Source organism: Exiguobacterium sp. R-17, assembly GCF_049913315.1.
In the GTDB taxonomy this organism is placed as follows: domain Bacteria; phylum Bacillota; class Bacilli; order Exiguobacteriales; family Exiguobacteriaceae; genus Exiguobacterium_A.
This window is the reverse complement of record NZ_CP184372.1, coordinates 37,501-95,171: the sequence shown is the minus strand read 5'-3', so window position 1 is coordinate 95,171 and position 57,671 is coordinate 37,501. Positions and strand designations below refer to the sequence as shown.

47 protein-coding genes, 8 tRNA genes and 8 rRNA genes (2 of these 63 only partly in view) are annotated in these 57,671 nt (G+C 49.1%); 1 reads left to right on the top strand and 62 read right to left on the bottom strand.

The features are described 5' to 3' along the window. The 51 genes from clpC to metG form a co-directional block, all read right to left on the bottom strand. Positions 1–934, bottom strand: partial view of an ATP-dependent protease ATP-binding subunit ClpC gene (gene clpC / locus ACN9MT_RS00535; RefSeq protein ID WP_035413120.1) — the 5' end (the start) only. The gene continues 1,514 nt to the left of window position 1, outside the view; the window shows 934 of its 2,448 coding nt (coding positions 1–934); the start codon lies at positions 932–934; its stop codon lies beyond the left edge, outside the window. Continuing rightward, complete coding sequence (locus ACN9MT_RS00530) at positions 934–2,007, bottom strand: ATP--guanido phosphotransferase (RefSeq protein ID WP_426272579.1); 1,074 nt, start codon at positions 2,005–2,007, stop codon at positions 934–936. Before ACN9MT_RS00530 ends, clpC begins: the two co-directional genes overlap by 1 nt. Next, entirely contained in the window at positions 2,000–2,428 is a 429-nt protein-coding gene (locus ACN9MT_RS00525; protein WP_023466580.1) for a hypothetical protein, read from the bottom strand. Before ACN9MT_RS00525 ends, ACN9MT_RS00530 begins: the two co-directional genes overlap by 8 nt. A gap of 25 nt (positions 2,429–2,453) precedes the next feature. Further along, a complete protein-coding gene (locus tag ACN9MT_RS00520; RefSeq protein ID WP_023466578.1) occupies positions 2,454–2,909 on the bottom strand; it encodes a CtsR family transcriptional regulator in 456 nt (151 codons plus the stop codon). A 131-nt stretch (positions 2,910–3,040) separates the two neighbouring features. Next, a 5S ribosomal RNA gene (rrf, locus tag ACN9MT_RS00515) occupies positions 3,041–3,156 on the bottom strand. A gap of 47 nt (positions 3,157–3,203) precedes the next feature. Continuing rightward, a 23S ribosomal RNA gene (locus tag ACN9MT_RS00510) occupies positions 3,204–6,117 on the bottom strand. A 165-nt stretch (positions 6,118–6,282) separates the two neighbouring features. Next, positions 6,283–7,844: ribosomal RNA gene (locus ACN9MT_RS00505) — 16S ribosomal RNA — on the bottom strand. Positions 7,845–7,969: 125 nt separating this feature from the next. Beyond that, positions 7,970–8,045: transfer RNA gene (locus ACN9MT_RS00500), tRNA-Ala, on the bottom strand. Between the two features lie 22 nt (positions 8,046–8,067). Further along, positions 8,068–8,144, bottom strand: a tRNA-Pro gene (locus ACN9MT_RS00495). Between the two features lie 4 nt (positions 8,145–8,148). After that, positions 8,149–8,222 (bottom strand) — tRNA-Arg (locus ACN9MT_RS00490). A 38-nt stretch (positions 8,223–8,260) separates the two neighbouring features. Continuing rightward, positions 8,261–8,347: transfer RNA gene (locus ACN9MT_RS00485), tRNA-Leu, on the bottom strand. A 62-nt stretch (positions 8,348–8,409) separates the two neighbouring features. After that, positions 8,410–8,485, bottom strand: a tRNA-Thr gene (locus ACN9MT_RS00480). Positions 8,486–8,499: 14 nt separating this feature from the next. Then, a tRNA-Val gene (locus ACN9MT_RS00475) sits at positions 8,500–8,575 on the bottom strand. A 9-nt stretch (positions 8,576–8,584) separates the two neighbouring features. Continuing rightward, a 5S ribosomal RNA gene (rrf, locus tag ACN9MT_RS00470) occupies positions 8,585–8,700 on the bottom strand. A 102-nt stretch (positions 8,701–8,802) separates the two neighbouring features. After that, positions 8,803–11,716 (bottom strand): 23S ribosomal RNA (locus ACN9MT_RS00465). A gap of 168 nt (positions 11,717–11,884) precedes the next feature. After that, positions 11,885–13,446, bottom strand: a 16S ribosomal RNA gene (locus tag ACN9MT_RS00460). The 16S, 23S and 5S rRNA genes sit together here with 6 tRNA genes alongside, the layout of an rRNA operon. A gap of 382 nt (positions 13,447–13,828) precedes the next feature. Next, complete coding sequence (lysS, locus tag ACN9MT_RS00455) at positions 13,829–15,310, bottom strand: lysine--tRNA ligase (protein WP_426273434.1); 1,482 nt, start codon at positions 15,308–15,310, stop codon at positions 13,829–13,831. Positions 15,311–15,471: 161 nt separating this feature from the next. After that, on the bottom strand, positions 15,472–16,464 hold the full coding sequence (dusB, locus tag ACN9MT_RS00450) for a tRNA dihydrouridine synthase DusB (protein ID WP_035413287.1): 993 nt from the start codon (positions 16,462–16,464) through the stop codon (positions 15,472–15,474). After that, positions 16,464–16,979, bottom strand: coding sequence for a 2-amino-4-hydroxy-6-hydroxymethyldihydropteridine diphosphokinase (folK, locus tag ACN9MT_RS00445; protein ID WP_426272578.1), 516 nt, complete (start codon positions 16,977–16,979; stop codon positions 16,464–16,466). The genes dusB and folK overlap by 1 nt, the downstream gene beginning before the upstream one ends. Continuing rightward, a complete protein-coding gene (gene folB, locus ACN9MT_RS00440) occupies positions 16,976–17,347 on the bottom strand; it encodes a dihydroneopterin aldolase (RefSeq protein ID WP_035413281.1) in 372 nt (123 codons plus the stop codon). The genes folK and folB overlap by 4 nt, the downstream gene beginning before the upstream one ends. Positions 17,348–17,349: 2 nt before the next feature. Continuing rightward, positions 17,350–18,135, bottom strand: coding sequence for a dihydropteroate synthase (gene folP, locus ACN9MT_RS00435; RefSeq protein ID WP_035413278.1), 786 nt, complete (start codon positions 18,133–18,135; stop codon positions 17,350–17,352). Next, positions 18,132–18,971: an aminotransferase class IV gene (locus tag ACN9MT_RS00430; protein WP_426272577.1), complete on the bottom strand. Its 840-nt coding sequence runs from the start codon at positions 18,969–18,971 to the stop codon at positions 18,132–18,134. Before ACN9MT_RS00430 ends, folP begins: the two co-directional genes overlap by 4 nt. Beyond that, entirely contained in the window at positions 18,955–19,536 is a 582-nt protein-coding gene (locus tag ACN9MT_RS00425) for an anthranilate synthase component II (protein WP_426272576.1), read from the bottom strand. Before ACN9MT_RS00425 ends, ACN9MT_RS00430 begins: the two co-directional genes overlap by 17 nt. Continuing rightward, positions 19,533–20,918 carry an anthranilate synthase component I family protein gene (locus ACN9MT_RS00420; protein ID WP_426272575.1) on the bottom strand — a complete coding sequence of 462 codons (1,386 nt, stop codon included), beginning with the start codon at positions 20,916–20,918 and terminating at the stop codon, positions 19,533–19,535. The genes ACN9MT_RS00425 and ACN9MT_RS00420 overlap by 4 nt, the downstream gene beginning before the upstream one ends. An 87-nt stretch (positions 20,919–21,005) precedes the next feature. Then, positions 21,006–21,950, bottom strand: a complete 945-nt coding sequence (gene cysK / locus ACN9MT_RS00415; RefSeq protein ID WP_056062013.1) for a cysteine synthase A — start codon at positions 21,948–21,950, stop codon at positions 21,006–21,008. A gap of 80 nt (positions 21,951–22,030) precedes the next feature. Continuing rightward, on the bottom strand, positions 22,031–22,342 hold the full coding sequence (locus tag ACN9MT_RS00410; protein WP_035413262.1) for a hypothetical protein: 312 nt from the start codon (positions 22,340–22,342) through the stop codon (positions 22,031–22,033). Between the two features lie 12 nt (positions 22,343–22,354). Next, complete coding sequence (hslO, locus tag ACN9MT_RS00405; RefSeq protein WP_023466563.1) at positions 22,355–23,278, bottom strand: Hsp33 family molecular chaperone HslO; 924 nt, start codon at positions 23,276–23,278, stop codon at positions 22,355–22,357. Positions 23,279–23,287: 9 nt separating this feature from the next. Next, positions 23,288–24,049: a type III pantothenate kinase gene (locus ACN9MT_RS00400; protein ID WP_035413293.1), complete on the bottom strand. Its 762-nt coding sequence runs from the start codon at positions 24,047–24,049 to the stop codon at positions 23,288–23,290. A gap of 182 nt (positions 24,050–24,231) precedes the next feature. Further along, the gene (gene ftsH, locus ACN9MT_RS00395; RefSeq protein ID WP_035413259.1) at positions 24,232–26,235 is read right to left on the bottom strand and encodes an ATP-dependent zinc metalloprotease FtsH; all 2,004 of its coding nucleotides are present in this window, start codon (positions 26,233–26,235) and stop codon (positions 24,232–24,234) included. Between the two features lie 120 nt (positions 26,236–26,355). Further along, the gene (gene hpt, locus ACN9MT_RS00390) at positions 26,356–26,901 is read right to left on the bottom strand and encodes a hypoxanthine phosphoribosyltransferase (RefSeq protein ID WP_035413256.1); all 546 of its coding nucleotides are present in this window, start codon (positions 26,899–26,901) and stop codon (positions 26,356–26,358) included. A gap of 33 nt (positions 26,902–26,934) precedes the next feature. Beyond that, on the bottom strand, positions 26,935–28,167 hold the full coding sequence (gene tilS / locus ACN9MT_RS00385; protein WP_426272574.1) for a tRNA lysidine(34) synthetase TilS: 1,233 nt from the start codon (positions 28,165–28,167) through the stop codon (positions 26,935–26,937). 71 nt (positions 28,168–28,238) lie between these two features. Beyond that, a tRNA-Glu gene (locus ACN9MT_RS00380) sits at positions 28,239–28,310 on the bottom strand. A gap of 10 nt (positions 28,311–28,320) precedes the next feature. After that, a tRNA-Met gene (locus ACN9MT_RS00375) sits at positions 28,321–28,397 on the bottom strand. 153 nt (positions 28,398–28,550) lie between these two features. Next, positions 28,551–29,066 (bottom strand): S1 domain-containing RNA-binding protein, encoded by a 516-nt coding sequence (locus tag ACN9MT_RS00370; RefSeq protein WP_035413250.1) that lies wholly within the window; start codon positions 29,064–29,066, stop codon positions 28,551–28,553. 83 nt (positions 29,067–29,149) lie between these two features. Then, positions 29,150–29,527, bottom strand: a complete 378-nt coding sequence (locus ACN9MT_RS00365) for an FtsB family cell division protein (RefSeq protein WP_035413247.1) — start codon at positions 29,525–29,527, stop codon at positions 29,150–29,152. 66 nt (positions 29,528–29,593) lie between these two features. Then, entirely contained in the window at positions 29,594–29,866 is a 273-nt protein-coding gene (locus tag ACN9MT_RS00360) for an RNA-binding S4 domain-containing protein (protein ID WP_023466556.1), read from the bottom strand. Next, positions 29,863–31,293: a nucleoside triphosphate pyrophosphohydrolase gene (mazG, locus tag ACN9MT_RS00355; protein ID WP_290747856.1), complete on the bottom strand. Its 1,431-nt coding sequence runs from the start codon at positions 31,291–31,293 to the stop codon at positions 29,863–29,865. Before mazG ends, ACN9MT_RS00360 begins: the two co-directional genes overlap by 4 nt. Next, on the bottom strand, positions 31,290–32,837 hold the full coding sequence (locus ACN9MT_RS00350; protein ID WP_056062004.1) for a putative polysaccharide biosynthesis protein: 1,548 nt from the start codon (positions 32,835–32,837) through the stop codon (positions 31,290–31,292). The genes mazG and ACN9MT_RS00350 overlap by 4 nt, the downstream gene beginning before the upstream one ends. Next, a complete protein-coding gene (gene mfd, locus ACN9MT_RS00345; protein WP_426272573.1) occupies positions 32,834–36,349 on the bottom strand; it encodes a transcription-repair coupling factor in 3,516 nt (1,171 codons plus the stop codon). The genes ACN9MT_RS00350 and mfd overlap by 4 nt, the downstream gene beginning before the upstream one ends. Before the next feature lie 57 nt (positions 36,350–36,406). Further along, positions 36,407–36,964 carry an aminoacyl-tRNA hydrolase gene (pth, locus tag ACN9MT_RS00340; protein WP_035413235.1) on the bottom strand — a complete coding sequence of 186 codons (558 nt, stop codon included), beginning with the start codon at positions 36,962–36,964 and terminating at the stop codon, positions 36,407–36,409. A gap of 87 nt (positions 36,965–37,051) precedes the next feature. Then, positions 37,052–38,008, bottom strand: coding sequence for a ribose-phosphate diphosphokinase (locus ACN9MT_RS00335; protein WP_012368955.1), 957 nt, complete (start codon positions 38,006–38,008; stop codon positions 37,052–37,054). A 55-nt stretch (positions 38,009–38,063) separates the two neighbouring features. After that, complete coding sequence (glmU, locus tag ACN9MT_RS00330; protein WP_426272572.1) at positions 38,064–39,413, bottom strand: bifunctional UDP-N-acetylglucosamine diphosphorylase/glucosamine-1-phosphate N-acetyltransferase GlmU; 1,350 nt, start codon at positions 39,411–39,413, stop codon at positions 38,064–38,066. 167 nt (positions 39,414–39,580) lie between these two features. Then, positions 39,581–39,892 (bottom strand): septation regulator SpoVG, encoded by a 312-nt coding sequence (gene spoVG / locus ACN9MT_RS00325; protein ID WP_056061995.1) that lies wholly within the window; start codon positions 39,890–39,892, stop codon positions 39,581–39,583. A 158-nt stretch (positions 39,893–40,050) separates the two neighbouring features. Continuing rightward, complete coding sequence (gene purR, locus ACN9MT_RS00320) at positions 40,051–40,890, bottom strand: pur operon repressor (RefSeq protein WP_023466544.1); 840 nt, start codon at positions 40,888–40,890, stop codon at positions 40,051–40,053. A gap of 69 nt (positions 40,891–40,959) precedes the next feature. Further along, entirely contained in the window at positions 40,960–41,820 is an 861-nt protein-coding gene (gene ispE / locus ACN9MT_RS00315; protein WP_035413228.1) for a 4-(cytidine 5'-diphospho)-2-C-methyl-D-erythritol kinase, read from the bottom strand. A 95-nt stretch (positions 41,821–41,915) separates the two neighbouring features. Then, positions 41,916–42,155, bottom strand: coding sequence for a Veg family protein (locus tag ACN9MT_RS00310; protein ID WP_012368950.1), 240 nt, complete (start codon positions 42,153–42,155; stop codon positions 41,916–41,918). Positions 42,156–42,239: 84 nt separating this feature from the next. Then, positions 42,240–43,118 carry a 16S rRNA (adenine(1518)-N(6)/adenine(1519)-N(6))-dimethyltransferase RsmA gene (gene rsmA / locus ACN9MT_RS00305; RefSeq protein WP_035413227.1) on the bottom strand — a complete coding sequence of 293 codons (879 nt, stop codon included), beginning with the start codon at positions 43,116–43,118 and terminating at the stop codon, positions 42,240–42,242. Continuing rightward, positions 43,115–43,672 (bottom strand): ribonuclease M5, encoded by a 558-nt coding sequence (rnmV, locus tag ACN9MT_RS00300; protein ID WP_035413223.1) that lies wholly within the window; start codon positions 43,670–43,672, stop codon positions 43,115–43,117. Before rnmV ends, rsmA begins: the two co-directional genes overlap by 4 nt. A gap of 66 nt (positions 43,673–43,738) precedes the next feature. Beyond that, the gene (locus ACN9MT_RS00295) at positions 43,739–45,010 is read right to left on the bottom strand and encodes a ubiquitin-like domain-containing protein (protein ID WP_426272571.1); all 1,272 of its coding nucleotides are present in this window, start codon (positions 45,008–45,010) and stop codon (positions 43,739–43,741) included. Then, positions 45,007–45,774: a TatD family hydrolase gene (locus ACN9MT_RS00290; RefSeq protein WP_035413217.1), complete on the bottom strand. Its 768-nt coding sequence runs from the start codon at positions 45,772–45,774 to the stop codon at positions 45,007–45,009. The genes ACN9MT_RS00295 and ACN9MT_RS00290 overlap by 4 nt, the downstream gene beginning before the upstream one ends. A 60-nt stretch (positions 45,775–45,834) precedes the next feature. Next, a complete protein-coding gene (metG, locus tag ACN9MT_RS00285) occupies positions 45,835–47,814 on the bottom strand; it encodes a methionine--tRNA ligase (protein WP_426272570.1) in 1,980 nt (659 codons plus the stop codon). 324 nt (positions 47,815–48,138) lie between these two features. On the opposite strand from metG, the gene ACN9MT_RS00280 reads away from it, so the two are divergent. After that, positions 48,139–48,435, top strand: coding sequence for an AbrB/MazE/SpoVT family DNA-binding domain-containing protein (locus ACN9MT_RS00280; protein ID WP_023466531.1), 297 nt, complete (start codon positions 48,139–48,141; stop codon positions 48,433–48,435). A 35-nt stretch (positions 48,436–48,470) separates the two neighbouring features. Here ACN9MT_RS00280 and rsmI read toward each other — a convergent pair whose 3' ends face one another. The 11 genes from rsmI to ACN9MT_RS00225 form a co-directional block, all read right to left on the bottom strand. Then, on the bottom strand, positions 48,471–49,328 hold the full coding sequence (gene rsmI, locus ACN9MT_RS00275; RefSeq protein ID WP_290754316.1) for a 16S rRNA (cytidine(1402)-2'-O)-methyltransferase: 858 nt from the start codon (positions 49,326–49,328) through the stop codon (positions 48,471–48,473). After that, positions 49,325–49,579 (bottom strand): GIY-YIG nuclease family protein, encoded by a 255-nt coding sequence (locus ACN9MT_RS00270; RefSeq protein WP_035413209.1) that lies wholly within the window; start codon positions 49,577–49,579, stop codon positions 49,325–49,327. Before ACN9MT_RS00270 ends, rsmI begins: the two co-directional genes overlap by 4 nt. Further along, a complete protein-coding gene (locus tag ACN9MT_RS00265; protein ID WP_056061982.1) occupies positions 49,572–50,309 on the bottom strand; it encodes a tRNA1(Val) (adenine(37)-N6)-methyltransferase in 738 nt (245 codons plus the stop codon). The genes ACN9MT_RS00270 and ACN9MT_RS00265 overlap by 8 nt, the downstream gene beginning before the upstream one ends. A gap of 51 nt (positions 50,310–50,360) precedes the next feature. After that, positions 50,361–50,711 (bottom strand): DNA replication initiation control protein YabA, encoded by a 351-nt coding sequence (gene yabA / locus ACN9MT_RS00260; RefSeq protein ID WP_119182633.1) that lies wholly within the window; start codon positions 50,709–50,711, stop codon positions 50,361–50,363. Positions 50,712–50,719: 8 nt separating this feature from the next. Continuing rightward, positions 50,720–51,550: a PSP1 domain-containing protein gene (locus tag ACN9MT_RS00255; RefSeq protein WP_029343044.1), complete on the bottom strand. Its 831-nt coding sequence runs from the start codon at positions 51,548–51,550 to the stop codon at positions 50,720–50,722. A gap of 6 nt (positions 51,551–51,556) precedes the next feature. After that, complete coding sequence (locus ACN9MT_RS00250; RefSeq protein WP_035413204.1) at positions 51,557–52,549, bottom strand: DNA polymerase; 993 nt, start codon at positions 52,547–52,549, stop codon at positions 51,557–51,559. Then, positions 52,549–52,878 (bottom strand): cyclic-di-AMP receptor, encoded by a 330-nt coding sequence (locus tag ACN9MT_RS00245; protein ID WP_023466519.1) that lies wholly within the window; start codon positions 52,876–52,878, stop codon positions 52,549–52,551. The genes ACN9MT_RS00250 and ACN9MT_RS00245 overlap by 1 nt, the downstream gene beginning before the upstream one ends. After that, positions 52,875–53,513 (bottom strand): dTMP kinase, encoded by a 639-nt coding sequence (tmk, locus tag ACN9MT_RS00240; RefSeq protein ID WP_035413201.1) that lies wholly within the window; start codon positions 53,511–53,513, stop codon positions 52,875–52,877. Before tmk ends, ACN9MT_RS00245 begins: the two co-directional genes overlap by 4 nt. Then, positions 53,510–54,928 carry an aminotransferase class I/II-fold pyridoxal phosphate-dependent enzyme gene (locus ACN9MT_RS00235; protein ID WP_426272569.1) on the bottom strand — a complete coding sequence of 473 codons (1,419 nt, stop codon included), beginning with the start codon at positions 54,926–54,928 and terminating at the stop codon, positions 53,510–53,512. The genes tmk and ACN9MT_RS00235 overlap by 4 nt, the downstream gene beginning before the upstream one ends. A gap of 69 nt (positions 54,929–54,997) precedes the next feature. Further along, positions 54,998–55,113: ribosomal RNA gene (rrf, locus tag ACN9MT_RS00230) — 5S ribosomal RNA — on the bottom strand. Positions 55,114–55,161: 48 nt separating this feature from the next. Next, positions 55,162–57,671: ribosomal RNA gene (locus ACN9MT_RS00225) — 23S ribosomal RNA — on the bottom strand; it runs 404 nt beyond the window's last position.

Here is a 57,671-nt window from a genome sequence, read left to right as displayed (position 1 = left end):
TACACTGGAGTTCACCTCGTGCGAGCGATGGTTTAAGGATGTTCGATGCATCGATCGCACCTTCTGCTCCACCCGCTCCAATCAATGTATGCAACTCATCGATGAAGAGAATGATGTTCCCCGCTTGACGAATCTCATCCATGACCTTTTTCAAACGATCTTCGAATTCACCACGGTATTTCGTACCGGCAACGAGTGTTCCCATGTCGAGTACCATGACGCGTTTATTGCGTAACGTCTCCGGTACTTCATTGTTGATGATTTGTTGAGCGAGACCTTCGACGACAGCCGTTTTACCGACCCCTGGTTCCCCGATCAAGACTGGGTTATTTTTCGTCCGGCGGCTCAAGACTTCGATGACGCGTTGAATTTCTTTCGCACGACCGATAACTGGATCAAGACGTGTTTCACGCGCTTGTTGTGTCAAATCACGAGCAAGACCATCAAGTGTTGGTGTTGCGACACCTGAACCTGCTTGCGACGCGTTTGCTGTTGTTTCACTGTTCCCGAGCAACTGCAGTACTTGCTGACGGGCTTTTGAAAGACTGATGCCTAAGTTATTTAAGACACGAGCAGCAACGCCCTCTCCTTCTCGGATCAATCCGAGCAAGAGGTGTTCTGTTCCGACGTAAGAGTGACCGAGTTTACGTGCCTCATCCATTGATAACTCGATGACTTTTTTCGCACGTGGTGTATAGTGAATCGTCGTTGCACCATCTTGTCCGCGACCGATCAATGCTTCGACTTCCATCTGAATTTTATCTGAACTGAGACCGAGTGCTGTTAAGGCTTTCGCAGCGATTCCGTCTCCTTCACGTACAAGTCCGAGTAAAATGTGTTCTGTTCCGATATTGTGGTGCCCCAACCGTACTGCTTCTTCTTGAGCAAGTGCCAATACACGTTGTGCACGTTCTGTAAATCGTCCAAACATCATTATGCAAAACCTCCTTGTGTGTGATCCCTGTTTGTCTGTTCGGTTAACATCGTCCGAATTCGTTTCGCCCGTTCGATGTCCCGTTCTCTAGATGTTAATTGTTTCCCGAAATGCTTTTGTAGAAAACCTGTTTGTAGCGAGACGAGCAGTTGATGAAATAGGTTTGGAGGTAGGTGGACCTCTAGTCCCAGACTATCTGCTAAGCGGACATCCGATAGCCGTTCCGTTGCTTCCCGCGCTGTAATCAGTCGAGCTGATGTCAGGATGCCATAGGAACGATATAGTCTGTCCTCTAGTTCTTCTTGATACATCTCCAATAATCCTTTTCGTGCTGCCTGTTCTGCTTCAATTAATGCTTCGACCGCAAATTGATAGTCCGTGATCAGCATATCCTCGCTTGCCCCAAGCGTCCGTTGGTTCGAAAGTTGGAACATGCGACCAGAAGCATCGCTTCCCTCACCGTAACGCCCACGAATCGCGAATCCTAACTGTCGTAAGTGTTTGATATAGCCTTGAATCTGATTCGTCAGGACTAGTCCCGGTAAGTGCAACATCACGGAAGCACGAAGACCTGTTCCGACATTGCTCGGACATGTCGTTAAATAACCAAGTGTATCATCAAAAGCAATCTTAAAGCGTTCGCTGATCAAGCGATCGACTTGTTTTGCGATCCGAAACGCCTCTTCGAGCTGGAGCCCCGGTAATAAGGTCTGGATCCGGAAATGATCTTCTTCGTTTACCATGACACTGATCTGCTCATCTTCACTAATGAAGAGTCCTGTCCGTGGATGACTCGCTAACGCCGGACTAATTAGATGCTTTTCTACTAAAGCGGTTCGGGTCAGGACATCCGCCTGATCGACACGACCAAATCGGAACCCTTTCATCCCATTTAGTTGGCGTTCCGTCTCTTCAATGAGTGCATTGGCTTGTGCTTCTGACAACATCGTTGAGAACGGATAACGTGTCGTATTGCGCGCCAAACGGACTCGTGTCGAAACGACGATGTCGTCAAAGGGAGAAGATTGATTCATCGATTCGCTTAAAGGGTGTTGAAGCAACTCTTCAAACATGACGCAAATCCTCCTCGACACTCTCAATCTGTTGTTTTATGACTTCTGCTTCTTCATAATCTTCTGCTAAGATTTTGCGGTTGAGTTGTTCTTTGAGTCGACTAAGTTGCTGATTTAATCGTTTCTCCACGGATTCCTCATCAGGGCGTGAACCATAATGTTGCGTATGACCGTGTTGGAACTGACGAACCATGCCGTCGACTTCGTCTTTGAAAAATGAATAACAAGTCGGGCAACCGACTTTACGAAGATGAAGCAATTGTTGACGGGTCATACCACAAGACGGACATGCCGTCCCTTGATATTCACGTGCTAACTCCCGTACACAAACCGAGCATAAGAACTTCTCATCGGTTTCTGACTCTTGTGGGAGTTTGACACGGACGATTGCTTCTCGTTCGCCACATCGTTGACAACGCATCGTGCATTCCTCCAATGTCCGACGACTAGAGTCGCTTCATGGTTTGAAGAAGCGTCCGCATCAAGTGGGCACGCATCCGGTGTTGATCTTCGACCGCCATTGGCAAACTCTCTTTTTGCAACAGCGATTGAATCAAAATAGCTTCCCGCCGCGTCAGTAATTGTTCGTTCATCAAACGAATCAAATAATCTTCTGCAGCTTGTTCCGTCAAATGATCACCGATCCATGAACTGACTTCGTCTAATAGATCGTGACTATCGAGCACAACGATTTTTTGAATCCGAATGTATCCACCGCCGCCCCGCTTACTTTCAACAAAATAACCCTTTTCGACCGTAAAACGAGTATTAATGACGTAATTGATTTGTGATGGAACACAGTCAAAACGTTGTGCAATTTCTTGACGTTTGATTTCAATCGTCTTTTCGTCGTGTAAAATTTGCTTTAAATAGGCTTCGATGATATCTGTGATGTTTTGCATTGGCACCACCTCTCTGACCATCTTTGACTATTGTTTGATTTAATAGTAATCATCTAAAAAAAGAAATGCAACTGATAAGGCTTTTTAGAAAACACAAAAAGACCGACCTGCAATCTGCAGATCGGTCAAGTGCCTGGCAACGTCCTATCCTCACAGGGGGAAGCCCCCAACTACTTTCGGCGTTCAAGTGCTTAACTTCCGTGTTCGGCATGGGAACGGGTGTGACCACTTGGCTATCGTCACCAGACGATCGGGCTCGCGCCCTCAAAACTGAAGTCATCAACAAGCATCTGCTAGAACAAGGCCTCGACCGATTAGTATCACTCAGCTCCACATGTCGCCATGCTTCCACCCGTGACCTATCTACCTCATCGTCTCTGAGGGGTCTTTCTTGATTACTCAAAGGGAAATCTCATCTTGGAGGGGGCTTCATGCTTAGATGCTTTCAGCATTTATCCCGTCCGCACGTAGCTACCCAGCGATGCTCCTGGCGGAACAACTGGTACACCAGCGGTGCGTCCATCCCGGTCCTCTCGTACTAAGGACAGCTCTCCTCAAATTTCCTGCGCCCACGACGGATAGGGACCGAACTGTCTCACGACGTTCTGAACCCAGCTCGCGTACCGCTTTAATGGGCGAACAGCCCAACCCTTGGGACCTACTCCAGCCCCAGGATGCGATGAGCCGACATCGAGGTGCCAAACCTCCCCGTCGATGTGGACTCTTGGGGGAGATCAGCCTGTTATCCCCAGGGTAGCTTTTATCCGTTGAGCGATGGCCCTTCCATGCGGAACCACCGGATCACTAAGCCCGACTTTCGTCCCTGCTCGACTTGTAGGTCTCGCAGTCAAGCTCCCTTCTGCCTTTGCGCTCTACGAATGATTTCCAACCATTCTGAGGGAACCTTTGGGCGCCTCCGTTACTGTTTAGGAGGCGACCGCCCCAGTCAAACTACCCGCCTGACACGGTCCTCCAGCCGGATCACGGCTGCGAGTTAGAGACTCTATGCATGAAGGGCGGTATCCCAAGGGTGACTCCTCCGAAGCTGGCGCTCCGGGCTCGACGTCTCCCGCCTATCCTGTACATCATGCACAAAGCCTCAATATCAGGCTGTAGTAAAGCTCCATGGGGTCTTTCCGTCCTGTCGCGGGTAACCTGCATCTTCACAGGTACTATGATTTCACCGGGTCTCTCGTTGAGACAGTGCCCAAATCGTTACGCCTTTCGTGCGGGTCGGAACTTACCCGACAAGGAATTTCGCTACCTTAGGACCGTTATAGTTACGGCCGCCGTTTACTGGGGCTTCGGTTCAAAGCTTCGCTTGCGCTAACCCATCCCCTTAACCTTCCAGCACCGGGCAGGCGTCAGCCCCTATACGTCATCTTGCGATTTAGCAGAGACCTGTGTTTTTGCTAAACAGTCGTTTGGGCCTATTCACTGCGGCTCTACATGTGTAGAGCGTCCCTTCTCCCGAAGTTACGGGACCATTTTGCCGAGTTCCTTAACGAGAGTTATCCCGCGCGTCTTAGAATTCTCATCTCGCCTACCTGTGTCGGTTTACGGTACTGGCGCCTTCCCCCTCACTAGAGGCTTTTCTTGGCAGTGTGAAATCGTGACCTACGTCCCTACGGGACTCCGCGTCGTTCCTTGACTGTGATGCCTGACGGATTTGCCAATCAGACGGTCTTGAAACTTGCACATGCACTTCCATCCGCATGCGTCACTATCCTCCTGCGTCCCCCCATTGTTCAAACGGTGGATCGGCGGTACAGGAATATCAACCTGTTATCCATCGCCTACGCCTTTCGGCCTCGGCTTAGGTCCAGACTAACCCTGAGCGGACGAGCCTTCCTCAGGAAACCTTGGGCTTTCGACGGAGGGGATTCTCACCCCTCTTTTCGCTACTCACACCGGCATTCTCACTTCCAAACGCTCCACTGCTCCTTCCGGTACAGCTTCGCAGCGGTTTGGAACGCTCCCCTACCATTCCTTACGGAATCCGCAGCTTCGGTGGTATGTTTAGCCCCGTTACATTTTCGGCGCGGCGCCACTCGACTAGTGAGCTATTACGCACTCTTTGAATGGTGGCTGCTTCTAAGCCAACATCCTAGCTGTCTAGGCAGCGCCACATCCTTTTCCACTTAACATACACTTGGGGACCTTAGCTGGCGGTCTGGGCTGTTTCCCTCTTGACTACGGATCTTATCACTCGCAGTCTGACTCCCGAGTATAAGTTGCTGGCATTCGGAGTTTAACTGAATTCGGTAACCCTGTGGGGGCCCCTAGTCCAATCAGTGCTCTACCTCCAGAACTCTCAACCTCGAGGCTAGCCCTAAAGCTATTTCGGGGAGAACCAGCTATCTCCAGGTTCGATTGGCATTTCACCGCTACCCACACCTCATCCCCGCACTTTTCAACGTGCGTGGGTTCGGACCTCCAGTCAGTGTTACCTGACCTTCATCCTGGACATGGGTAGATCACCTGGTTTCGGGTCTACGACAACGCACTGAACGCCCTGTTCAGACTCGCTTTCGCTACGGCTCCGCCTCATCGGCTTAACCTCGCGCGTTATCGTAACTCGCCGGTTCATTCTACAAAAGGCACGCCATCACCCGTTAACGGGCTCTGACTACTTGTAGGCATACGGTTTCAGGATCTATTTCACTCCCCTTCCGGGGTGCTTTTCACCTTTCCCTCACGGTACTGGTTCACTATCGGTCACTAGGGAGTATTTAGCCTTGGGAGATGGTCCTCCCGGATTCCGACGGGGTTTCACGTGTCCCGCCGTACTCAGGATCCACTCTGGAGGGAAAACAGTTTCAGCTACAGGGCTGTCACCTTCTTCGGCCGACCTTTCCAGGTCCTTCACCTACTGTCTTCCTTTTTGACTCCGTATAGAGTGTCCTACAACCCCGAAGAGCATGCTCTCCGGTTTGGGCTGTTCCCGTTTCGCTCGCCGCTACTCAGGGAATCGCATTTGCTTTCTCTTCCTCCGGGTACTTAGATGTTTCAGTTCCCCGGGTCTGCCTCACGTTACACTATGTATTCATGTAACATGTCCCATCCCATTACAGATGGTGGGTTCCCCCATTCGGAAATCTTCGGATCAAAGCATACTTACTGCTCCCCGAAGCATATCGCTGTTCGTCGCGTCCTTCATCGGCTCCTAGTGCCAAGGCATCCACCGTACGCCCTTCATACCTTGATCTAGCGTTGGTATTCTAAGAACACACGTCTAATGACATGGTTAATTAAAAGTTTGATGTCTTGTTGATGTCTTCAGTTTTCAAGGTGCGAGTGTCTCTTGCGAGACTGAGAGACGAGCTCTCAAAACTGAACGATGGGCATGTCCCGTAAGGGACGTTTTCCTTAGAAAGGAGGTGATCCAGCCGCACCTTCCGATACGGCTACCTTGTTACGACTTCACCCCAATCATCTACCCCACCTTCGACGGCTGGCTCCTTGCGGTTACCTCACCGGCTTCGGGTGTTGCAAACTCTCGTGGTGTGACGGGCGGTGTGTACAAGACCCGGGAACGTATTCACCGCAGTATGCTGACCTGCGATTACTAGCGATTCCGACTTCATGCAGGCGAGTTGCAGCCTGCAATCCGAACTGGGAACGGCTTTATGGGATTGGCTCCACCTCGCGGTCTCGCTGCCCTTTGTACCGTCCATTGTAGCACGTGTGTAGCCCAACTCATAAGGGGCATGATGATTTGACGTCATCCCCACCTTCCTCCGGTTTGTCACCGGCAGTCTCCCTAGAGTGCCCAACTGAATGCTGGCAACTAAGGATAGGGGTTGCGCTCGTTGCGGGACTTAACCCAACATCTCACGACACGAGCTGACGACAACCATGCACCACCTGTCACCATTGTCCCCGAAGGGAAAACTTGATCTCTCAAGCGGTCAATGGGATGTCAAGAGTTGGTAAGGTTCTTCGCGTTGCTTCGAATTAAACCACATGCTCCACCGCTTGTGCGGGTCCCCGTCAATTCCTTTGAGTTTCAGCCTTGCGGCCGTACTCCCCAGGCGGAGTGCTTAATGCGTTAGCTTCAGCACTGAGGGGCGGAAACCCCCCAACACCTAGCACTCATCGTTTACGGCGTGGACTACCAGGGTATCTAATCCTGTTTGCTCCCCACGCTTTCGCGCCTCAGCGTCAGTTACAGACCAAAGAGTCGCCTTCGCCACTGGTGTTCCTCCACATCTCTACGCATTTCACCGCTACACGTGGAATTCCACTCTTCTCTTCTGTACTCAAGCCTTCCAGTTTCCAATGGCCCTCCCCGGTTGAGCCGGGGGCTTTCACATCAGACTTAAAAGGCCGCCTGCGCGCGCTTTACGCCCAATAATTCCGGACAACGCTTGCCACCTACGTATTACCGCGGCTGCTGGCACGTAGTTAGCCGTGGCTTTCTCGTAAGGTACCGTCAAGGTACGAGCATTTCCTCTCGTACGTGTTCTTCCCTTACAACAGAGTTTTACGATCCGAAAACCTTCATCACTCACGCGGCGTTGCTCCATCAGACTTTCGTCCATTGTGGAAGATTCCCTACTGCTGCCTCCCGTAGGAGTCTGGGCCGTGTCTCAGTCCCAGTGTGGCCGATCACCCTCTCAGGTCGGCTATGCATCGTCGCCTTGGTGGGCCGTTACCCCACCAACTAGCTAATGCACCGCAAGGCCATCTCAAGGTGACGCCGGAGCGCCTTTCATCACCGGACCATGCGGTCCAATGAACTATCCGGTATTAGCTCCGATTTCTCGGAGTTATCCCAATCCTTGAGGCAGGTTCCTTACGTGTTACTCACCCGTCCGCCGCTCATTCCACTGCCTTCCCTCCGAAGAGTTCCGTCAGCTTCCTGCGCTCGACTTGCATGTATTAGGCACGCCGCCAGCGTTCGTCCTGAGCCAGGATCAAACTCTCCATAAAGTGTTTGACTTGCTCGTTGTTGTGACCGGAGTCACGATTGACGAAGCTTGCGCTTCATTCGTTTTTGTATTCCGTAGAATACGATTTTTGCCTCATCGTTCAGTTTTCAAAGTTCGTCATAAAAATGGTGGAGCCTAGCGGGATCGAACCGCTGACCTCCTGCGTGCAAGGCAGGCGCTCTCCCAGCTGAGCTAAGGCCCCGTTAAAGGGATGAAATTGAAGATGGTCGGGAAGACAGGATTCGAACCTGCGACCCCTTGGTCCCAAACCAAGTGCTCTACCAAGCTGAGCTACTTCCCGAAAATGCACCCTGAGAGATTCGAACTCCCGACCCCTTGATTCGTAGTCAAGTACTCTATCCAGCTGAGCTAAGGGTGCGGAATATAAGGATCAAACAGCAAACATCAAAATGAAAATGGTACCGAGGGCCGGAATCGAACCGGCACGGGGAAACCCCCGCAGGATTTTAAGTCCTGTGCGTCTACCAGTTCCGCCACCCCGGCAGGGATATAAAAGGTAGAACCTTCATTCATAATTGAATTCTGGTGATCATTGAAGATGAAAATGGTGCCGGCAACAGGAGTCGAACCCGCGACCTACTGATTACAAGTCAGTTGCTCTACCAGCTGAGCTACACCGGCAAGTGTAATAAAAATGGTGGAGGATGACGGGATCGAACCGCCGACCCCCTGCTTGTAAGGCAGGTGCTCTCCCAGCTGAGCTAATCCTCCATATGTATCGCCTGGCAGCGTCCTATCCTCACAGGGGGAAGCCCCCAACTACTTTCGGCGTTCAAGTGCTTAACTTCCGTGTTCGGCATGGGAACGGGTGTGACCACTTGGCTATCGCCACCAGACATTTATTATCTTAACATTATGTTCACATAACGTCAAGACTTTTTTTCATTTTTTTGAAAGGCTCGCGCCCTCAAAACTGAAGTCATCAACAATGCATCTGCTAGAACAAGGCCTCGACCGATTAGTATCACTCAGCTCCACATGTCGCCATGCTTCCACCCGTGACCTATCTACCTCATCGTCTCTGAGGGGTCTTTCTTGATTACTCAAAGGGAAATCTCATCTTGGAGGGGGCTTCATGCTTAGATGCTTTCAGCATTTATCCCGTCCGCACGTAGCTACCCAGCGATGCTCCTGGCGGAACAACTGGTACACCAGCGGTGCGTCCATCCCGGTCCTCTCGTACTAAGGACAGCTCTCCTCAAATTTCCTGCGCCCACGACGGATAGGGACCGAACTGTCTCACGACGTTCTGAACCCAGCTCGCGTACCGCTTTAATGGGCGAACAGCCCAACCCTTGGGACCTACTCCAGCCCCAGGATGCGATGAGCCGACATCGAGGTGCCAAACCTCCCCGTCGATGTGGACTCTTGGGGGAGATCAGCCTGTTATCCCCAGGGTAGCTTTTATCCGTTGAGCGATGGCCCTTCCATGCGGAACCACCGGATCACTAAGCCCGACTTTCGTCCCTGCTCGACTTGTAGGTCTCGCAGTCAAGCTCCCTTCTGCCTTTGCGCTCTACGAATGATTTCCAACCATTCTGAGGGAACCTTTGGGCGCCTCCGTTACTGTTTAGGAGGCGACCGCCCCAGTCAAACTACCCGCCTGACACGGTCCTCCAGCCGGATCACGGCTGCGAGTTAGAGACTCTATGCATGAAGGGCGGTATCCCAAGGGTGACTCCTCCGAAGCTGGCGCTCCGGGCTCGACGTCTCCCGCCTATCCTGTACATCATGCACAAAGCCTCAATATCAGGCTGTAGTAAAGCTCCATGGGGTCTTTCCGTCCTGTCGCGGGTAACCTGCATCTTCACAGGTACTATGATTTCACCGGGTCTCTCGTTGAGACAGTGCCCAAATCGTTACGCCTTTCGTGCGGGTCGGAACTTACCCGACAAGGAATTTCGCTACCTTAGGACCGTTATAGTTACGGCCGCCGTTTACTGGGGCTTCGGTTCAAAGCTTCGCTTGCGCTAACCCATCCCCTTAACCTTCCAGCACCGGGCAGGCGTCAGCCCCTATACGTCATCTTGCGATTTAGCAGAGACCTGTGTTTTTGCTAAACAGTCGTTTGGGCCTATTCACTGCGGCTCTACATGTGTAGAGCGTCCCTTCTCCCGAAGTTACGGGACCATTTTGCCGAGTTCCTTAACGAGAGTTATCCCGCGCGTCTTAGAATTCTCATCTCGCCTACCTGTGTCGGTTTACGGTACTGGCGCCTTCCCCCTCACTAGAGGCTTTTCTTGGCAGTGTGAAATCGTGACCTACGTCCCTACGGGACTCCGCGTCGTTCCTTGACTGTGGTGCCTGACGGATTTGCCAATCAGACGGTCTTGAAACTTGCACATGCACTTCCATCCGCATGCGTCACTATCCTCCTGCGTCCCCCCATTGTTCAAACGGTGGATCGGCGGTACAGGAATATCAACCTGTTATCCATCGCCTACGCCTTTCGGCCTCGGCTTAGGTCCAGACTAACCCTGAGCGGACGAGCCTTCCTCAGGAAACCTTGGGCTTTCGACGGAGGGGATTCTCACCCCTCTTTTCGCTACTCACACCGGCATTCTCACTTCCAAACGCTCCACTGCTCCTTCCGGTACAGCTTCACAGCGGTTTGGAACGCTCCCCTACCATTCCTTACGGAATCCGCAGCTTCGGTGGTATGTTTAGCCCCGTTACATTTTCGGCGCGGCGCCACTCGACTAGTGAGCTATTACGCACTCTTTGAATGGTGGCTGCTTCTAAGCCAACATCCTAGCTGTCTAGGCAGCGCCACATCCTTTTCCACTTAACATACACTTGGGGACCTTAGCTGGCGGTCTGGGCTGTTTCCCTCTTGACTACGGATCTTATCACTCGCAGTCTGACTCCCGAGTATAAGTTGCTGGCATTCGGAGTTTAACTGAATTCGGTAACCCTGTGGGGGCCCCTAGTCCAATCAGTGCTCTACCTCCAGAACTCTCAACCTCGAGGCTAGCCCTAAAGCTATTTCGGGGAGAACCAGCTATCTCCAGGTTCGATTGGCATTTCACCGCTACCCACACCTCATCCCCGCACTTTTCAACGTGCGTGGGTTCGGACCTCCAGTCAGTGTTACCTGACCTTCATCCTGGACATGGGTAGATCACCTGGTTTCGGGTCTACGACAACGCACTGAACGCCCTGTTCAGACTCGCTTTCGCTACGGCTCCGCCTCATCGGCTTAACCTCGCGCGTTATCGTAACTCGCCGGTTCATTCTACAAAAGGCACGCCATCACCCGTTAACGGGCTCTGACTACTTGTAGGCATACGGTTTCAGGATCTATTTCACTCCCCTTCCGGGGTGCTTTTCACCTTTCCCTCACGGTACTGGTTCACTATCGGTCACTAGGGAGTATTTAGCCTTGGGAGATGGTCCTCCCGGATTCCGACGGGGTTTCACGTGTCCCGCCGTACTCAGGATCCACTCTGGAGGGAAAACAGTTTCAGCTACAGGGCTGTCACCTTCTTCGGCCGACCTTTCCAGGTCCTTCACCTACTGTCTTCCTTTTTGACTCCGTATAGAGTGTCCTACAACCCCGAAGAGCATGCTCTCCGGTTTGGGCTGTTCCCGTTTCGCTCGCCGCTACTCAGGGAATCGCATTTGCTTTCTCTTCCTCCGGGTACTTAGATGTTTCAGTTCCCCGGGTCTGCCTCACGTTACACTATGTATTCATGTAACATGTCCCATCCCATTACGGATGGTGGGTTCCCCCATTCGGAAATCTTCGGATCAAAGCATACTTACTGCTCCCCGAAGCATATCGCTGTTCGTCGCGTCCTTCATCGGCTCCTAGTGCCAAGGCATCCACCGTACGCCCTTCATACCTTGATCTAGCGTTGGTATTCTAAGAACACACGTCTTAAATGACATGGTTAATTAAAAGTTTGATGTCTTGTTGATGTCTTCAGTTTTCAAGGTGCGAGTGTCTCTTGCGAGACGTGAGAGACGAGCTCTCAAAACTGAACGATGGGCATGTCCCGTAAGGGACGTTTTCCTTAGAAAGGAGGTGATCCAGCCGCACCTTCCGATACGGCTACCTTGTTACGACTTCACCCCAATCATCTACCCCACCTTCGACGGCTGGCTCCTTGCGGTTACCTCACCGGCTTCGGGTGTTGCAAACTCTCGTGGTGTGACGGGCGGTGTGTACAAGACCCGGGAACGTATTCACCGCAGTATGCTGACCTGCGATTACTAGCGATTCCGACTTCATGCAGGCGAGTTGCAGCCTGCAATCCGAACTGGGAACGGCTTTATGGGATTGGCTCCACCTCGCGGTCTCGCTGCCCTTTGTACCGTCCATTGTAGCACGTGTGTAGCCCAACTCATAAGGGGCATGATGATTTGACGTCATCCCCACCTTCCTCCGGTTTGTCACCGGCAGTCTCCCTAGAGTGCCCAACTGAATGCTGGCAACTAAGGATAGGGGTTGCGCTCGTTGCGGGACTTAACCCAACATCTCACGACACGAGCTGACGACAACCATGCACCACCTGTCACCATTGTCCCCGAAGGGAAAACTTGATCTCTCAAGCGGTCAATGGGATGTCAAGAGTTGGTAAGGTTCTTCGCGTTGCTTCGAATTAAACCACATGCTCCACCGCTTGTGCGGGTCCCCGTCAATTCCTTTGAGTTTCAGCCTTGCGGCCGTACTCCCCAGGCGGAGTGCTTAATGCGTTAGCTTCAGCACTGAGGGGCGGAAACCCCCCAACACCTAGCACTCATCGTTTACGGCGTGGACTACCAGGGTATCTAATCCTGTTTGCTCCCCACGCTTTCGCGCCTCAGCGTCAGTTACAGACCAAAGAGTCGCCTTCGCCACTGGTGTTCCTCCACATCTCTACGCATTTCACCGCTACACGTGGAATTCCACTCTTCTCTTCTGTACTCAAGCCTTCCAGTTTCCAATGGCCCTCCCCGGTTGAGCCGGGGGCTTTCACATCAGACTTAAAAGGCCGCCTGCGCGCGCTTTACGCCCAATAATTCCGGACAACGCTTGCCACCTACGTATTACCGCGGCTGCTGGCACGTAGTTAGCCGTGGCTTTCTCGTAAGGTACCGTCAAGGTACGAGCATTTCCTCTCGTACGTGTTCTTCCCTTACAACAGAGTTTTACGATCCGAAAACCTTCATCACTCACGCGGCGTTGCTCCATCAGACTTTCGTCCATTGTGGAAGATTCCCTACTGCTGCCTCCCGTAGGAGTCTGGGCCGTGTCTCAGTCCCAGTGTGGCCGATCACCCTCTCAGGTCGGCTATGCATCGTCGCCTTGGTGGGCCGTTACCCCACCAACTAGCTAATGCACCGCAAGGCCATCTCAAGGTGACGCCGGAGCGCCTTTCATCACCGGACCATGCGGTCCAATGAACTATCCGGTATTAGCTCCGATTTCTCGGAGTTATCCCAATCCTTGAGGCAGGTTCCTTACGTGTTACTCACCCGTCCGCCGCTCATTCCACTGCCTTCCCTCCGAAGAGTTCCGTCAGCTTCCTGCGCTCGACTTGCATGTATTAGGCACGCCGCCAGCGTTCGTCCTGAGCCAGGATCAAACTCTCCATAAAGTGTTTGACTTGCTCGTTGTTGTGACCGGAGTCACGATTGACGAAGCTTGCGCTTCATTCGTTTTTGTATTCCGTAGAATACGATTTTTGCCTCATCGTTCAGTTTTCAAAGTTCGTCGTGTCGTTTTCAGCGACTTTAATATCTTAACAAGTTATCAACCCGATTGTCAACAACTTTTTTTGATATTTATTTTTGTGTGTCACGACCATTCGCGGCACAAGAAGTAATATACCATGGCTTTTTGAATCGTACAAGCATTTTATTAGAAAAACATTTAAAAACTTTTGTTTACCCGTTTTTTGACTTGTTTATTCCTGTGTTGATTCCAAAAAGAACGCTCCGTTCCTTCTATACAGTATAGAAAGAACAGAGCTCTACTCATTAATTTTGTTGGTGACGCATCGTTGGGAAGAGTAATACATCACGAATCGATGGCGCATTCGTCAACAACATGACGAGACGATCGATCCCGATCCCAAGACCACCCGTTGGCGGCATACCGTACTCGAGTGCTTCAATGAAGTCTGTATCCATTTCATGCGCTTCGTCGTTTCCTGCTTCTTTTTCGACGAGTTGTGCTTCGAAACGTTCACGTTGATCGATTGGATCGTTCAATTCCGTAAAGGCATTCGCATGCTCACGACGGACGATGAATAATTCAAAACGATCCGTAAAGCGTGGATCTTCTGGATTTTTCTTCGCAAGTGGTGATACTTCAACAGGATGACCATAGACGAATGTTGGTTGAACGAGTGTTTCTTCTACTTTTTGTTCGAAGAACTCATTCAAGATATGTCCCGTCGTCATGTGCGACTGGACTTCAACACCGTGTTCATGCGCGAGTTCAAGGGCACGTTCGTTCGAAATCTGTTCGAAGAAGTCGAGACCTGTTGCTTCTTTAACGAGATCTACCATGTGCGCTCGTTTCCAACCGACAGATAAATCGATGACGTCTTCTCCGTAAGTGACTTGTGTCGTACCGAGTACTTCTTGTGCGACGTGAGCAATCAGGTTCTCTGTTAAGTTCATGATGTCTTTATAATCCGCATACGCTTCATAGAGTTCGATCATCGTAAACTCTGGGTTATGACGTGTTGAGATTCCTTCATTACGGAATACACGACCGATTTCGTAGACTTTCTCAAGTCCACCGACGATCAAACGTTTCAAATGAAGCTCAATCGCAATCCGCATGTAAAGCGTCATGTCGAGTGCATTATGATGCGTGATGAACGGACGCGCCGATGCTCCACCCGCGATCGTATGCAACATTGGTGTTTCGACTTCCAAGTATCCGAGGTTATCAAGATACTGACGGATTCCACGAATGACTTTACTCCGCGCGATGAATGTCTCACGTGATTCTTGGTTCGTAATAAGGTCGAGATAGCGCTGACGGTAGCGTTGCTCGATATCCTTTAATCCATGATATTTATCCGGAAGCGGACGTAACGCTTTTGTCAATAACGTAAATGCTGTGACGTGAACAGAGAGTTCACCAACATTCGTCTTGAACACGTATCCTTGGATCCCGACGATGTCACCTAAGTCACATGTCTTATAGATCTCATACGCCTCTTCACCGACGTCATCTTTACGAACATACAACTGAATTTGACCTTGTACATCCTGAACATTCGTAAAGCCAACCTTCCCTTTACGACGTGTCGTCATGACACGACCTGCGATGGCAACTTCCGGTTTCAGTTCAGCCAATTCTTCTTTTGTATGTTCACCAAATGATGCACGAATGCTCGCAGTATCCGTCGAACGTTCAAAACGTGCGCCGAATGGATCGAGACCTTGTTCACGCATGGCGTTCATCTTACTGAGACGCACCTGCATTTGATCGTTCATTTCCATATCCTGACTCACTGTCTTCACTCCTTTTAATAATGGTTCACGACGATTCTCTCGAATAAAAAGCTGCCGGAATGACCGACAGCCCTTTAGAAAACCGATACGCTCATCTTCAATGCAACTAGCGTACCACAAAACGACTCTGTCCGACTATACTTTACCTGTTAGGCATACGCTACGTCTTCTTCGAGTGTCTGCAAGTACTGCTGTAACAGTTCAACGAGTCCCGTATGCGTGTCGATGTTAAATAACGCATTGCGAACGCGACCGTTCCCCTTCATTCCTTTCAAGTACCAGGCGACATGTGTCCGCATTTCGCGCACGGCGAGTTCTTCTCCTTTTAGCGCGACCAGTCGTGTAGCGTGCAAGAGACAAATATCAATCTTCTCGCGCGCCGTCGGTTCTGCCGGAAGCGTTCCTGATTCGAGATACTGGATTGTCTGATACAACATCCATGGGTTTCCGAGAGCGGCCCGTCCGATCATGACACCGTCGACACCAATCTCATCAATCATTCGTTTAGCATCTTGTGGGGTTTGAACATCCCCGTTTCCGATGATTGGAATATTGACCGCTTTTTTTGCTTCACCGATGATGTTCCAGTCTGCGACACCTTCATATTTTTGTGAACGTGTCCGTCCGTGAATGGCAACAGCCTTCGCACCACCCGCTTCTGCCGCTTTGACATTATCCACACAATAGATGTGATGACTGTCCCAGCCGGTCCGCATTTTGACCGTCACCGGTTTATCGATCGCTTGTGTCACCGCATGGACCATCTCATAGACCTTATCCGGATCAAGCAACCATTTCGCTCCAGCATCACTTTTCGTGACTTTCGGGACCGGACACCCCATATTGATATCAATGATGTCGGCATTCGTGTTCGCTTCGACATATCGCGCTGCTTGAACGAGTGTCTCCTTTGAACCACCATAGATTTGAAGACTCAGCGGTTTTTCCCGCTCATCCACGTACAGCATCTGTAGCGTCCGTTCGTTCTCGTACAAGATCCCTTTATCGCTGACCATCTCCGCACAGACGAGTCCCGCGCCGAATTCTTTTGCGATCAACCGAAACGCGGGATTACAGACGCCTGCCATCGGTGCCAAGATGACTTGATTCTTCAATTTGACATCACCAATGTTAAATTCCATTATTGTTCCTCCGCTTCTAAAAGACCACCTAAGCGTCGCACACCGTTTTGTTCTGTCTCTGGTAACTGCTGGTACAATTGCTCGACACTTTGCCCAAGACCAGGTATGACGCATGTTGCTGCCAGTTCCCGTAATGGCGCGAGGACGAATGCCCGCTCTTGCATCCGCGGATGCGGAACGGTTAATCCTTCAAGGTCAATACGTTCTCCCCCATATAACAAAATATCTAAATCAAGCGTCCGCGGTCCATTTTTGAACAGACGCTCGCGTCCTTCTAGCTGTTCGATTTCCTGCAGTCGCTCAAGTAAGACATCCGCCTCGTCCGTCGTTTGAATCCGGACGACCATATTATAAAATAAATCCTGATCGAGATACCCGACAGGTACAGTCTCATAAATGGAAGAGACCTTTACATCATGAACAGACGATAAGGCTCTCAGGCGAGCGATCGCTGCTCTTAAGTGAGCCGCTTTATCGCCAATGTTTGAACCGAGTGCAATGTAAGCTTCCTTCATGCATAGTCCCCCCGGAGTCGATTGATCTCGACTGCCACATGTTCATAATGACCAGCAATCGGCGGATCCGGTTTGATAACTTTGATCGACGCTTCTTCAATCCGTCCGTCTAACGCAAAGACTTCTTTTGCAATACGATCCGCCAAGGCTTCGACGAGTTGGAGCGGTTCTCCTTCGACGACACGTTTTGTCGCTTCATACAATTCAGCGTAATTGACACTTTTCGTCAAATCATCCGTCCGACCGGCTTCTGCCAATGCAAGTCCGATCGATAAGTCGACATTGAAGCGTTGACCGAGTTTCGTCTCTTCTGCAAATACACCGTGATACCCATAAAAACGCATTCCTGTTACATGAATTCGATCCACCGTCATTCCCCTTTCGTCGCAGCTAACATGATGTCCATCATCTGCGCTGCCCGTTTGACTTCTTTGACGTCATGTACACGCACCCAGTCACATCCTTGTTGAATCCCGTAGCAAACCGTAGCAATCGTTCCTTCAAGTCGTTCTTCCGTTGGCAATCCAAGCGCGAGACCAATCATCGATTTACGGGACGTTCCAAGTAAAACCGGATACCCGAAGTCCGTGACGATGGACAGGTAACGCATCAAGTACAAGTTCTCTTCCTGCGTTTTCATGAATCCAATCCCTGGGTCGAGCCAAATGTGCTCTTCCGCCACGCCTGCCTGTTTCGCTAACCGGATTGATTCCTCAAGGTCAGCACGGACTTCCGCAAGCATATCTGTTCCATGCGCCGTTTCCCGATTATGCATTAAAATGATTGGTACTTCATACTGCGCAGCGACCTTGACCATCGAACGATCGCCCCACTTCGAACCCCATACGTCATTGATGATGTCCGCTCCTGCTTGAATAGCAGCTTCTGCGACGACCGGTTTATACGTATCGATCGACACGAGGACGTTCAGCTCTCGTTTGATGCGCTTAATGATCGGTAAGACACGAGCGAGTTCTTCTTCAACTGACACGAACGCCGCACCCGGTCGTGTCGATTCTCCACCGATATCGATCGCATCTGCTCCATCCGCGACAAGCTGACGCGCTTGCCGCATCGCTTGCTCGATATCAACATATTGTCCACCGTCCGAAAAAGAGTCCGGTGTCACGTTCAAAATACCCATGATGTAAGTCATGGTTGTTCCCTCCTTGTTGTCACATGTTCGACAGATTGATCGAAGAGTTTCATAATCTCCGCATATGCTGTTCCGTTGATTCCGGGGAAAGGGCGTCCGTCAAGTGACGAAATGGCGACCGCTTCCTGAACGGAATTCGTATAGATGATCTCATCTGACTCTTCGAGCTGTGGTAAATATGCCAGACGTTCTTCGACCGGTAAATGTTGCATGAGGAACTGACGGGTAATCCCATTCAATGCACCGGTCTCAAGGGGCGACGTATACCATGTACTTCCGTAACGCCAAAAGATATTTGACGTAATGCCTTCACAGACATGACCTTCCTTCGTCAAGAACAGCCCTTCTGCTTCTGGATTGAACAATTGACGTTTCGCGACTAGATTGTTCATGTAATGATGTGACTTTAAGCGATATGTCGTTTCCGGCGTACTGCGCGGCAAACGAATCGTCTCGAGTGCACGTTCCGCCCGTTTTCGTGGAGCGATTGGTTCCGCATAGATCAACACGGTTGGCGTATCGTAAGGGTCAATTGATAACCCAATCTCACGCGGACCAGCCGAAACATTCAACCGGATATAGAGATCGTTCGCCTCATATGCTTCATATAAATCTTGGATTGCTTGCCGTAAGGCTTCCCGATCATACGCTAACTGTATCCCGAGTGCGACACAACTCATCCGCAAACGTTCGATATGATCATCGAACAAAAACGGATGTCCGTTATACGTCCGAAACGTCTCGAATATACCCATCCCGTAGACGAATCCATGATCAAGTGGGGAGATTCTTATCTCTTCTTCTCGTTTGATGATTCCGTCATGCCAGAGATACATAATGCGTCAACTCCAAGAAATTTTTTAACATCTGTTTACCGTCTCGTGTCAAAATCGCTTCCGGGTGGAACTGGACACCTAAAATCGGTAACGTCCGGTGACGGAGTGCCATGATCTCTCCGCCGACTTCCGCTGTCACTTCGAGTACTTCCGGGAATGTCTTACGTTCAACGACAAGTGAATGGTAACGCGTCACCGGTGTCGCTTGTGGGATCCGTTCAAAGATCCCTTGTCCGTCATGCGTCAGTGGCGAGACTTTTCCGTGCATCAATTCCTTCGCTCGGATGACTTTACCACCGAATACTTGCCCAATCGCTTGATGACCCAAGCAAACTCCTAGGATCGGTACCTTCCCCGCAAAATAAGCAATCGCCTCTAAACTGATCCCCGCTTCATTCGGTGTACAGGGACCCGGCGAGATGACGAGATGATCGGGCTGCAACGCTTCGATTTCTGCAAGCGTAATCGCGTCGTTGCGAAATACCCGGATGTCTTGTCCAAGTTCGCCGAAATACTGGACTAAGTTATACGTAAAGGAATCATAGTTATCAATCAATACAATCATCGTGTTCCCTCCGCCGTTTCTTTTGTTACCCATAACGCTTTGGCTTTACTGAGTGACTCTTCGTATTCACGTGCTGCGTCCGAGTCCGTGACGACTCCAGCACCTGCTTGAACATATGCCATCCCGTCTTTTGCGACGAGTGTCCGAATCAAGATGTTGAAAATGACATCATCCGCCCAACTGATGAAGCCAAGCGATCCAGTGTAGATGCCACGCCGGATCGGTTCTAGTTCCTCGATGATTTCCATCGTCCGGATTTTTGGCGCGCCGGTGATCGTCCCACCTGGGAACATTGCAGCGAGCACTTGACTCCCGGAGTGTTCCGGAGCCACTTCGCCTCTGACATTTGAGACGATATGTTGCACGTGGGAGTATTTCTCGATCACCATCAGCTCATCGACATGGACCGTACCATAACGACTAACGCGCCCTAAATCATTACGCTCTAAATCAACGAGCATCACATGCTCTGCCCGTTCTTTTTCGTTATCGAGTAAGGTTTTCGCGAGTCGTAGATCCTCCGCTTCATCCTTCCCGCGTGGCCGTGTTCCCGCAATCGGACGCGTTGCTAACGCATCACCTATTTTTTCGACGAGCAACTCAGGTGAGGCGGACACAAGTGTTAAATCCTCATCTGCGAAGTAACCCATGTATGGAGAAGGATTAATTTGTCGTAATACATCATACAGATGTTCCGCTGTCGTCCCAAGCGGTTCTTGTTGACGGACGGACAAATTGACTTGGAAGACGTCACCATCCTCAATATACGATTTAATCCGGTGTGCCGCTGTCATGAACGCTTCCTGTCCGAAAGCTCGTTCTCGTTCGCCGGATGAACCGGTTGTTGTAAACTGCGGTCTATTTGTCTTGACGCACCAACGCGCGACTTCTTCTTCAAGAATCTGTGTTGCTTCCTCTGCTGTGTCTCGCGTCACGGCAATGAACAATTGTTTCGTTTCCTCATCAAACACAGCAACTTCATCGTACCAGTAGAACGATAGATCAGGTGTTTGTAAATCATCCATCGCTTGCTCCGGTAGCTTTTCTAAATAACGGACAGCATCATAACTGACATATCCGGCAAATCCACCAAAGAATGGCGGCATTCCATCCGGTCGGATGGATTCACGTTCGACGCGGAGTCGTTCGAGTAGATCAAACGGGTTTGCCGTCGACGTCTCGACTTTTCCATCTGTCTCAATCGTCGTCATCCCGTCCTTTGTCCGGACGTATCCGACAGGACGAGTCGCCGCCATCGTACACCGTCCGATTCGACCGCTTTCGAGCCAGACGTGTCCTGTTGTTCCAATCGTCTGTTCGACATACCGATTGTAGAATTGTTCTTTCGTCCATGGTATTGCTTTATATTTCGTCTGTCGCATACGCGTCCTCCACTTCACACTATTCTGCTCTCATTATACGCAAAAAAGTACACGGAAGCCGAATGACTTCCGTGTACGTATGATGGATTACTTCGATTGATCTGCTTCTTCCTCGACTTGATACAGCGGTGTACTTAAGTACCGCTCACCATTCGAAGGAATGATCGCGAGAACATTTTTTCCTTTGCCGAGACGTTTTGCCGTCTTCAGTGCCGCTGCAATCGCAGCACCTGACGAGATACCGCCTAAGACACCGTTCGTCTTCGCTGCTCGGCGTGCGTGATCAAATGCTTCTTCCGTCGTGATTTGCTCGACACCATCATAAATATCTGTATCGAGAATCGACGGTACGAATCCAGCACCGATACCTTGCAGTTTATGCGGCCCCGGTTTACCACCTGATAAGACCGGTGAATCCGTTGGTTCAACAGCAATGATTTCAATGCCTTGGAAAGCATCGCGCAACACTTTACCAGCACCCGTGATCGTTCCACCGGTTCCGATTCCCGCGATGAACGCATCGAGTTGCATACCTTCGAACGCTTCGACGATTTCAGGACCTGTCGTTTTTTCATGAACGACTGGATTGGCACCGTTATTGAATTGTTGCGGCATGAAGTAACCGTGCTCTTCCGCTTCCGCTGTCGCGCGAGCGATCGCACCCTTCATCCCTTCAGGACCTGGCGTCAAAATCAATTCCGCACCATAGGCGCGAAGCAACGTCCGACGTTCCATGCTCATTGTTTCCGGCATGACGAGGATGGAACGGTATCCCTTCGCCGAAGCGACCATCGCTAGTCCGATACCCGTGTTCCCACTCGTCGGCTCGATGATCGTATCTCCCTCTTTAAGTTGACCTGCTTCTTCTGCCGCTTCAATCATTGATAACGCGATCCGGTCTTTTACGCTCGATCCAGGGTTCATGTACTCCAGTTTCAGATATACATCTGCATCCTCAGGACCCGTTAGATGATGTAACTTGACGATCGGTGTCCGACCGACTAAATCTAATACTGAATTCGCAATACGCATGACCATTCCTCCTCATTAGTGAACCGCTTGAATTCCAAGTAATCCGATAGATTAATTATCAGCGGACTGGATGAAATCTGTCAATCAAAGCGTTTAACTTCCGGCTTTTTTCCATCCTTTGTCTGGCGCTCGACCGCTTCTTGAATCAAACGATCGATTGTCTGCTTCTCTTGTTCCGTTCGCATCGTCTGATAGACCATTGCTCGGGTGATTTTTTCATCACCGACTTCGGCGATGACATCCTCAAGCGGACCACCAATACTGTCCTGAACGATTTTAGGAGAATCGACCTTAGGGAGCTCACCCATGAAGGCATAAGCGCCGGTCATGAAATTCGTCAACAATAAGATGAAGATCAACATCCACAAGTACTTAGGTTGTACATTCCCCATATCGGATCCCTCTTATGCTCTTTCGAGTGATTTTTCGCGAAGTTCCTCTAATTCTGGAACATCATAGTGATAATGCTCTGAACAGAAGTGACAAACAGCTTCCGCGCCACCATCTTCATCAATCATCGCTTGAATCTCATCTGGTCCAAGGGCAATAATCGCTGTTGCTAATTTGTCGCGGTCACACGTACATTCGAATGACACCGGAATCGTATCAAGATGTTCGTAGTCACCGAGAACGAGTTCTAACATTTCTTCGGGTGTTTTTTCCTCACCGACGAGAATGGAGATTGGTTTAAGAGCTCCGACACGTTTTTCAAGCGCTGCGATCGTCTCTTCCGATGCACCCGGCATCAATTGAACGATCAACCCACCTGCTGCAATGACCGATTCGTCTTCTGGGTAAACGAGAACGCCAGCTCCAACGACTGATGGACTTTGTTCCGATACAGCGAAGTAATACGTGAAGTCTTCGCTGATCTCACCGGTTTGAATCGGAGATTGACCACCGACAAAGTCACGCAACCCGAGATCCTTGATGACAGAGATGTTTCCGCGACCGACCGCTTCACCGACTTTTAATTTCGTCAGACCGTCTGCATTGACGTACGTATCCATCTCGACGCGGGGACGACTGACATATCCACGAACGACCCCTTTTGCATCGGCATCGACGATGATTTTTCCGATTGGTCCATCGCCTTCGACTTTTAATGTGACACGTGTATCGCCTTTTTGCATCGTACCCATCATCGCGCCGATTGTTAGTGTCCGACCGAGCGCTGCCGTGACGACCGGTGTCGTCTGGTGACGAAGTTGTGCTTCATAGACCGTTTTTGTCGAACGGATCGCAAATGCACGAACTTCTCCGTTGAAGCCTAACGCCCGTACTAAATAGTCATCTTTTAATTGTGCTAATAATTCTTCCCGTTTCATCTTAATCCCTCACTTATTTCGTTCGTAGATAATCCGTAATCCATCTAACGTCAAGAATGGATCGACGATCTCAATCATCGTGGATTCCTCGCTGATTAGTCGGGCTAAACCACCGGTCGCAATGACCTTCGCTTCACCCATTTCTTCTTTCATCCGGTGAACGAGTCCGTCCACCTGCGCCACATATCCGAAATACGTACCCGATTGCATCGCATGGATCGTATTTCGTCCGATGGTTGACTGCGGTTTCGCAATTTCAATTCGCGGCAATTTTGCTGCCTTATTATAGAGTGCCTCGGTCGCAACCATCACACCCGGTGAGATGATGCCACCGTAATACCGTTTTTGTGCATCGATGTAACAGTACGTCGTCGCTGTTCCAAAATCGACGATGATCATCGGTCCCTCGTATTTCGCCGTCGCCGCTACTGCATTGACGATTCGATCGGCTCCCACTTCCCGTGGATTATCGACTTTTAAATCGAGTCCTGTCTTGATTCCTGGTCCAATCAAAAACGGACGGCGTTTAAAGTAACGCACACACATATTTTCTAGTGGAAACACGACGGGGGGTACGACAGATGATAACACGATTCCCTCGATTTCTTCCACGTTTAGCTCTGCGTCACGAAACAACGCTTTGACGAGCATACCGTATTCGTCCGTCGTCCGTGTCCGGTCTGTCGCAATCCGCCAATGCTCGATCAACTCTTGTCCTTGATAGACACCTAAGACGATATTCGTATTTCCGACATCGATGACTAAAATCATTTGCTTATTTCCCCGCTTCTTCTCGATTTTCATGCTTCTTTTTATATTCCGTCGTTTCACGCTCGGAATGATATACGTTGTGATTATACCATGCTCGTATGGTCACACCTACCGATGTGTATTCGCTCGATCTGTAACAAAAAAGAACGGATTCGATGCGAGATCGAATCCGTTCCATCCGTTTACACTTGATCGTCGCGACGCGGCGTATCTGGTGTATCCGTATCTACATTTTGTCCTTCGTCAACGACTGAACCCATTTGCGTTGGAGACTCTGTCGGTTGATCGACGGTTGCATCTGTCGATTCCGGTGCTTTCTCTTCTGCTTTTGGAGTCGTTGCTTCTGGTTCATGTTTTTTGTATTCGCCTGTCTCTAAGAGATGGTGAATTTGTTTTTGATCAAGTGTTTCGACTTCAAGCAACGTCGTTGCAATCAAGTCGAGCTGATCGCGTTTCTCAGTCAAGATATCTTTCGCTTTTTGGTAACAGCGGTTGATGATCGCTTGGATTTCCGTATCGATCTCGTGTGCAATCGCATCCGAGTAATTCTGTTCGTTTTGGAAATCACGGCCGAGGAAGACGTTACCGCTTTGACCTGATCCGAATTGAAGCGGTCCGAGTTTTTCACTCATTCCGAACTCCATGACCATTTTCCGTGCAAGACCTGTCGCACGCTGGAAGTCATTGCTTGCTCCAGTCGAGACTTCTCCGAAGACGATGTCCTCTGCAACGCGACCACCGAGCAATCCAGTAATCTTATCTTCGAGTTCCGGCTTCGTCATGAAGTAACGATCTTCTTTTGGCAACATGACGACGTATCCGCCCGCGTTACCACGAGGAACGATTGTTACTTTGTGTACTTCGTCCGCATCGTCGAGCGTGACACCGATGATCGTATGTCCAGCTTCATGCCATGCGACGATCTTTTTCTCTTTCGGCGAGATGATCCGGCTCTTCTTCGCTGGTCCAGCGATAACACGGTCAATCGCTTCTTCGAGATCAACGATCGAGACCTTATCACGATCTGCCCGAGCGGCAACAAGTGCTGCTTCGTTTAGAAGGTTTTCAAGATCCGCACCCGAGAATCCAGGCGTCCGTTGTGCGATGGCTTTTAAATCAACCGTTGAATCAAGCGGTTTGTTCCGCGCGTGTACTTTCAAGACTGCTTCACGACCGACGACATCTGGACGATCAACCGTGATTTGACGGTCAAAACGACCTGGACGGAGTAACGCAGGGTCAAGAATATCAGCACGGTTCGTTGCTGCGATCATGATGATGCCTTCGTTTTCACTGAATCCATCCATCTCGACGAGAAGTTGGTTCAATGTCTGCTCACGCTCATCATGTCCACCACCGAGACCTGCGCCCCGTTGACGACCGACAGCATCGATTTCATCAATGAAGATGATACATGGTGCGTTTTTCTTCGCGTTTTCGAACAAGTCACGAACACGTGATGCCCCGACACCAACGAACATCTCAACGAAGTCAGAACCTGAAATCGAGAAGAATGGTACGCCAGCTTCACCAGCTGCAGCACGCGCGAGCAACGTTTTACCTGTACCTGGAGGACCCACGAGGAGAACCCCTTTCGGAATACGGGCACCGAGCTTCGCGAATTTACGCGGATCTTTTAAGAATTCGACGACTTCGACGAGTTCTTGTTTCTCTTCGTCTGCGCCGGCTACATCATCAAACGTAATCTTTTTCTTCTCTGTATCGTAGAGGCGTGCCTTCGATTTCCCGAAGTTCATGACGCGACCGCCACCACCGCCACCTTGTGCTTGATTAATCAAGAAGAAGAAGAGGATGAAGATGATGATGAATGGAACGATCGTCGTTAATAACGCGATCCAACCACCATTCGTTTCTGCTGCCTTGAAGTCCATCTTGACTCCTTGGCTTTTCAATTGCGTGTAGAGATCCGTTAGTTCCGTATCAACAGCCGGTACGACTGTTTCATACGTCGAATCTTTTGCACGCAAATCTCCTGTCACATTATACGTCTGGCCTTCATACTGGAAGGTAGCCGTCTTGATTTCACCTTTTTCAACAGACTCGACAAACTGTGTGTAATTGATTTCTTTGCTTTTGTTCACTGGACTCTGCAAGTATTGCAGAAACAAGATCAAAGCTAGAAAAATGACCCCAAACACGAGGGTATTCTTCACTGCTCGGTTCATCTTATGCCTCCTCTCCGCATCCATCTCGTTTTTCTAATGGATGAATACGAATCCTGGCGCGACAGGGCGCGCTTTGTAATTGGTTTCATCTTATCATGGGACAGACGAGATTAAAAATAATTAGCCACCGTAGACTGCAGGTTTCAAGACACCTACATACGGAAGGTTACGGTATTTCTCTTCGTAATCCAGACCATACCCGACGACAAATTCGTGTGGAATGACGAAGCCGCTGTAATCTGCATGCAAGTCATTTTTCCGTCCTGTCGGTTTGTCGAGCAATGTCACGATTTTAACGGACTTCGCTTTCCGGTACTTGAAGAGGTCTACGAGGTAACCAAGCGTCAATCCGCTGTCGATGATATCTTCGACAATCAAGATGTCGCGTCCTTCTACCGATGTGTTCAAATCTTTTTCAATCTTGACTTCACCGGTTGATGTTGTCCCACCGTGATACGTCGAAACGTCCATGAAGTCCATTTCAAGATGCATATCCATCTTTTTGACAAGATCGGACATGAAAGGCATTGCGCCTTTTAAGACACACACAAGCAACGGAAAACGATCGTGATAATCCGCTGTCAAATCGCCGGCGAGTTCGCCCACTTTATTTTGGATCTCTTCTTCTGAAATCAATACTTTTTCCATATCGTTCATCAAGGTCATGCTAGGTATTCCTCCTCCATAATAAACACTACATTACCATTCTATCATTAAATAAGATTTTGCGAGGAGTTCAAATGACCCGAATATTGCAATTCGATGTCCAATGACGGCTAAAATCACTCCATTTGCATCGACGACGACCGGAACCTGTTCTCGGAGATAACGTGGAACCTTCGCATCAATCAGAATTCGACTGACTTTTTTCGAACCCACAGCAAGCTGCATTCGATCTCCTGGACGTGGCGGACGCACCGTCAACGGGAACGCAATCGCGTCCAGCGGGATACCTTGGTTTCCGATTGAGAAGCGAACCATTTGTTCACCATAATGATACGTTCCCAAATTCTCCCCTACTTGAAACGGTAAATCGTCATTCATTGACCGTATCACACGATCTTGCATCAAAAAGCCATATGCACGTCGCATCCTCCAGTTTCCATAATACACTTCGTCCGAGCCCTTATCCACCCGAAGCCACATGATGAAGTGACGAATCGTTTCTGAAGAAAACGTTTCTCCCGTTAGTGTCGGCAAGACAAGCCGCTGTAAATCCGTCGGTAATTCTAAAATACGTGCGACCGGAATTCCGTTTGCTTCCTTACACCGGTCGAGATAGGTCGCGACGAATGTCGCCTGCTCACGCATGATTTGCTGTCGCGCATGTGCTGCTGCTGCTGTTGCCTGTTCAAAACCAGGACGAATGTCTCGTAGTGGCGGAAGAATCTTATGCCGAATTTGATTTCGTAAATAGGTCGTTTCTGCATTTGATGCATCCTCTCGCCACGGTACCTCATGTTGCCATGCATAATCGAGTAACGCTTGCTTCGATTCATGTAGTAACGGTCGATGTAACCAGCCGTTACCAAACGGACGAATGACAGGAATCCCATCAACTTGTGCTTCTCCTCGAACGAGCTGAATGAGCAACGTCTCGATTTGATCATCTTGATGATGGGCGAGAACAAGACGCGAGCGTCCGGTCTCTTCCATGATGCGCTCAAAAAATGCATACCGTTCCTCACGACATGCTGCTTGAGAGCTCGTACGTCCTGCCCAGTCTAAACGCGTCATGAAAAAGAAAATCTTTCGAGTTGCTGCCCAGTCTTCGATAAAATGTGCTTCTTCGTCGGATGCTTCTCGTAATCCGTGATGCACATGTGCAATTGCAATGTCATACCCTTCTCGATACAACCGATCGACGAGTACCATCGAGTCACATCCTCCAGACACTCCGACTAGGAGCGGTTCGAACGGCACACCTTCCATTACGACTTCACCCCTTTCCGTTAAAACCTAAAAAAAGCTATCTCTATATAATAGAGATAGCTTTTTGAGAATGACCCGTACGGGATTCGAACCCGTGTTACCGCCGTGAAAGGGCGGTGTCTTAACCGCTTGACCAACGGGCCAAAAAAAATATGGTAGCGGCGGAGGGAGTCGAACCCACGACCTCACGGGTATGAACCGTACGCTCTAGCCAGCTGAGCTACACCGCCATATTTTTAACTCGTGCGTCTTAAGCACATTTTCTATAATACGGGCAGGTCAAATGAAAGTCAACGCTTTTTATAAAAATAATTTTAAAAAAATAAAAGATGGAATGAACGGCGTCATTCCATCTCTATTCTTATAAAGAACAGGTCAGCAAGTTATTGACGTTTTGCGCCGCGCCCGCCACGTTTTGAATCCGTTTGACGTTTCAATGTAGCAAGACGATCTTCACTATCTTTCAGGAAACTAGACATCAACGTATCGAACGATTGTTCTTTGCGCGGTGGTGGTGTATTACGGCCACCTTTGTTGAAGCCTCCACGATTACCGCCTCCACGCGGTCCTTTGTTATCGAACGAACGTGGTCCGCGATCTTGTCCTGCTGGACGTGGTCCACGATCGAACTGACGTGCTGGACGTGGGCGTTCACCTTCTGGACGATCGACGGCTTTTTTAATGGAAAGACCAATCTTACCATCGTTTTCAACACTTAAGACTTTAACGGTGATTTCTTGACCAACCGTTAATACATCATTGATGTCCTTAACATAAGAATCTGCCACTTCACTAATGTGAACAAGACCAGTTTTCCCTGTTGGTAACTCAACGAACGCTCCGAAATTCGTGATGCCTGTTACTTTCCCTTGCACTTTGCTGCCTACTTCAATCGACATAAATTGTATTGCTCCTTTTTAGTTGATTCGTTTCTTATTATACGAGTGATTCATTCTTTTTTCAATCAATCGGCAACCTTCAATTAGTCTTCAGGTGAAAAGTAGAAGATCGTTTCTCCTTTTTTCGAATAGAGCAACTCACTCCGGGCTAAGTTCGCCACATATTCTTTATCATTGAGACGATTGATTTCTTCTTTCAGACGAGCAGTCTCTTTTTTTGCTTTCGTCTGCTCCTGTTCAGCTACTTGAAATGACTGCTTTTGTTCTGCGATCAATTGCCGTTTTTCCATGTATGACCACCCCATGAGGGAAAAGATGAGCAAAAAGACGGTCAGACACAAGAAAAAGCGATTTTTGAGACGTCGACGGTTTTCAATAGCATTCTGACTCAATTGCTTCTTACGGTCATTGAGCGGCTTGATCTTTGGCGTTTGACGCCCTGATTCGAGCGGTGTTGGCATATCATCCCTCCTCTTTCTGAGTGGTCATCCCTGACACTCTTTAGTATACTTCCTTTTTCCGGTAAATTACATCGATTCTTCGGAATTCACCTTTTCTTCACGGATGATTTCATACATATCAGATGCTTCTTCTTTTTTCGCATGTTCTTTAATGCTTGAAATCGCAACTGTCACGATCTTATTTCCGAACCGAATCGTCATCTCATCACCTGCTGCTACCGTGCTACTTGCTTTCGCTACATTACCATTGATCGTAATCCGACCTTGATCAGCAACTTCTTTCGCAAGCGTCCGTCGTTTGATCAGACGCGATACTTTTAAAAATTTATCAAGTCTCATGACTGTTCCTCCTGCTTCGCTTGATGCCAGAGTGAATCTTGCTCTTCAAGCGTCATCTCAACGAGCGGTCGATCCGCTAGTTGTTCCATCCGTGTAAAACGGCGAATAAATTTATCATTCGTTCGTTGTAATCCTTCTTCTGCCGATAGACCGAGGTATTTTCCGACGAGTGTTATCGAGAACAGGACGTCTCCAAATTCTCCGAGTCGTTCTTCTGGGGCGGCTTCTTTCAATTCACGTAACTCTTCGATCACTTTTTCAAGTGCCCCCTCGACATCTGCCCACTCGAAACCGACTTTCGCCACTTTCTTTTGAATGTCTTCTGCGCGCATCAAAGCAGGTGCTCCTTTTGTCACACCATCAAGCAAAGAAGTCCGCTCTGGTTTTTCTTGTGCTTTGATGTCTTGCCAGTTCGACACAACGTCTGCTGAAGAATCAACAGTCGTTTCCCCGAAGACATGCGGATGGCGACGAATCATCTTATCGCTGACGCTTCCGATGACGTCTCGAATATCAAAATACCCTTCATCTAGACCAATTTGTGCGTGGAGCATGACCTGTAAGAGGACGTCTCCTAGTTCTTCTATCATTAAGTTATCGTCCTGAAGGTCGATTGCTTCCAGTAATTCGTAAGATTCTTCGATTAAATGACGTTTTAGGGACTCATGCGTCTGCTCTTGATCCCACGGACAACCACCTTCACCGCGTAATCGCGCGATAATCTCTTTTAAGGTCGCGAAGTCACGATTCAACGTCTGCTCATCCGTAACCGGTGGTACATAGACCGTCGTTAAGTTACTGAGCGTCGTCACATGATCGAGTTCATACAACGGTACGTTTTGAACGGTTTGCTGACTCGTACCTGCTGCTGTGACAAGAGTGACGAGATGTTCGTCCGGATAACGTTCCATCAACTGGACTTTTAAGTCGCCAGCGACGAGCGCGTCATAGACTTGCCCAATCAGTAGATGTTGACGAATCTGTGCTTCATCGACAGCAAATGCCGTTGCATCAAGTAACTGGAATCCTTCAATCGGATCCACGCCAAGTGCAGCGAACATCGGATCGAGAAAACTTTGTCCCCCTACGACATCGACATTGTCTGTCCGTTGCAACAACTGTTGCACAGTACTCTCAGCGACTAATGGATGTCCTGGAACGGCATAGATGATATCTGTCGTTTCAGAAAGACGAAGCAATTCCTCGACGATTTCTGTATATACGTCTTCAAACCGACTATGTCGTTCATAAACTGAGTCAAATGATGTAAAGTTCATTCCCTCTGCTGCAAGTTCTGAAACGACTGGATGATCCACTGTCCGCAAATAGACAGGTTGTGTCGTGTTTTTTAATAATCGATAGATGCCAAACGGCAATTGTTCGAGTTCGCCGACGCCAAGGCCGACGATCGTAATTCGGTGTGTCATATGCTCCTCCTACGTTGGTACATCTGATATAACTTATCTCCTAAAGGCAATAACGCCCACTCTTGTTCTGATAAGGCACGAAAGCGTAACGCCATACTGCCATAAATGATGGCACCACCGACGACAAGAACGCCGACTTCGAGTGCCGCACCGATTCGTGTCTCAAGCTCAAACAGCTGGAAAAACGTCTCGATCAGATACAGAAACACACCCATGGTAAGCACAGGTAAGACCAGTCTTCGATAAAAAACAGTTCCCGCAGATACACGACCGAACTTCCGGTTCAATAAAATCCATTGTGCTGCCGCCATGACGGCAAAACCGCCAAATGTCGCCATACCCGCCCCGATCATACCATATCGGGGAATGAAATAGAGGTTCAGAGTAAGCTTCGCCCCTAATCCGATAAGAACACCAACAAGCGCATACTTCTCGGCATCAACCGACTGGAGACAAGAGACGATCATCATCGCGATCGATGCGGCAAATGCCGTCGCTGCGAGCCAAATCAATCCCGCTGTTCCTTGATCATTTTGATATAACGCAATATTGAGCGGACGCATCACACCCATTAGCCCGATCGTCGCTGCAGCGGCAATCAATAAACCGGAACGGAGTAATGTCTCGAGTTGTTGACGCATCATCTGTGGATCGTGTTTCCGGTATGCGGTCGACAAGGCTGGCACACTCGCAAGGCTCATCGACGTCGCAAACAGAATCGCAAATTGCAGTAACGGATACCCACGGTCGAGTATTCCTTTTTCGATTTTTGTTTCCGTCGTATTGCCAAGTAGATTGACGAACGTTAATCCATCAATCAATTGCATCAGCAACAATGCAAGTGACGCGATACTAACTGCTACACCGCTTGTCACCAGCACTTTTCCGACACGTCTTATATGAATACTCGAAAATACCGGACGACCGATTTTCCCTTTCGCAAAGCGTAACAGGACGAATAACGAAACGATGCTGCCGCCAATCGCCGTTAAATGAGCGCTCGCACCAATCCAGTAGGGGTCCGCCTGCATCGAGACACCGATATACGTCACGAGCAACAATAGTCCGACACGGACGGCATTTTCAGAGACTTGGGATACAGCCGTCGGTCGCATCTCAAGATCTGCTTGGAACATTCCTCGTAGAACAGCAATCACGGGTAGTAAATAAAACGTACATGTTACCGCACGCAGGGGCACAACCAGTTTTGCATCCCCGAACCACCCAGCGAGCGTCGGGGCGATCCACCATCCGAGCAGACCGAAAAAGACGGTCATGGCAAGTAAGACATAAAAAATCGACCAGAGAACTTCTCGTTTCTCATCCGGGTGGTGAAGCGTCAACTTCGCCACGATGACAGGCAGCGCATAAATGCCGAGTGCTGCCGCAATCGCAAATAATGGATAGACGGTCTGATAGACGTACAATCCGAAATCACCAGCGAGGTTCTGATACGGAATCCGGTAAAAGAAGCTGAGCAATTTTGAGATATAACTAGAGATCGCAAGCAGTGCTGCGCCTTGCGCAATCGTTCGTCTATTCATCGCCCGACGAGCCGGCGATCAAGTTCCGCCAATAATTGTTCTGCCTGCATCGTCATCTGTTGCGTCGACTGTTTGTTGCGGTTGAGGGTTAAGACGAGTTTCTCCTCTTGTTGTCCCATTCCAAGACCACGTCCCAGTGGAACAGTCCATTTAACGAAGTCCGCCACATCGAGTTGTTGTGTCGATTGGAGCGATAAGACGATCTCAATTTTCGGATCGGTTTGTTTAACACGCTCGACACGCGCCCGTTCAGCGAAAATGCGCATTCGCGTCAACTGGATCAAACGCGCGACCTCATCCGGAAACTCACCGAATCGTTCAAGCATTTCCGTTTCGAGTTGTTCGAGACTATCGACGGTATCAACATATTTCAAACGTTTGTAGAACTCGATTTTCAGCTCGGAGTCTGTCATGTAGTGCGATGGAATATAGGCATCAAGGCTGAATGTGAACTCAGGAACGAATTTCTGGATGCGTTTTTTACCTTTCATCCGTTCTTTCCGCTCCTCGACTGCTTCTGCAAGCATCTGCGAATAGAGATCGAAACCAACAGAATCGATGAATCCAGATTGTTGCGAACCGAGTAAGTTCCCGGCACCGCGAATCGACAGGTCACGCATTGCGATTTTAAAACCGCTACCGAGCTCCGTGAACTCCTTGATCGCCTGCAGACGACTTTCTGCCACTTCCGTCAATCGTTTTTGCGGACGGTACGTAAAGTACGAGTAGGCGACGCGACTCGAACGACCGACACGACCACGTAATTGATAAAGCTGTGATAAGCCCATTTGATCGGCGTCATGAACGATCAACGTATTGACATTCGGGATATCAATCCCCGTCTCAATGATCGTCGTACTGACAAGGACGTCGGCATCTCCTTCGAAGAAGGCGATTAGCTGACTTTCGAGTTCGGTTTCCGTCATTCGACCGTGAGCCGTGACAATTCGTGCTTCCGGTACGAGGGCGCGAATCTCTTCTGCCTTTCGCTCGATGCCCTCGACACGGTTGTAGAGGAAGAATGCTTGTCCACCACGTCCGAGTTCCCGTTCGAGTGCTTCCCGCATGACGATTCCGTCGTATTCCATGACGTATGTCTGGACTGGATAACGGTTTTCCGGTGGTGTCTCAAGGACAGAGAGATCACGGATTCCGATCATCGACATGTGCAATGTCCGCGGAATCGGTGTCGCTGTCAACGTCAAGACATCGACGTTTGTCTTCAACTGTTTCAGACGTTCTTTGTGTTTAACACCGAATCGTTGCTCTTCATCAATGATCAACAATCCGATATCAGCGAATTGGACGTCTTTCGACAGCACACGGTGTGTCCCAACGACGACATCGATCGTTCCCTCTTTTAACCCTTGTTTCGTTGCCTTCAATTCTGCTGGCGAACGGAACCGGCTCATGACCGACACTCGAATCGGCCATTCACTGAATCGCTCAAGCATTGTTTCGTAGTGTTGTTGCGCAAGGACGGTCGTCGGTACGAGCAACGCGACTTGTTTTCCAGACATGACTGCTTTAAAGGCTGCACGAATCGCCACTTCCGTTTTCCCGTACCCGACGTCACCACATAATAGACGATCCATCGGACGCGGACGTTCCATATCTTTCTTGATCTCGGCAATTGATCGCAATTGATCGACCGTTTCCTCATATGGGAAGGAAGCCTCGAACGCTTGCATGTTATCGTCATCCTCTGGGAAAGCAAAACCGACGGCAGCTTCACGAGCTGCATAGAGCTTGATCAATTCATCAGCGATATCCTCGACCGATTTTTGAACCTTCGCTTTGACCTTTTTCCATTCCGTTCCACCGAGTTTATAGATTTTCGGCTCTTTCCCTTCAGCCCCGACGTACTTTTGAATCAAGTCGATCTGATCGACAGGAACATACAACGAGTCCTCTCCTGCGTAGACGAGATGGAGATAATCCTGATGATTACCGGCTACATCAATCGTCTTGATGCCATGGTACCGCCCAATTCCATGATGAATATGAACGACGTAATCACCTGTCTTCAATTCTTGGTAACTCTTGATCCGTTCAGCGTTCGTCAGCTTCGTCGTCTGCTTCCGGCGACGCGCCGGTTGCTTGAAGACTTCTTCTTCTGTGATGACGACGAGGCGCGCATTCGTCATCTCGAATCCACCATGAATTCCGCCAATCAGGATCGCTGGTTGACCACGAGTGATACCTTCTTTCGTTACGATCGAGGCTTCAACCCCATAATCGGATAACGTCTGGCGCATTCGCTCGGCACGTTCTCGGTTACTCGCTAAGAAGACCATCCACATGTCAGCGCGACGATATCGCTCGACTTCTTGCTTCAGGCGTTCCATCTGACCATGGAACGGCGCAATCGGTTTGATGCTGAAATGGATTGCCGCACTTTCCGGTACACCGCTCCGACGAGTCGGAAGGAGCGAGAGGTACAACAATGGTTGTCCTTCAAAGACATGTGTCATCGGAACGGACAGGACGTAATCACTGACGCTTTGTCCGCGTTCAATGAGCGACGCCATCCATTCTGCTTCCTCTGCATCCTGGACTTCTGCCGCTTCTTCGACCCGCGCGACTTCATCGACGATCAAGACGCTGCCCGTCACGTCTTGACGTAACGTCGACGTGTAGAGGATTGGTGCATACTTCGCGAACTGTTTCGGACGATCGCCGTTTTCTAATAACTCGACGTCGTAAGCGATCCCCTCTTCGAGTGCCGCGAGGACTTCCGTACTTTGGACGCGCTCTTTCGTCACCTCATAAAGACGACGGACTTTTTCGCCAGCCTCCTTTAACTGATCCTTGGTCGCGAAGTGTTCGGCTGCTGGCATCAAACATGCTTCTGCGACAACACCGAGCGAACGTTGGGTCTCCGCATCGAATGTATAGATCGAGTCGATTTCCTCATCGAATAGATCGAGCCGGTACGGGCGTTCAACCGTGAGCGGATAAATATCGATGATACTCCCGCGAACGGCAAACTCACCTGGTGTCGTCACGGTCGCTGTCCGCTCGTACCCCGCATCAACTAAATCCTGGACGAAGTCTGGAATCGACAAGATATCGCCTGGCTTCACCTGTTTGACGTGCGACAAGAACGTCTCTGCACCCGGAACATATCGGCGTAAGCCAACGAGCGGAATGATTAGGATCCCGTCGTCCGTCGTCAATAAACGATGACGGGTTTCGATCCGTGTTGCCCGCAGTTCCGGACTCGCCCCATAGGAGAGTTCCGCGGCTAATGTCTCATCGACCGGATAGAGCATGACGTCTTCTTCCGGCACGAGTTCAATCAAATCATCGTACAACTTTTGCGCTTGGAACATATTATGTGTCACGAGTACGAATCGACGTTTCGTCTCCTGATAAATCCCGGCGACGAACAATGCCTTTCCACTATTCATCAGACCAGTAATCAACTGAGCGTTGACACCGTCCCGGAAGCGTTCCCGAACCGTCTTGATTTCAGGAATCGCTAATAAGAGTTCTTGTAATTGTTTCATCTTCTTCCTCCTAAAACACGACAGCAAAAACGCTTTGGAACCCCCAAAGCGTTGCGTTCAGTTATACCGATTCATCAAAGCGAGAAACGGTGTGTCTATAAAGTCCGTCGCTACATCGACAGACGCATTGAGTACGTGTTGCAGACTTCCTTGTTCCGCCTTCGAAAAATTCATTAACACCCAGTCGATGACTTGGATTGGTGCCGGTGGTCGACCAACACCGAGTTTAAGACGCTTGATTTCCTGCGTACCGAGGTGCTGGATCAACGACTTGACGCCGTTATGACCGCCTGCACTGCCTTTCGAACGCAAGCGCAATTTCTCAAGTGGTAAATCCAGATCATCATAGATGACGAGCACATCCTCGACCGCGATCTTGTAGAAATCAAGTAACGGTCGCACCGCTTCACCTGATAAATTCATATACGTCAATGGCTTGACGAGCACGACACGTTCTCCGTTTATCATTCCCGTTCCGAAGAGGGCTTTAAACTTCGATTCTGAAAGCGTGATCCCGTGTTTCTCCGCTAAGGCATCGATCGCAAGAAAACCGATGTTGTGGCGCGTATTCGCATACTTCGCGCCAGGATTCCCTAATCCGACGATACATTTCATATCGATTCCTCATTTCTGTTTAAAAAAGTAAACGAACAAGGGTCCGATTTCAATAAACCGGACCACATCGTTCGTATGCATAAGCAATCAGCTGAAGAGCGGGCTGATTGATTTCTGTTCGTGTACACGGATGATTGCTTCTGCAAGCAAGCGTGCCACAGAGATTTGTTTGATTTTGCTTGCACATTCGCGTTGTGTTAAATCGATCGTGTTCAAGACGACGAGTTCTTCGATCGCTGAGTTCTCAATTCGCTCCATTGCCGGACCTGAAAGAACAGGGTGTGTACAACATGCATAGACTTGTTTCGCTCCGTTTTCGATCAAAGCGTTCGCTGCAAGTGTGATCGTACCCGCTGTATCGATGATGTCATCGATGATGATGGCAATCTTGCCATCGACTTGACCAACGATGTTCATGACTTCTGCGACGTTCGGTTTCGGACGGCGTTTGTCGATGATCGCGATTGGTGCTTTTAATTGCTCTGCTAATTTACGTGCCCGTGTGACACCGCCATGGTCTGGAGAAACGATGACGAGTTCGTTTGGATCGATGTTCTTTTTCTCGAAATATGAAGCGAGAAGCGGTACACCCATCAATTGATCTACTGGAATATCGAAGAACCCTTGGATTTGTGCTGCATGGAGATCCATCGTCACGACGCGTGTCGCCCCTGCTACTTCAAGCAAGTTCGCAACGAGTTTCGCCGTGATTGGCTCACGTGAACGTGCTTTGCGATCTTGACGCGCATAACCGTAATACGGAATGACGACGTTGATCGTCCGTGCAGACGCCCGTTTCAGTGCATCGATCATGATGAGAAGTTCCATCAGGTTTTCGTTGACTGGTTGGCTTGTCGATTGAATGATGTAAATATCATCCCCCCGGACACTTTCTTCGATGTTCATCGAAATTTCGCCATCACTGAAGTGTTTGACTGAACTTTCGCTCACCGGGATTCCGATGACTTTAGCGATTTCCTCTGCCAGTGGTTTGTTCGAGTTGAGTGCGAAAATACGAATTTCATGTTCTAAGACAGTAGACATGTGTAGGTGGCCTCCATTTGTTTGGGTTTAGACGAGTAGAGCGACAAGTAATGAATTAACGATAATCGGGTTTCGTCGTTTGACGTTCCCGTGCGATCGCGAGACCGTTTTCCGGCACATCGTCTGTGACGGTTGATCCGGCAGCAACAAGGGCATTCTTGCCGACCGTGACCGGTGCAATCAAGTTGACGTTACAGCCGATGAAGGCATCGTCCTCAATGATCGTCTGGAATTTATTTTTTCCATCATAGTTGACCGTGATCGATCCACAACCGAGGTTGACGTTCTCTCCGATTGTTGCATCTCCGACATAGCTCAAGTGGGCTGATTTGCTACCTTCGCCAAATGTTGATTTCTTGATCTCAACGAAGTTTCCGACGCGTGTGTTCGCACCGAGAACCGCTTGCTGACGTAAATGCGCAAATGGACCGACTTGTGCCGCTGGACCAATCTTGCTATCCGTGACGACGGATTGACGAACAATGGCGCCATCTGCCACTTCACTGTTACGGATATCCGAGTTCGGACCAATCGTACATTCTGAACCAATGACCGTCTGACCGAGCAACTGCGTACCAGGATAGAGAACAGTATCTGAACCAATCGTGACGTCTGGTCCGATGTACGTCGAAGACGGATCAACGAACGTGACACCTTGACGCATCCAGTACTCATTCGTTCGCTTGCGCATCGATGTTTCTGCTTGTGCAAGTGCGACGCGGTCATTGACACCGATCGTCTCTTCGAACGTAGGTGCCGCATACGCTGCGATCGTCTCGCCTGCTGCCTTTGCAATCTCAATCACGTCTGGTAAGTAATACTCACCTTGCGCATTATCGTTCTTAACCTGCTTCAGCGTCGTGAACAACATCTCATTATCGAATACATACGTACCGGTATTGATTTCACGAATCGCGAGCTCTTCTGCATTCGCATCCTTATGCTCGACGATTTTCGAGACGTTTCCGTCTTCGCCACGAACGATACGTCCGTAACCTGTCGGATCGTCAGCGAGTGCCGTCAAGACGGTCACTTTTGCGTTTGTCTCCGCATGATGTTGTAACAATGAAGCCAGTGTGTCACTCGTCAAGAGTGGTGTATCGCCACAGACGACGAGCGTTGCTCCCTGTTCGTTCCCGAGTACGGGTTCTGCCATTTGAACAGCATGTCCTGTGCCAAGCTGCTCACTTTGAAGTGCGTATTCCACCGATGTGCCAAGCACTTCTTTGACGGATTCCGCACCGTGACCGACGATGACGACCTGTCGCTTGACGCCGAGCGTCGCTAATTGATCGACGACGTGCTGTACCATAGGTTTCCCAGCGACTGGGTGAAGTACTTTGTAAAGCTTAGATTTCATCCGAGTTCCTTTACCCGCTGCTAGAATTACCGCGAAATGATTCATCCTTGTCGCTCCTCCACGTAAATTAGTGTTGATTTCGTTCTGAAATAGTACACTCGTTCCAACTATAACGAAAATGGCATCGTTATTCAATGATGGGACGAAGCGGAATCGATGAAAAAACGAGAAAAAAGACAGGTTTTCCCAAGAAGAGAAAACCTGTCTTTTTCTTATGCTTGATCTGCCGTTTGGGCAGAAGAGACTTCGTAACCGATGCCTTCTTCTTGATCCTCACGTGCCGCATAGGCTTCGAGTACTGAATCTTCGACCTTTTTTCGCATTAATGCATTGATTGGATGAGCGACATCCCGGAAGATACCTTCTTGCGTTCGTTTGCTTGGCATGGCGACGAAGAGACCACTGTTCCCTTCGATGACACGCAAATCATGTACCACGAATTCGTGGTCGAGCGTAATAGAGGCAAGTGCTTTCATTCGACCCTCTGCTACGACGCGACGAATTTTAACGTCCGTAACGTTCATTTTGTCCGCACCCCTTTAACCGTTGTCACAACTCTTCGTTGTCTACTTCTACTTACGGCTTAAAACAAACAAAGGTTTAGTCTTTCCCAATCTTTTTACGCATAATTTCCAAAAGTTTGATAATTACAGTATAGTTACAATCCATGCGGCTGTCAATTTCAGGTAGTCTCAGCTTCCGAGAAATAGTGGTCGACGTTTCCACGCTTGACTTGGATTTGACCAAGGTCGACGTCGACGTCCGCTAATTTCATTAAGCTGACGTATTCGTTGACCATCTTCTTCTCAGCACCTTCTGCCTCGATCAAAACACCAACACCTGCGACCTTTGCTTCGAACTCGCTTAAGAGACTCATCATTCCGCGAATCGTTCCGCCGGCTTTCATGAAGTCATCAATCAATAAGACATTCGCTCCACGTGGTAAACTTCGACGCGCGAGTGCCATCGTCCGGATCGCTTTTGAAGAACCCGAGACATAGTTGATGCTGACTGTTGATCCTTCCGTAACACGACTATCTGAACGCACGATGACGAACGGTACACCAAGTTGCTCAGCGACTGCATAAGCAAGTGGAATCCCCTTCGTTGCGATCGTCATGACGACATCGACTTTCTTTTGGCTAAAGACAGATGCAAACACTTGTCCCATTTGTTTGACCATCTTCGGATCTCCAAGTAAGTCCGTCAAATAAAGGTATCCCCCCGGTAACAGTCGGTCTGGACGAGCGACACGTTCACATAGATCATCGATGAACGGTAATGCCTTCTTACTGCTCCACGTCGGAATGAACATGACGCCACCCGCAGCACCTGGTACTGTAACGAGACGACCTGTTCCCTCATGTTCTAACATCTCGCTGACGATATCTAAATCTTCACTGATCGACGATTTCGCCGATTTATAACGTTCTGCAAAAATCGTCAATGAGACGAGATGATGGGGATGGTCAAGCAAGTACCGCGTCATGTCGACCAATCGACCACTTCTCCGAATTTTCATTTGTTTCGTTCCACCTCTCCGTAATTCCGAATATTCAATAGTGAATATATCATTTTCATACGGATATTATCAATGGTTTTCGCCTAAAAGACGAACGACGTAGACTTCGTTACAAAAGCCGCGTAATCCATTATAGAGACGTTGTGCCCGATTTTCATGCTCCGTTAGAGCAAAGACCGTCGGACCACTTCCGCTCATCAAGACGCCTTCTGCGCCACAACTTGCCATGAATTCCTTGATTTGCTCGACTTCTGGGTGCATCGGCAACGTGACCGCTTCGAGAACATTACCGAGTGATTGGCAGATGGCTTGGAAATCTTGCGCCTTCACCGCATCAATCATTGCTTCGACGTTCGGACGTTTTGCCGTGTTCAAGTCGAGGGCACCATAGACGTCAGCTGTTGAAACACCGATCGTCGGTTTAGCAAGAACAACCCAGCATGGGGGTGGTGAGACAAGTTTTTCTAGCTTCTCTCCGCGACCCGTTGCAATCGCTGTTCCACCCATGACACAAAACGGGACGTCAGAGCCCACTGCTGCGCCGACTTCCGCCAACTCTTCAAGCGTCAAACCGAGTTGCCACAACTCATTTAATCCGCGTAACGTCGCTGCCGCGTCACTGGATCCACCAGCGAGTCCGGCTGCAACTGGAATGTGTTTCTCTAAGAAGATCTCTACTCCTGTCTTGACGTCGTATTTTTCTTTTAAGATCGCTGCTGCTTTATAAGCAAGATTACGTTCGTCGTTCGGAACGTAAGCATGCTGGGCATTCATTCGAATTTCTCCTGACGGCAGCTCCGTCAATTCTAGACGGTCTGCCAAATCGACTGTCGTCATCACCATATGTACATCGTGATAGCCATCCGGGCGCTTTGCCGTCGCATCCAGGACTAGGTTGATCTTGGCCGGAGCCTTTACAATAATCGTCATCGTGCCGTTCCTCCTCTAGTTCGTTTCCTGTAGGAATTGTATCAACCTTTCCACAAAAAAAGAAGCGAACATTTTGTCCGCTTCGGAAGGTAAGTTTACGAATTCGCAAATTCGATTTGTACGGAGTCTGTTAGCACGTCGGCGTAGCTATAAGAAACTCGCTCGACATTGTGGCGCTCTGCGTCTAGCTTGACTACAAACACCGAAGGATACGTCTCAACGAGCGTTCCGATTCGGGTTACGACCTTTTTACGACCGCCGCTTGCTTTTAGCGTCAGTCTTTCACCAACATGTGTTTCGAAAACATGTCTGATTTCGTTCAACGTCTTTGGCATACGCTTCACCTCACTAATATTTATTATAGCATATTAAATAAATATTAGAAAGGGGAAATATTATATCTGTTCTAATCGTATCCGTCAACGTTTTTTAATTGGCAAAAGTGCATCTGCTAACTGTGCGAATTCCTGCAGGCTGAGCGTTTCTCCGCGACGACGTGGTTCAACCCCAGCTTCTAACAACGCCGCTTCGACCGCTGCTTTTTCCGTTTTCCCGAAGTGTGTTGTCAAGTTGTTTAAAATCGTTTTCCGACGTTGTGCAAAACTTGCTCGGACGATTTCAAAGAAGAGTGCCTCATCCTGTGTCTGTACCGCCGGCTCTTTTCGAATGTTCAAGCGGATGACTGCTGAATCGACGTTTGGTGCTGGAATGAAGACTTGTTTTGGGACCGTGAAGCAGACTTCAGCTTCCGCATAGTATTGAATCGCGATCGATAGAGATCCATATGCTTTCGTGCCTGGTTTTGCACCGATTCGTTCAGCGACTTCCTTTTGAATCATCATGACGAGCGTCCGAAACGGTGCTTTCGCTTCAAGGATCCGCATGATAATCGGTGTCGTGACATAATACGGGAGGTTCGCGACGACGGCAATGTCGGTGATGCCTTCTTGCGTGAACTCTTCAGCAACGATCGTCGAAAGATCGAGTTCAAGAGCATCACCGTGAATGACCTTCGTATGGGGATATGGTGCAAGTGTATCATCAAGAATCGGTAACAATCGTTGATCGATTTCAAGAGCAACGACTTTTTTCGCCTGTTTCGCCGATTGTTCCGTCAATGAGCCGATTCCTGGTCCGATCTCGAGTACACCACTCTCAGGCGTTAATCCAGCTGCTCCGACGATGTTTCCTAATACATTTAAATCGATTAAAAAGTTTTGCCCTAACGATTTTTTAAACGAAAAGCCATGTTTCGCTAAAATTTCTTTCGTCCGGTGCAATGTAGCAATGTCTTTCAAACTTCTTCCTCCTCTAGTTGTTTCAACGCTGCTTCCCATTCCGCCAGCGTGATTCGGATCGATGCGACACGTTTGACGAGTTGTTTTGCATTCGGTTCACCAATCGCAAGAATCTGACCGAGACGACGACGACGGATCGAGGCTGCTGGTCCACCAATCAAATCAGCTGCCAAAATCATCTCACGTGTCACTTCGGCAACCGGTGCTTCTTCCGTCTCATAGACAGCAGCGAGCGCCTCTTCGATTGCGGCAGGTGAGGCATGTTCAACACCAATTTTACCGCGCTTATCTTTTGCTTGAGCACGCGGAAGATAGGCATGTTTACAGCCTGGTACACGTTCATTGATTCGGGCACGGATACGATCTCCTGGAAAATCAGGATCCGTGAAAATGATGACACCGCGTCGTTCGAGGGCCTTCTCAATGCGTTGCATCGTCTGTTCATTAACGGCTGAACCGTTCGTTTCAATTGTATCGACATCAAAAACTTCTTGTAATCGTGTCGTATCATCTCGTCCTTCGACGACGATGACTTCTTTTAAGCGTTTCCGCATGATCTCTCCACCTTCTTCAAACACTCTCGTAATTGTACCTGTTTCCACGAAAAAAACAAGGAAGCGTCACGTGTCCGCTTCCGTTGCACTAGGAATGACCCAGACTTGCAGTTGTTTTCGACCGAACGTCTTTGCTTTTTGTTCACCATCGACTAAAATATCAATCTTATTGCCTTTAATGGCACCACCTGTATCGAGAGCGATCGCAAGACCAACCCCTTCGACGTAGACCTTCGTGCCAAGCGGAATGACCTTCGGATCAACCGCGATGATCGGCAAACCTTGATAGGTGATCGTATCGGTCACGTCATACCCGGTCGCTGTCAAGGCACGACCATTGTACAAACGACTGCCGTTCGAAGCTGGGTCGTTCGTATACGCCGTCGCTTCGACCATCAAGCTCTTCGCACTCTCAAAATCAAGATCCGCATCGGCTTTCGGTGTTTCAGTTAGCGGATTGGTCGCTTGTTTTTCGTTGAAGACGGGCGCTTCGATTGGTGTCTCAATCGGTTTTGTCCCGACTTTGACGACTTGTTTGATTGGCGTCCGTGTCACTTGGTCATCAATCAGTTTTTTCTCTTTACTAAGACCGTCAGCTAACGTCAATTGATACTTTTTCGTTCGGACACCCGGACGACCTGATGTCGTCACCAGTTGCTCGCCTTCCGGTAAGGTCGGATCCTCGACTTCTTCGATCTCAAACGGAACGAGTTGATCCTGTGTCAACATCGCACGACGTGTCGTGTTGACCGTAATCAACGTCCCTTCCGTCACGCGGGTATCGGGATTTGGAGCGACCCGATCTTCCTTTTGAAGACGGATTCCTTCCCGTTCTAACAATTCGCGGACCGTCGTTTCATACGTGTAGAGTTGTCGGGCTTTTCCCCCGACGACGAGATCAACGGGAAAAGCTTCGCGGTACCGCACCGTCATACCACTCGTCAATACAGCGTCAGAAGACGGATAGATATCATCCGTGTCGGCTTTCTTGATACCGCGCTCTGCAAGTAGATCCTTTACTTGACGCGCCTGCGTCCGGACGCGACGGGACTCACCGTAGCCCATGATCAATGTGATTTCTTTTGCCCGCTGAATGACGATTAATCGTTTTTTCGGCAGGTCGGCACTAAGAGCCGGTTCAATCACATCATTGTCACGCGTCGTAATACCGGCTTCTTTGAGAACGCCATAAACGGAATCAGCCATTGTCTTCACCTGTTGCTCTTGTCCATCAATCAAAACAGTCACGGTTCGTGGATGATCCATCATCCCATAGACGAGTGCAGCCGCAAGTAGCAGGCTGCACCCGATTGTAATGAACGTCAACGAACGCATCATGGCAAACGGAAGACCCGTTTTGCATTTTCCGTCGTTGCTGCTTCCACATCGGCATACATCATGCCACGGAGCTGCGCAATTTCTTCAGCGACGAACCGAACGTAAGCCGGCTCGTTGCGTTTACCGCGGTGTGGTGTTGGTGTCAGATACGGACAGTCCGTCTCAACGAGTAAACGATCGAGCGGTACTTCCTGTGCAACACGTTTTGGCATTTTCGCGTTTTTGAACGTAACAGGTCCACCAAGTGAAATATAGAAGTTCATCGCTAGGCAACGCGGTAACAATTCAGCACTCATACTGTAGCTATGCAAAATACCACCGACTTCTTTTGCATCCTCTTCTTCGAGGATTCGTAACGTATCTTCTGTCGCTTCCCGGTTATGGATGACGATCGGTTTTTTCTTCTGCTTCGCGAGACGGATCTGTTTGCGGAAAGCTTCCTGTTGGACGTCTTTCGGTGACGTATCCCAGTGGTAGTCGAGTCCGATTTCTCCAAGCGCAACGACTTTTTCATGATCCATCAATCGTTCGACCTTTTGATAGGCTTCCTCATCAAAATCAATCGAGTCGACGGGATGCCATCCGATGACCGCATAAAGATCATCGTACGCTTCGACGAGTTCCATCGCGCGGTCGATTGTCTTATGATCAAATCCGACGACGATCATCGGTGAAACGCCGTTTGCACGTGCCCGCTCGATCGTTTCATGAACGTCTTCCGCGAATTGGTCTGCATTCAAGTGAGTGTGTGTATCGATTAACATATCTTATTCGACTCCTTCTTTAAAAAAATGCCTGTGACATGAAGTCCACAGGCATCGGTTTTATTTTACGCTTGCGCCGTTTGCCATCGTTGATGGGACCGTCGCGAGTTCAAGTTTTCCTGCTTTCTCAGCAGCAAGGACCATTCCTTGGGAGAGTTCGCCACGTAACGTGACCGGTTTTAAGTTCGCTACGACGATGACCTTACGTCCGACTAAATCTTCCGGCTCATACCACTGCGCGATACCAGAGACGATTTGGCGTGTTTCTTTGCCCATATCGACTTGTAACTTCAGTAGTTTTTTCGCCTTCTTGATCTTTTCAGCCGTCACGACTTCACCGACACGTAACTCGATCTGATCAAAGATATCGATCGTCGTTTCCGGACGAATGTCTTCATCAGCCTCTTCGACTTCCTCTTCCTCCACACGTGCTGCAGAAGCTTGATGCATCATGTCGACGATTGCTTCGACCTCTTCTTTGACATCGAGACGTGGGAAAATCGGTGTCGCTGTACCAACTTTTGTTCCTGGTGTGATGTCTGCGAATTTCTCGAGCGCTGCCCAGTCCATCGCTTGTCCGGAGAGACCAAGTTGCGCGAAGATCTCTTTTGGTGAACGCGTCATGAACGGTTGCAACATGATCGCCACGTGACGTAAGACGCCGACGAGATGCACCATGACCGAACCGAGTTCCGCCGTTTTGGATTCGTCTTTTGCAAGAACCCACGGTTGTGTCTCATCGATGTATTTATTGGCACGGCTGATTAATTGCCAAATGTTCGATAGCACGACAGAGAATTCCATGTGTTCCATCGATGCTTCGACTTTCGTGACCGTTTCTTTTGCAAGATCCGAGAGTGTCGCATCAAACGGTGTCACATTGCCTGTATAGGCTGGGATCTCACCGTCAAAGTATTTCGTGACCATCGCGATCGTTCGGTTGAGTAAGTTCCCAAGGTCGTTTGCTAAATCGTAGTTCATCCGCTCAACGAATGCTTCAGGTGTGAACATACCATCTGAACCGAATGGAACTTCGCGTAACAAGTAATAACGAAGGGCGTCAAGACCGTAACGATCCGTCAATGGGATCGGATCAACGACGTTCCCTTTTGATTTCGACATTTTTCCGTCTTTCATCAACAACCAACCGTGTGCGAAGACTTTCTTCGGTAATGGGAGGTCAAGCGCCATCAAGAGTGCCGGCCAAATGATCGTGTGGAAACGAACGATTTCTTTTCCGACGAGATGAACATCTGCTGGCCAGTACTTATCGAAATTACCATGATCGTCCGTACCATAACCGAGTGACGAGATATAGTTCGTCAACGCATCGATCCAGACGTAGACGACGTGCTTCGGATTCGATGGGACTTGTACACCCCAGTTGAATGTCGTCCGTGAGACCGCTAAGTCTTGGAGACCCGGTTTAATGAAGTTATTGATCATTTCGTGTTTACGTGATTCTGGCAAGATAAATGACGGATTCGCTTCAAAGTACTCAAGCAGACGGTCCGCGTACTTGCTGATCCGGAAGAAGTAACATTCTTCGCGAACGAGTTCGACTGGGTGTCCACTATCGGGGCTCTTTCCGTCGACGAGTTGTGATTCCGTATAGTACGTCTCATCCGGAATCGAATACCAACCTTCGTATTCACCTAGGTAGATATCGCCTGATTCAAGAAGTGTCTCGAACACTTTTTCGACGACTTTTTTGTGACGTGGTTCTGTCGTCCGGATATAATCATCGTACGAGATGTCGAGACGATCCCATAAGACTTTAATCTGCTCGACGACACCATCGACGAATGCCTGTTCCGAGATACCTGCTTCTGCTGCTTTTTCCTGGATCTTTTGACCGTGCTCATCGCTACCTGTCAAATACCGGACGTCGAATCCTTGAAGTCGTTTGTACCGTGCCATTGCATCTCCAGCCACCGTCGTATACGCGTGACCGATATGTAGTTTTGCACTTGGATAATAAATCGGGGTCGTGATATAAAATGTCTTTGCCATGTTATTCCTCCGTTCTCTTATTTCCATCTTCATTATAGGCTATTATACGCTGTTACGGGACTGATGTCGAAATTCACTTTTTGTCGAATCGAAACATTTTTTGACATCAGACATCAAATTACAAAAAAACACACTCTATAGTTTCATTTCCTTTAAAAAGGGAAAATATATTAATAAATCGTTTCAAATATGGGTTTTTTGAGAAATAAATGACATTTTGATTTCAAGCTATTCAGATTGGTTGACTACTTTTGGAAAGTCTAGTATTCTACATTCTATAGAAACGATGTCGAATTTTGACGATTTTTCAAAAGAAAAAGAGATCCATGACATCAAAGGAGGAACAACAAAATGAAATCAACAGGTATTGTACGTAAAGTAGACGAGCTCGGTCGTGTCGTAATTCCAATCGAATTACGCCGTACACTTCAAATCGCAGAAAAGGATGCCCTCGAGATCTATGTCGACAACGAACAGATCATCCTTAAAAAATATAAACCAAACATGACTTGCCAAGTGACAGGTGAAGTATCAGAAGATAACTTCAAATTGGCTGATGGTAAATTGATTCTTTCACCAGATGGCGCACAACGCGTTCTCGTTGAATTAAAAGATTTCCTCGATCGTCATTACGCAAGCAACGAATAAACAAAAAAGGAAGCTCCTTAACGGGGCTTCTTTTTTTAATCTGCTTCGTGAAACGCGAGGTACAATTCCTGACGATCCAGTCCTCGTTCTTTTGCGACACGCTTCAACGCTGCATTCGGCTTTTCGCCCTCTTCGATATACCGACGGATTTGCTCGAGGGGATCACTGTCTTGAATGACGGCATCCGGTCGTTCTTCGTTTGATCCTTCGACAAGGACGACGAACTCACCTCGAACGTCTTCTGCTGCCCAAGCGCGTAATTCACTCACACTTCCACGAATATACTCTTCATACCGTTTCGTTAGTTCTCGGGCTAACGTCACCTGGCGATCACCAAGTACTTCTTCGATCCCTTGCAACATCTCTTTCAATCGATGCGGTGCTTCATAAAAGATGAGTGTTCCTGATTCGTATTTCAATTGCTCTAACGCTTCGCGGCGTTCTTTTTTCTTTCGTGGCAAAAAACCATAATACAAAAAGCGTTCTGTCGACAGACCGGACGCGACAAGGGCTGTCAATGCAGCGTTCGCACCCGGAAGAACGATGACAGGAATATCTGCTGCGATCGCTAGGCGGATCAAATCGCTTCCCGGGTCCGAAATACCGGGCATCCCGGCGTCGGAGACGAGGGCAATTTGCTTTCCCGCCTCTAAATCAGCGAGTAGTCGTTCGCCACTTGTTTGTTTATTGTGTTCGTGGTAACTGACCAGCTTCGTCTCAATCGAAAAATGCCGAAACAGTTTCATCGTCTGCCGGGTATCTTCTGCTGCGACGATATCAGATTCCTGTAAGATCCGGACAGCTCGATACGTCATGTCTTCTAAATTGCCGATTGGTGTCGGGACGATATAGAGACCGACTCCTTGCTGTTGATAGCTACTTGTCGCTTTCATGAGGTTCCTCCTTGAATCAAACGCTCTTTCTGTGAACGTGTCAATTGTTTAATCGCGTATTCCCGCTTCATCGCTTCTGATTTTGTCGCGAAAATTTCCTCATGAACGAGGACGACCGGCAGACGGGCACGTGTATACTTCGCCCCCTTGCCTGCATTATGTGTTGCGATGCGTTGCGTGACGTCTACCGCGTAACCCGTATAATACGTATCATCTTGGCAACGAACGATATAGACTGCATGCTCAGACATCGAACAGTTCCTTCATCTGAGCCGCATACGAGTTGTCCGCTTCATAGACGATGAACGGGGAAAGAACCTTCAGTCCAGGTTTTGCATCCTTGATCCCCTCGATCAAAAGCATGTTCGCTTCCTTCCCTGCCTTCGGATAAATCAACTGCATCCGTTTCGGTTCCAAGCGGTATGTTCGCATCAAAGTGACGATATCGAGCAGTCGTTCCGGTCGATGGACGAACGCTGCCTTTCCGCCTTGTTTTAACAAATCAGATGCACCACGAATACAGTCTTCAAGTGTACAGAGGACTTCATGCCTTGCGATCGTATAATGTTCACTTTGGTTTTGGTTTGATGTCTCGTTGGCTAAAAAATAAGGCGGATTACAGGTGACAGCATCATAGATGCCGTATCCAAGACGTGCCCCCGCCTCTTTGACGTCACCATCAATCATCTCAATCTGGTCGTTCAGTTCATTCAAGTTAATGCTACGTCGCGCCATCTCCGCTAGTCGCGGCTGAATTTCAAGACCCGTGATCTGCCCTTTCGTCCGGTAGGATAAAAAGAGTGGGATCGCACCGTTCCCAGAGCAAAGATCGGCAATCCGCCCCTGTTGAATTGGAACCCATGCAAATCGTGCGAGCAATGCCGCATCGAGTGAATAGGAGAAGACGGATGGACTTTGAATGATTTTCCCTTCTTGTCCTAAGAGATAATCAAGTCGTTCGTCTGGTAATAGTTCAAACATGTCGTGCCTTCCTTTCCGAAAAAAAGACTGACTCATGTAGAAGTCAGCCTCTCAATGTTTCGTTAACATGGATAAGCAGAAGAGACAATCGCCGTCTTTTCGTACTTGTCCATAATGCAAGTTACAGATGTGGAACCCTTCCTGGTACAATCGTCCGAGATTGTCATAGCCCGCACCAACGCCTGCTTCTGCTTCTTCCGCTTCCGTGACCGGCTGTTGTTCATCGCGTTCGACTTTCTCCCGAAGATGATGATTCTCCAGATACAGATGTTGGTTCTCTTCCATCATGTAAGCCAGCTGATCCTTTAACACGCTCAGATGCTCAGTCAGCAAATGAATCTGTTGCTCAATCGCATCGACACGCGTAATGATTTCTTTTTTATCGACTCTCTCCACGCGTATGCACCCCGTTATTCTTTTGGTCGTTTTGGTTTTACGGCACCAACGGATAATAGTTCTTCCATCGAATACGTCAAGACGCGGGAACGATCCTTCAGTTCAATTTGAACGACTTGATCGAGGATGTTCAAGCCAACGACGCGTCCTTCGCCTTCAGGTACCGTCAAACGTTTTCCATAGTCCGGCAAGTCACGGCGCATCTCTTCATACGTATCGTTCTCATATTTTAGACAGCACATTAAACGACCACACACCCCTGAAATCTTCGTCGGATTCAACGACAGGTTTTGATCTTTTGCCATCTTGATCGAGACCGGTTCGAACTCACCAAGGAAAGATGAACAACATAAGACACGACCACATGGACCAATGCCTCCAAGTAACTTCGCTTCATCTCGAACACCGATTTGACGGAGTTCGATGCGTGTCCGGAAAACAGCCGCTAAATCTTTGACGAGCTCACGGAAGTCAACACGTCCTTCTGCCGTGAAGTAGAAGATGACCTTATTGCGGTCAAACGTGTACTCGACATCGACCAATTTCATATCGAGTTTATGTTCACGGATTTTTTCGACACATACCGCATGCGCATCAAGCGCTGCGACTTTATTTTCGCGGACGATCATTGCATCTTTATCGTCAGCAATTCGAAGAATGGATTTCAGTGGCAACACCACATCTTCTTCGTCCATTTGTTTATCGGCGATGACCACTTCGCCATATTCAATGCCCCGTACCGTCTCAACGATGACTGCTTGTCCTCGTGATAATGACTCTTGTCCAGGTGCAAAATAATAAATTTTGCCCGCTTCTTTAAAGCGAACGCCTACTACTTCTAGCATGTCGCTCTACCCTTTCTGTAAGTCAAACATGAGACGCTCAACTGTTAATTGGGGATTAACATTCGCTTCGACCCGTCGGACTGCGGCAAGCACAGCTTGTAACCAGCGGGTGATCGTCGTCTGGCTCTTGGACCCCATCTGTTCAAGTTGGGGTTTACTATTCGTATAGGTCATACCTTCCCACGCCGGATTCAGTTTCAGGCGTAAGACATCCTCGAAGAAACAAGTGACGAGTTCAAGGCCAATTCGGACATCCTGACGGTTCTTGAATTGTCCCATCCATTTCTCTTGTACGAACAGTGGTAAATCAGCCGGACGATTCGCTAATTCCTCCATCAATTGTAACACTGACGCTCGCGCATTTACAAACCAGTCTTCGAGTAATGCTTCTTCTGCATCCTCGACTTTTGGATAGACACGCGCTGCCAGTTGCGTCAACTCGTGGTCCCGTCCCGTTTTTTCAGATAAAACCTCGCCAATCATTTGACGATCCGCTGGACGAAAACTTAATAACTGTCCCCGCGATCGAATCGTAGGTAAAAGGAGTTGAGGTTGATTCGTCAACAATAAGGCCACTTTTCCTTCTCCTGGTTCCTCAAAGAACTTCAGCAAACTGTTCGCTGCTTGGGGAGTCATCTTATGGGACTGTGTAATGACATAAATCTGACGATCGCCTTCAAGTCCTCGGAGTGAGAGATCATGCATCAATTGTTGAATCTGTTCTTTTTTGATGGTCGCGCCATCTGGTTCGATTTCATAATAATCGACCAAGTTACCACTTTCCATCCGCCGACAGCTACGACAGACACCACACGGCTCTACATCGACCGGGGTCTCACAAAAAAGGCTTTTCGCGAACAAGTGAGCCGCTTCAAGTAGAAGCGGCTCATAGTCTCCAGTGAAGATATAAGCGTGATTGATTCGATCGTTTCGTAACGAATTTTGAAGAATCGTCGAAATGACCGATTGTGTCTGTTCCAGTTCATGAAACGTCTGCATTAGAATTGGTGAAACCCTTCGATTGGCAAGACGAAGACCGTTGCCCCGCCTACCTGGACTTCAACAGGGTACGGGATATAAGAATCGGCATGACCACCCATTGGTGAGATTGGAGAGACCATCTGTTCACGACTCGAACAATTCTTTTTGATCAATCTTAACAGATCATCGAGACGCTCACTCTGTACACCAATCATGAACGTCGTGTTTCCCTCTTTAAGAAAACCACCTGTCGTTGCTAGTTTCGTTGCTCGGAAATCATGCTCGACAAGCGCTTCCGCCAAACGTAAGCTGTCTTTATCTTGAACAATCGTAATGACCATTTTCATGAGAATCTCTCCTTTTCTTCTAAATACGTAATGACATCTTCCACTAAGTCCTGATGAATCACTTCAATCGATCGATTGGCTTGTACAATCTGTACCCGTTCTGGGTCCGATGCCGCAATCTGTTTGAAACCATCATAGACACGGGCACGAAACGCATCATCTCGTTGCTCGATTCGATCAAGTGCTCCCCGGTCCATCATTCGTTTTTTAGAATCCGTTACCGTTAAATCAAATAAATACGTCCGGTCTGGCGCTAATCCACCTGTTGCAGAATCATTAATATGACGCACGAGATCAATCGGATGTCCAAGTCCATATCCTTGATAGGCAAGTGAGGCATCAACGAATCGGTCACATAAGATGATTGTGCCTGCCTCTAACGCCGGTCGAATCAATTCTTCGACATGCTGGGCACGAGACGCTGCATACAGCAGAATTTCCGTCATCTCTTTCATTTCTTCAAAATCAGGATTTAAAATCAATGAACGAATTTCGTTCCCAACGCGTGTGCCACCTGGCTCACGGGTCATCATGACATTATAGCCCTTTTCTTTTAACACATCATTAAGCAATTGTAGTTGTGTCGTTTTCCCGGCACCATCCGGTCCTTCGACAGTAATGAACGTACCTTTCATCTTTCAAACCCTTCCTCTATGACGCGTAACGCTCCTTGTTGCAATTGTTCGCCCCCTTGCAAATGAACGGCTACGGTTTGATAATGTCGTAAACGTAGTACCTGTTCCGCCGTAATGCGTTCGCCTCTGACGATCAACGGAATGCCTGGCGGGTACGGAATAATGGTTTCGAGTGAAACATGACCGATACACTCATCCAGCTGACGGAACGTACCTGTTGCTTGTTCTAACTGTTCATAAGAACAAGCTAAAGCAGATACCTGTATTTTACCCATAATTGGTTGCTCGATATACCTTTTCAAAGGAATTCCTTCTGATTTCATCATTTGAATGGCGCGTTCGACACGCTGGACCCAGTCATCCTGCTCAGACTTTGCTAGCGGACGAAGTGGCAAAATACAGACGACGTGATCTCCTAGAGCAAATTCCGCATCGAGTTGAACAGCTCGTAACGCTTGCAACAACGCATCTCCTGAATATCCCTCATACGTTAATGTCATCCGTGACCAATCATCGAAGCGAAGGACGGTCATATGATCGAACCGTTGAAGTGATTCGATAAACGCATCGTGACTAACCTGAATATCTGACATACCTTCAACTGTCCATTGTTCACGATAGGAACGGGCATAGTCTAATGAAGCCAGTAACAAATACGAAGGACTTGAGGTTTGAAACGCTTGGAGCGCTCGCTGTAACTTTCTTCTCATCTTTTCCGAAAATTGCTCGTGCATCCATGCTCCCATCGTCAGTGCAGGAAGCGTTTTATGGGCAGACTGGACAACAGCGGTTGCTCCTAATTCAAATGCAGAACGAACACCAAATGCTTTACCGAAGTGCGCACCGTGTGCTTCATCCACTAATAAAGGGAGTCCGTGCGACGTCGTGAGCTGAACGAGTGACGTGATATCAGCCACTTCTCCGTAATATGTCGGTGAAGTGATAAACACGCCAACTCCTCCTGGATATTTCGTAAACGCTTCCTTTAATGTTTCACGTGAAACATGACCACTGATTCCCGTTTCTTTATGGGTATCTGGTTCAAGAAAGATCGGTTCGATTCCTAACCATTCGAGTGCATTAAATACCGATTTATGTGAATTACGCTGTACATAAACACGCTCTCCTCTTGTTGCTACAGCTGCAAGCATCGCCCAGTTCCCAACAGTCGAACCATTCACAAGGAAATGACTCGCTTTTGCATCGTAGACTTTTTGAAGCAAAGCTATTGCGTCTGCAATAGCCTCTTCCGGATGATGAAAATCATCTAGACCAGGTAATTCTGTGACGTCCCATTTAAAAAAGTCAGGAAGAGGTGTCAGAGTCCCATTCTTATGTCCAGGAACATGCCATGAGATGGGCGTTCGATCTAAGTGACGTTGAAGTGCATATACAATAGGAAGTTCGTGTTTCATGAAAAAACTCCTTTTCCTTTAAAATGATTACACAAAAAGACCGACCTGCAATCTGCAGATCGGTCAAGTGCCTGGCAACGTCCTATCCTCACAGGGGGAAGCCCCCAACTACTTTCGGCGTTCAAGTGCTTAACTTCCGTGTTCGGCATGGGAACGGGTGTGACCACTTGGCTATCGTCACCAGACGATCGGGCTCGCGCCCTCAAAACTGAAGTCATCAACAATGCATCTGCTAGAACAAGGCCTCGACCGATTAGTATCACTCAGCTCCACATGTCGCCATGCTTCCACCCGTGACCTATCTACCTCATCGTCTCTGAGGGGTCTTTCTTGATTACTCAAAGGGAAATCTCATCTTGGAGGGGGCTTCATGCTTAGATGCTTTCAGCATTTATCCCGTCCGCACGTAGCTACCCAGCGATGCTCCTGGCGGAACAACTGGTACACCAGCGGTGCGTCCATCCCGGTCCTCTCGTACTAAGGACAGCTCTCCTCAAATTTCCTGCGCCCACGACGGATAGGGACCGAACTGTCTCACGACGTTCTGAACCCAGCTCGCGTACCGCTTTAATGGGCGAACAGCCCAACCCTTGGGACCTACTCCAGCCCCAGGATGCGATGAGCCGACATCGAGGTGCCAAACCTCCCCGTCGATGTGGACTCTTGGGGGAGATCAGCCTGTTATCCCCAGGGTAGCTTTTATCCGTTGAGCGATGGCCCTTCCATGCGGAACCACCGGATCACTAAGCCCGACTTTCGTCCCTGCTCGACTTGTAGGTCTCGCAGTCAAGCTCCCTTCTGCCTTTGCGCTCTACGAATGATTTCCAACCATTCTGAGGGAACCTTTGGGCGCCTCCGTTACTGTTTAGGAGGCGACCGCCCCAGTCAAACTACCCGCCTGACACGGTCCTCCAGCCGGATCACGGCTGCGAGTTAGAGACTCTATGCATGAAGGGCGGTATCCCAAGGGTGACTCCTCCGAAGCTGGCGCTCCGGGCTCGACGTCTCCCGCCTATCCTGTACATCATGCACAAAGCCTCAATATCAGGCTGTAGTAAAGCTCCATGGGGTCTTTCCGTCCTGTCGCGGGTAACCTGCATCTTCACAGGTACTATGATTTCACCGGGTCTCTCGTTGAGACAGTGCCCAAATCGTTACGCCTTTCGTGCGGGTCGGAACTTACCCGACAAGGAATTTCGCTACCTTAGGACCGTTATAGTTACGGCCGCCGTTTACTGGGGCTTCGGTTCAAAGCTTCGCTTGCGCTAACCCATCCCCTTAACCTTCCAGCACCGGGCAGGCGTCAGCCCCTATACGTCATCTTGCGATTTAGCAGAGACCTGTGTTTTTGCTAAACAGTCGTTTGGGCCTATTCACTGCGGCTCTACATGTGTAGAGCGTCCCTTCTCCCGAAGTTACGGGACCATTTTGCCGAGTTCCTTAACGAGAGTTATCCCGCGCGTCTTAGAATTCTCATCTCGCCTACCTGTGTCGGTTTACGGTACTGGCGCCTTCCCCCTCACTAGAGGCTTTTCTTGGCAGTGTGAAATCGTGACCTACGTCCCTACGGGACTCCGCGTCGTTCCTTGACTGTAATGCCTGACGGATTTGCCAATCAGACGGTCTTGAAACTTGCACATGCACTTCCATCCGCATGCGTCACTATCCTCCTGCGTCCCCCCATTGTTCAAACGGTGGATCGGCGGTACAGGAATATCAACCTGTTATCCATCGCCTACGCCTTTCGGCCTCGGCTTAGGTCCAGACTAACCCTGAGCGGACGAGCCTTCCTCAGGAAACCTTGGGCTTTCGACGGAGGGGATTCTCACCCCTCTTTTCGCTACTCACACCGGCATTCTCACTTCCAAACGCTCCACTGCTCCTTCCGGTACAGCTTCACAGCGGTTTGGAACGCTCCCCTACCATTCCTTACGGAATCCGCAGCTTCGGTGGTATGTTTAGCCCCGTTACATTTTCGGCGCGGCGCCACTCGACTAGTGAGCTATTACGCACTCTTTGAATGGTGGCTGCTTCTAAGCCAACATCCTAGCTGTCTAGGCAGCGCCACATCCTTTTCCACTTAACATACACTTGGGGACCTTAGCTGGCGGTCTGGGCTGTTTCCCTCTTGACTACGGATCTTATCACTCGCAGTCTGACTCCCGAGTATAAGTTGCTGGCATTCGGAGTTTAACTGAATTCGGTAACCCTGTGGGGGCCCCTAGTCCAATCAGTGCTCTACCTCCAGAACTCTCAACCTCGAGGCTAGCCCTAAAGCTATTTCGGGGAGAACCAGCTATCTCCAGGTTCGATTGGCATTTCACCGCTACCCACACCTCATCCCCGCACTTTTCAACGTGCGTGGGTTCGGACCTCCAGTCAGTGTTACCTGACCTTCATCCTGGACATGGGTAGATCACCTGGTTTCGGGTCTACGACAACGCACTGAACGCCCTGTTCAGACTCGCTTTCGCTACGGCTCCGCCTCATCGGCTTAACCTCGCGCGTTATCGTAACTCGCCGGTTCATTCTACAAAAGGCACGCCATCACCCGTTAACGGGCTCTGACTACTTGTAGGCATACGGTTTCAGGATCTATTTCACTCCCCTTCCGGGGTGCTTTTCACCTTTCCCTCACGGTACTGGTTCACTATCGGTCACTAGGGAGTATTTAGCCTTGGGAGATGGTCCTCCCGGATTCCGACGGGGTTTCACGTGTCCCGCCGTACTCAGGATCCACTCT

Excerpts from the sequence above, each read along its gene's own strand:
- ACN9MT_RS00530 (WP_426272579.1), bottom strand. The coding sequence starts at position 2,007 with ATGTTTGAAGAGTTGCTTCAACACCCTTTAAGCGAATCGATGAATCAA.
- ACN9MT_RS00525 (WP_023466580.1), bottom strand. The coding sequence starts at position 2,428 with ATGCGTTGTCAACGATGTGGCGAACGAGAAGCAATCGTCCGTGTCAAA.
- ACN9MT_RS00520 (WP_023466578.1), bottom strand. The coding sequence starts at position 2,909 with ATGCAAAACATCACAGATATCATCGAAGCCTATTTAAAGCAAATTTTA.
- lysS (WP_426273434.1), bottom strand. The coding sequence starts at position 15,310 with ATGGAAATGAACGATCAAATGCAGGTGCGTCTCAGTAAGATGAACGCC.
- dusB (WP_035413287.1), bottom strand. The coding sequence starts at position 16,464 with ATGGAATTTAACATTGGTGATGTCAAATTGAAGAATCAAGTCATCTTG.
- folK (WP_426272578.1), bottom strand. The coding sequence starts at position 16,979 with ATGAAGGAAGCTTACATTGCACTCGGTTCAAACATTGGCGATAAAGCG.
- folP (WP_035413278.1), bottom strand. The coding sequence starts at position 18,135 with ATGACTTACATCATGGGTATTTTGAACGTGACACCGGACTCTTTTTCG.
- ACN9MT_RS00430 (WP_426272577.1), bottom strand. The coding sequence starts at position 18,971 with ATGTATCTCTGGCATGACGGAATCATCAAACGAGAAGAAGAGATAAGA.
- ACN9MT_RS00425 (WP_426272576.1), bottom strand. The coding sequence starts at position 19,536 with ATGATTGTATTGATTGATAACTATGATTCCTTTACGTATAACTTAGTC.
- ACN9MT_RS00420 (WP_426272575.1), bottom strand. The coding sequence starts at position 20,918 with ATGCGACAGACGAAATATAAAGCAATACCATGGACGAAAGAACAATTC.
- cysK (WP_056062013.1), bottom strand. The coding sequence starts at position 21,950 with ATGCGTATTGCGAATTCAGTATTAGATTTAGTCGGTCGGACACCGATC.
- ACN9MT_RS00410 (WP_035413262.1), bottom strand. The coding sequence starts at position 22,342 with ATGGGGAATGTACAACCTAAGTACTTGTGGATGTTGATCTTCATCTTA.
- hslO (WP_023466563.1), bottom strand. The coding sequence starts at position 23,278 with ATGAAACGGGAAGAATTATTAGCACAATTAAAAGATGACTATTTAGTA.
- ACN9MT_RS00400 (WP_035413293.1), bottom strand. The coding sequence starts at position 24,049 with ATGATTTTAGTCATCGATGTCGGAAATACGAATATCGTCTTAGGTGTC.
- ftsH (WP_035413259.1), bottom strand. The coding sequence starts at position 26,235 with ATGAACCGAGCAGTGAAGAATACCCTCGTGTTTGGGGTCATTTTTCTA.
- hpt (WP_035413256.1), bottom strand. The coding sequence starts at position 26,901 with ATGACCTTGATGAACGATATGGAAAAAGTATTGATTTCAGAAGAAGAG.
- tilS (WP_426272574.1), bottom strand. The coding sequence starts at position 28,167 with ATGGAAGGTGTGCCGTTCGAACCGCTCCTAGTCGGAGTGTCTGGAGGA.
- ACN9MT_RS00370 (WP_035413250.1), bottom strand. The coding sequence starts at position 29,066 with ATGTCGATTGAAGTAGGCAGCAAAGTGCAAGGGAAAGTAACAGGCATC.
- ACN9MT_RS00365 (WP_035413247.1), bottom strand. The coding sequence starts at position 29,527 with ATGCCAACACCGCTCGAATCAGGGCGTCAAACGCCAAAGATCAAGCCG.
- ACN9MT_RS00360 (WP_023466556.1), bottom strand. The coding sequence starts at position 29,866 with ATGAGACTTGATAAATTTTTAAAAGTATCGCGTCTGATCAAACGACGG.
- mazG (WP_290747856.1), bottom strand. The coding sequence starts at position 31,293 with ATGACACACCGAATTACGATCGTCGGCCTTGGCGTCGGCGAACTCGAA.
- ACN9MT_RS00350 (WP_056062004.1), bottom strand. The coding sequence starts at position 32,837 with ATGAATAGACGAACGATTGCGCAAGGCGCAGCACTGCTTGCGATCTCT.
- mfd (WP_426272573.1), bottom strand. The coding sequence starts at position 36,349 with ATGAAACAATTACAAGAACTCTTATTAGCGATTCCTGAAATCAAGACG.
- pth (WP_035413235.1), bottom strand. The coding sequence starts at position 36,964 with ATGAAATGTATCGTCGGATTAGGGAATCCTGGCGCGAAGTATGCGAAT.
- ACN9MT_RS00335 (WP_012368955.1), bottom strand. The coding sequence starts at position 38,008 with ATGTCTACTGTCTTAGAACATGAAATTCGTATTTTCGCACTCAACTCG.
- glmU (WP_426272572.1), bottom strand. The coding sequence starts at position 39,413 with ATGAATCATTTCGCGGTAATTCTAGCAGCGGGTAAAGGAACTCGGATG.
- spoVG (WP_056061995.1), bottom strand. The coding sequence starts at position 39,892 with ATGAACGTTACGGACGTTAAAATTCGTCGCGTCGTAGCAGAGGGTCGA.
- purR (WP_023466544.1), bottom strand. The coding sequence starts at position 40,890 with ATGAAAATTCGGAGAAGTGGTCGATTGGTCGACATGACGCGGTACTTG.
- ispE (WP_035413228.1), bottom strand. The coding sequence starts at position 41,820 with ATGACGATTATTGTAAAGGCTCCGGCCAAGATCAACCTAGTCCTGGAT.
- ACN9MT_RS00310 (WP_012368950.1), bottom strand. The coding sequence starts at position 42,155 with ATGCCAAAGACGTTGAACGAAATCAGACATGTTTTCGAAACACATGTT.
- rnmV (WP_035413223.1), bottom strand. The coding sequence starts at position 43,672 with ATGCGGAAACGCTTAAAAGAAGTCATCGTCGTCGAAGGACGAGATGAT.
- ACN9MT_RS00295 (WP_426272571.1), bottom strand. The coding sequence starts at position 45,010 with ATGATGCGTTCGTTGACGTTCATTACAATCGGGTGCAGCCTGCTACTT.
- ACN9MT_RS00290 (WP_035413217.1), bottom strand. The coding sequence starts at position 45,774 with ATGTTAATCGATACACACACTCACTTGAATGCAGACCAATTCGCGGAA.
- metG (WP_426272570.1), bottom strand. The coding sequence starts at position 47,814 with ATGGAAATAAGAGAACGGAGGAATAACATGGCAAAGACATTTTATATC.
- ACN9MT_RS00280 (WP_023466531.1), top strand. The coding sequence starts at position 48,139 with ATGAAATCAACAGGTATTGTACGTAAAGTAGACGAGCTCGGTCGTGTC.
- rsmI (WP_290754316.1), bottom strand. The coding sequence starts at position 49,328 with ATGAAAGCGACAAGTAGCTATCAACAGCAAGGAGTCGGTCTCTATATC.
- ACN9MT_RS00270 (WP_035413209.1), bottom strand. The coding sequence starts at position 49,579 with ATGTCTGAGCATGCAGTCTATATCGTTCGTTGCCAAGATGATACGTAT.
- ACN9MT_RS00265 (WP_056061982.1), bottom strand. The coding sequence starts at position 50,309 with ATGTTTGAACTATTACCAGACGAACGACTTGATTATCTCTTAGGACAA.
- ACN9MT_RS00255 (WP_029343044.1), bottom strand. The coding sequence starts at position 51,550 with ATGCTAGAAGTAGTAGGCGTTCGCTTTAAAGAAGCGGGCAAAATTTAT.
- ACN9MT_RS00250 (WP_035413204.1), bottom strand. The coding sequence starts at position 52,549 with ATGCAGACGTTTCATGAACTGGAACAGACACAATCGGTCATTTCGACG.
- ACN9MT_RS00245 (WP_023466519.1), bottom strand. The coding sequence starts at position 52,878 with ATGAAAATGGTCATTACGATTGTTCAAGATAAAGACAGCTTACGTTTG.
- tmk (WP_035413201.1), bottom strand. The coding sequence starts at position 53,513 with ATGAAAGGTACGTTCATTACTGTCGAAGGACCGGATGGTGCCGGGAAA.
- ACN9MT_RS00235 (WP_426272569.1), bottom strand. The coding sequence starts at position 54,928 with ATGAAACACGAACTTCCTATTGTATATGCACTTCAACGTCACTTAGAT.